The sequence below is a fragment of the Sorangium sp. So ce385 genome, assembly GCF_051474135.1.
GTDB classification, from domain to species: Bacteria; Myxococcota_A; Polyangia; order Polyangiales; family Polyangiaceae; genus Sorangium; species Sorangium cellulosum_D.
On the sequence record NZ_CP150337.1, the window covers coordinates 1554492 to 1611998 of the forward strand.

Consider the following 57507-nt stretch of genomic DNA (forward strand, 5'->3'; position numbering starts at 1 on the left):
GCGGAACGCGAACGCGAACGCGATGAAGCGGGCATGAGACCTCCGGGCAGCCGGGCCTTCATGAGCGAAGGAGCCGGACGGTTGGTGAGGAGCGACGGGCGACGGCTCCCCGTCCGTGCCCGGATCGCGCCGGAGTGTTCAACGCTTTTTCGCGAGGGTCGACGCGGATCACTGCTCTCCGGGCACCGTGGCCCGTCATGGATTCTTCCTCGGACGGCGCGGGTGCTGGGTCTCGACCCGATGGACGGACGCTCGTCGCGATGGTCGCGCCGTCGGTCCTACGCCTCGCGACGTGCAGCGCCGAGCGCCTCCCCGAGGGACCAGACCGAGATCGCCAGCAGGGCCACGTCCTTGATCAGGAACTGACCGAGCGCGCCGATCGCCGGGAACCCGCCGATGTCATCGGCCCACACCCCGGGGGTCGTGATCAGGAAGCTCAGCGTGCTCAGGAACGTCAGCACCCCGAGCAGGCTGCCGACCGCCGCGATCCGAGCGGACCACGGCCGGGAGAGGATGGCGATCCCGATCGCGATTTCGGTGATGCCGAGCAGGTTGGACATCCCCTGGATGCCCAGCACGGGATACGTCCACGCGAACAGCGGGCTGTTCTCGATGAAGGGTCGGATCGCCTGCGCCTCGAGCCCTGTGAACTTCATGCCGCCGATCCACAGCAGCGGGAGCGCCAGACCGGCGCGGAGCAGGCGGCCGCCGAGGGCCTCGATCCGGACGCCCCACTCGGCTAGGGTGGGCTCCGCGCGCTTCGTGACGTGGATGTCGGCGAGCTGGGCGGTACGGTCGGTGGTCGACATGGTGGTCTCTCCCTCGTGGATTCGGTCTCTCGGGCCCGCCTCGTCGGCGGCCCGCTCTCGGTCCATGGGACGCCGTGGGGGCTCCGGTCCTTACTTCCGCGGGGAGACTCTTTTCGAGGCGACCGGATGAGCGAGCGGACGAACGAGGAGTGGCTGCGGCTCCTGCGCGAGCCCGAGGCGCAGGCGAGCTCCGCTGTCGCCGAGCTGCGGCACGTCGTGCGGGGAGGCCTGCGGAGGGCGCTCGCCGGCCGTGCCGGCGTGGGGGACGCTGTGATCGACGACCTGACGCAGGACGCCACGCTGAAGGTGCTCGGCGCGCTCGATTCCTTCCGGGGCGCCAGCCGCTTCACCACCTGGGCGATCACCATCTCCATCCGCGTGGCGCTCACCGAGCTGCGGAGGGCGCGCTGGAAGGACGTGTCGCTGGATCAGCTGACCGAGAGCGCGGGCGGGCCGATCCCGATCGCGGCCCCGGACGCGAGCGCCCACGTGGCCAGGGAGCGAATGATCGCCGCGCTGTATCAGGTGCTCGAGACCGAGCTGACCGATCGGCAGCGCCGGGCGCTCATCGCCGAGCTCAGGGGCATGCCGCAGGCCGCGATCGCCGAGCAGCTCGGGACGACGCGGAATGCCCTGTACAAGCTGACCCACGACGCTCGCCTCAAGCTGCGAGAAGGCCTCGCAGCGGCCGGGTTCGGCGAGGACGACGTAAGGGAAGCGTTCGATACCCCGTCCCAGGGAGGGATGCCCTCGAGAGGAGCGCCATGAAGCGCCTGTCCCAGGAAGAGATCCGCGATCTGGCCAAGGCCGTCCTCGCGACGAAGCCCGACGAGCTGACGTGCGATGAATGGCTGGAGTACGCGGCGCAGTACGCCGAGCTCGTCGCGGAGGGCGCCCCGGTGCCGGAGGCGCTGCGCGAGGCCGCGCAGCACCTCGACCAGTGCCCCGAGTGCGCCGAGGAGCTGCGCGCCTGCCTCCTCGCGCTGGCGGCGCGTTGAGGGGCGAGCGCCACCGACGCGCTGGGAGGGCGCTCCTCGAATCAAGGAAACCTACCGAGAACCTGCCAAAAGCTGATCCTCGGAGTCGAGCGAGCCGTCCGTCTTCGAGCAGCACCCAGGGAGCCGAAGCGGAGTACGCCTCGGTCGCGGCCATGGGAGGCTTGGCGCATCCGTGAGTCGCTCATGGGCTCTCCTTCATTCGCGGCTCGAGGGGCGGATCGAGCGCATCGCCATGAACCCCACGCAACACGATCGCGGCGTGATGGGCTCCGTTCTCGACTGCATCGAGAGGATCGACCCCGTATGTAGTAGACGGGCGCCCATCGATGTCAACAGTGACAGCCCAAGGCCAATTTTTTTCCGGAGGGTTTCGCGTCGGCTCGTGGATGCGCACTAGGATTTCGCGCGGGTCGCCGTCTTCTGGGGTTAGCTTGAACGTCAGCTCGATCATCACTTACACCTCCTGTCGCAGTCTTTGAGGCACCGGCTATATTCGTCGCTGCACTCCTTTAGACAGTTCTTGTCGCCCCTCGGGCAGTTGTCACGGCAGAGCCCTAATATCTGATCGCATTTTTCCTTGCATGCCTCTTTGCAGTCGTCCGAGCTCGATCTCGTGCCCCATTCACAAGAGCCACAAGACTGCGCTCCGGAGCCGTTTCCAACCCCGCTGACCCTCTCGCACTCCTCCTCGGCTTCATCGAGCGATGCATGCTGGCCCTGGTACAGGGTCGTGCAGCTGGACGTGCTTCCTCTGCAGGCAGCCGAGCCCGCTTTCCATGTAACCGTACACGTTGCCGGTTGCGAGCTACATAGATCGTAGGAGTAGTCGTCATCGTCGGTGCTTTGCGGCTTCCTCGGTACATCGCCGAAGCCTCCGGCGCCTGTCGGGTTGATGATGCCGCCCCCGGCGCCGCTCGGGTCATCGCCGGGGAGCCAACACTCCCCCACGTCGTAGTTGCAAGCGATAAGACCGAGAAGCAGGACGACAAAGGCTCTGTTCATCTCGACTCTCCCCCGAATCTCCAGACAGGTCCAGCGGTGACCATCGCCACCCAGTCACCGTGAAGTACGCGACTATCTCCGCCGGCCCAATCCAGGTTGGCGCTCACGGACACGCCCAAGGGCTCGGAGAAGTACCAGTCGGTCTGGGTGTGACCGCCCGGAGCGATCCCCAACACTCGGTTGCAGCTCTCCAGGCCGCACACCGGCATCGAGTAGATCGACAGGGCTGGCCCAAGGCCGACTTTGCCTGTTTTCCAGACGTGCACCAGGGAGATGGCCGTTCGATCGTAGATCCCGATGCGGGCGCCAGGAACGACGCTGAACATGTTGTGAAGCTCGAGCTGAAGCTCGCTCTCTCGGCGCCAGAGCAACCCGCCGAAGGGGCTCACCGCGAGCCTCGGGCCGGTCCCCATCTGGAGCCCGCCCACGCTCACGCCACCGCTGAACTCGAACGCCCTCGCCGGCGCGGGAGGGACGACCAGCGCGCAGGCACAGCCGCACAACACGAGCGCGCCCGCCGTCCCCTTCGGCCCGTACCCCATGCTTCCACCCCCACGGGCACCGTCCTCCTACGGGAAGCCGGCGTCAACGGGTAACCCGGGTTGCAATTATGTCCACATCGTTGTCGTCTCTGCGGCGCGAGCCGTGCGCTGGCCCGGAGGGGCTCCGACCCGTGCTTACGAGCGTCGACCTGAGTTCGTTTGCCGTCGTGGCGTTCGCGGTCCCAGGGATTGCGAGCGATGCACCGTCGCCCTTCGGCCAGGTGGAGGCCCGGCTGGCGCTTCGTTGCCTGGAGCGGCTCAAGGCCCAGCTCCGTGCCGTGCTCGCGGGCACCGCTTTGGCTATACCGCTGAGGAGATCGCAGCAGAGCTCGGTGTCCATCCAGGCACCACGAACAAGCGGCTGCACCGCGGCAGAGGGGAGTTGCGGAAGGTGCTCGGCTTGACGAGGCGCTGAATGACAGTCCCGCGCCCGGAGCCCTCGCGGAGGGCGGACTGGCCGCTCTCTCGTCAAGACAGGCGAGCTACCGTCCGCCCGTCATGACCTGTGACCCGGCCCCCTCGACCTTCGCGAGCCGCTTCTCGCACCTCTCGATCGCCTCGACGATCTTCGCCTTGCGCTCGCGCTCCGTTCGCCAGCGCCGCGGCTCCGGCAGACCGAGCCACCGGGCGAGGCGCTCCAGCGCAGCGACATCGGCGCGGAAGAGACTCTCACGGCGCAGGCGGATCACGATGGCGGCAGGGTAGATCCTCGGTGCCGCCGCGTCCGCATTTCGCTCGGCGAGCATCCCACGTACACCGCCGCCTGCATGCCCTCGCCGCTCCGGGCCGAGCCGACCGCGCGGCACGCTTCGGGTGGGCAGGGGCGACGTAGGTCGCCACGTCGGGCGTGCGAGCCGGCCGACGTGGCCCTGCGCGCCTTCGCCGGTACCGCGCGGGCGCTGGATGGCCTCGCGGAGCAACCGGCGGGTCGAGGCCGTGCACCTCGCCTCGTGGGCAGCGAGGAGGTCAGCGTCGGCCTGCCCCCGACGACGACGTACGTCGACTGGCTCGACGCCGGCTTCCGCGTCTTCCGTATCGACGTGCCCAACGTGGAGTCGCTCAATGTCCTGCTCCTTCACGCTCGAGTTCCTGGCCAGCGGCACCAACGACCAGGCACGCGTCCGCCTCGTCGTCGCGGCGCCGAACGCGTCGACGGTGGTCCCCACGGGCGCGCTCGTCGCGTCCGAGCTGCGGAACTCGCGGGCCCCGGTGGCGATCTCCGGGTTCCTCGTGGTGGCCCAGGTCGGCACCTACCGGATCAAGCTCCAGGGCAAGACCCGGAACGGCGACCCCGGGCAGCTCGGCATCTACGACGCCTTCGTCCTCCGCGGACTGCACCTGAAGACGTAACCATGTCGAGGGTCCTGAACTGGATCGACACGCTGTTCTTCGGCGTCCGCCGCATCTTCGCCGCGGGCGTCGAACTGCCGGAGCGCCCCGCGCTGAACTTCGTCGGGGCGGTGGTCACCGTCCTACGCGCAGATCTTACTGTTGCAGCATTTGGCGCGAGAATTCTTCGCAGCACTGACGAATTCCACGTAGTAGACGCCCTTCATGCACATGCAGAAACAACAGCCGAGGCACGTACAACTAACCCCATCAAGCACCTCGGAACACGTCACAACTCGGCGGCTAGCTTTGCCTTCCGTTCACCAGGATCTTTAATATTTGTCGCATCCGAAGACGGTATACTGAGCGCCATGATTCGCCCGGATTCAGAAAACCACGTATACATCTGGCGCCCTATGTCACTTACGTGGTCGTTTCCCTTCCGAACTGCACACAACAAACGATCTGCGTCGCAGACTCCTGCGGGGGCAAGTTCGCCGCAATAGTTAGGGCCAGGCTCCACGGAACGGTGCTCGGCGTTCCTGGGACGCGCTTTAACGCCGTTCGTGGTGAGGGGCTCCCCGGCGTCGCTGACGACCACGGCTCGACCGCCCCAGCGGTCCAGATCGGCGAGGTCGGTGCTCACGCGGACGCGCTCCCTCGCTGCCGCGGGCCGCGGAGACCTGAACGGGGGCGAGTAGATCGGAATCCTACCCCTCCGCCTCATCATCCATGGCCGGCGTTGTCCCCTGGGCAGGAGCCGGCGGCGTGCTCGTCTCCAGCAGGAGTGCCCATTCGGGGAACGCGATTTCTCCGTGCTCGGGCAACGTCAGCCGCCCCCTCATGGTGTACCACTCGACATACTTGGAGAGCGCGAAGATGCCGAGGATGACCGCCCCTAGCCCATCGGTTCCCCACACTGGCGGCAGTTTCCACGGTTTCTCTGGATCCAAGATGTCGATCTGGACCTCCCAGCCGTCATCCGGCCGCTGTTGAGGTCGGCCGACGCGAAGGGAAATTTCGCGCTCTTGCTCCGCTCCGGCTGGCCGAAAGACAACTTTCCGTTCGCCGATGATGTCCATGCTGGCATCATAGCACCCGATCTTACCCCAGCCCGTCAACCGGGTCGTCAGGGACAACGTGCGTGGCATGCAGCATTTCCAGAAGCTTTCGCGAGATGGCAGCGAATCTTCCACTTCACTGGAACTTGCGAGCAGAACCTGTCGATAACGACATAGTAGGCCATACAGGCGTCCTCGCATCTGCCGCGCGGAGCCGCATCCGGTATGACATCCGTCGCCTGTGGCATGGCCAAGAACTCGGGGCTTTCCGACTCGGCCAAGTCCTGCTGGCTGTCCCGCACACCGCGGGCCATGGCCGTGAGCCAGGCCTCGGTGTCGTCGTCCGTCTCCCACGTCGCTCCCGGGCTCAGGACGCACGAGGCAGCACCGAGCGCACACGAGAGGGAGAGCAACGTTGCTGAGGCGAGATGATGTGTTCGCATGCGCGCCGCCCAAGCGAGCCGCGGGCCACCACGGAACGATCACCAGGGAACGAGCTCGGCGGAGTCGTACGGCCACCCGCCGGTCGTTACGCCCACAACGGATCAATCGACAGGAAGGCCTCGTTTGCGGGCAGCCCCCCGGGCGCGTTCGCCGCCGTGTGACCTCCGTGTCCCCCGACGTCAGGGCACGGGGCTCCACGAGAGGGCACTCGGGGATACGATAGGAATCGAGCTCTCGATGGCCTCTAACACCGCTCCGACGCGTCCGACGCAGCGATCGCCGTATCTCTCGCGCATTCGGTCCTCAGGTTCAGCTCCGGGTTCGATTCCCGGTGCCTCCACCACCGAGACACGGCTAGAGCCGTCTCTTCTCTCTCTCTCTGTGACCTGCGTGTGACCTGAAAAATTTCAGCAAGGGTGAATCGGGGGAACGGCTCGACGTGAGCGAGATCGCCGGACTCGGGCAAGTCAGGAGGAGCCCCACCAAGGGGAACCCTTCCCCCCCAGTCCCAGGCCTCGCTCCCCGCCGATCTGGCGGATGTGCGACGGAAGCTCGAGCACCTCGCGGCCGCCGGGCAGACCCCGGAGTTCATCGAGCTGGCTCGGCGCTCTCGTCGGAGCGGGCGCCGAAGCGCCCCGGCCGCCGGAACACGGCCTTGCGCTGCAACCTCCTGAGCCGCCGCACCCGCTGCGGGGCACCGTGGGCGCGCGCCGCTTCGTCCCGCCTGCCGTGTGTAGATGATCGCGGCAACCCGCGGCATTTTGGTGAAGTTCACCGGTGAAATCCGCGCCCGATGCCGTTGAAGAGCACGCCGGGTGCCGGTGAAGTTCACCGGTGAGGTCCGCGCCCGATGCCGGTGAAGTTCACCGGTGAAGAGGCCGCTCAGTGCTTCTTGCTGCGGCGCTGCTTGGTGCGTATGGCGTTCAGCTCCTTGGCTTCCTTGAGCCGGTAGCTCTCGGCCTCGATCTCGATCACCTCGGCGCGGTGCACGAGCCGGTCGACGAGCGTGACGACGCACGCGGCGTGCGGGAAGACCTGGCCCCAGTCAGCGAAGGCCTTGTTCGTGCTGAGCAGGAGCGGCTTCTGCGCGTCGTAGCGACGGGTGACGACCTCGAAGAGCAGGTCGGCGTAGCGGCTATCGTAGGAGAGGTAGCCGACTTCATCGATGCAGAGAAGCGCGGGGACCGTGTAGCGGCGGAGCCTTCGCGCGAGTGCTACCGAGGACTCTTGCGCCGCGAGGTCGGCGAGCATGTCGCTCGCGGTCGAGAAGCGGACCGTGTGGCCGCGGACGACGGCCTGGTGGGCGAGATTCTTGAGGATCATGGTCTTGCCGACGCCGTTGGGGCCGACGAGCACGGCGTTATGGCCGGTGGTGAGGAAGCCGAGGCTGAAGAGCTCGTCGACGGCCTCGCGGTCAATCTTCTTGGGCCACGACCAGTCGAAGTCGGTCATGGGCTTGAAGGCGGCGACGCGGGAGTTCTTCAGGCGGCGTTCGAGGCTGCGCTTGTGGCGCTCACGCTCCTCGATGGCGAGCACCTCGCGAAGCCAGGGCTTGTCGGCGAGCTGCTCCCAGCAGGCGAGCAGGCCAAAGAGGCCGAGGCTCTTGAGGCGGTCTTTGGTCTCAGTGGGCGTGAGATCGGTCATGGCGTGGGGTCCATCTTCAGGGCGTCGTAGGTAGCGAGCGAATGCGGCGTGACGACGAGAGCGGCGTGCTGGCTGCGGGTGACGGGGATCGAGACGGGAGGCGGCAGGCACCGCTCGGAGCGGCGGCGGTCGAGCACCTGGCGGATGGCACCGACGTGGATGGTGTCGCGCTCGAGCACCTCGACGAGGGCCTCTTCGAGCTCGGCGCCGCCGACGGCATCGAGCAGCTGCAGAAGCCGGACGATCGTGCTGCCGATGTTGTCGCCGCGCTCGGCGACGATGCGCAGGAAGGCCTGGCTGCTGCGGGCGGCGCGAGCGAGCCGATCGAGGCCGCGGTGCTCGCGGGCGCGGCGCTTCTCCTCGACGAGGCGCTGGAGGTGCTCGGGCTGCTCGATCTGCTGGCCGCGGTCCCACGAGCGGACATGGGTCGCGACGATCACGTTGCCGTCGGCGATGCGCACCTGGTCGAGGTCAGCGAGGACGACGAGCGTGCGGCGTGTCCGGTCATGGGGGACCGAGTAGTCGTTGAGATCGAAGCGCGCGTAGGGGGTCTTTCCGACCTCGACCTCGACGCGCTCGTGGGCGGGAAACGGCGTGTCGGGGTGCCGCAAGAGCACGCCGCGCTCGTCGTCGAAGGCCTGACGCACGGTACGCGCGCGATCCTCGACCCAGGAGCGGTCGAGCGCCGCGGCGCTGGTCCACTCGGTCGCTTGTCGGTTGAGATCGCCCAGGTCGGCGTACGTCCGGGCCTCGAAGAAGGCTTCGCGGATATAGCGGATGGCGCGCTCGACGCGGCCCTTCTCGTTGCCGCGGGCGACGGCGACGGGGCGCGGCTCGAAGCGGTAGTGCGCCGAGAGGTCCAGCAGCGTGGGGTGGAACCGGATCGCGTCGCCGTGGCGCTCGACGACCGCGCTCTTGAGGTTGTCGTAGAGCAGCACGCGCGGGACGCCGCCGAAGTCGGCAAACGCCTCGACGTGCCCACGCACGAAGAAGGGCATCGCCGCGCCCGGGAAGAAGCGCAGGAAGATGCGCCGCGAGTAACTGAGCACCATGACAAAGGCCCAGAGCGGGCGCCGAGCCCGGCCGACAGCCAGCTTGCCGAAGTGCGCCCAGTCGACCTGCGCTTGCTCGCCGGGCAGCGTGCGCAGCCGCTGGAATGCTTCCGCCGGCTTCTTGGGGCGGAGACGGCCGATCACCCGGCGCAGATGATCGGGACCGCCCGGGTAGCCGCGCTCCTTCAGCATAACGAAGAGGCGACTGGAGCGTAGCGAGGGATACTTGCCGAGCTGCTCGACGATGAAGGGCACGAAGGGGTCGACCATGGACGGGCGCGGCGCGACGACCTTCGGATCGACGCCCGCTTGTCCGAGCACGCGCTGCACGGTGGTGTGGTGCAGCCCGAGCTGGCCGGCGATGGTGCCGACGGGCCACTTCTCGCCATGGTAGAGGCGCAGGATCTCCGCCTCCTTCTCCTTGGCGATCACCGCCGCCTCCGGTCACCGCGGAGGCCCTCGTGGGACGCGGGGAGCGCGTCGGTGAAGCGCTGGCCGCGCGCGTCGCTCGCGCAGGGCCCAGGGCGGAAGCCGCGCCCCGCAGAGCGAGCAGCGGCCGACATCTCGGATTCGATTGTCATCGTTGTCCTTTCGGCCGGAGGTGATCTCCGGCGCGAGCTGGGACGTCGACGCGGCCGCGGCTTGCGTCACCCCGTGATGCGTCACTTTCTGCGCGGAGAACTTGTTGCGCTGCCGGTCGCGGTAGCGGGCCTGGCGAGCGGCCTGGAGGCGCCGAGCCCGAGGCCGGGTCCGGTAGGCGGCGCCGGCGCGGCGGAGCGACTCACGACGCCGCAGCGGGCGGCAGTCGAGGCACAGGCGCTGGCCGCGATCGCAGCGACGGCAGAGGCGAAGCTGGACACGGCAGCCGGTGCACTGGGCGAGGCGGTAGGCGGACGAGAGCAAGGGGCTCCATGCCGCCGTTTTCTGGACCTGGAGCCCGGCTTGTGATGAAGGAGGGGGACTCCGGTAGGCGGAGCTCCAGAAGGCCCGAGGGTGGCAGCCCTTGGGCCTTCGACTTTTCGGCGGGCGCTACGTCTACGACGCGCAGGCGAGCGCGGCCCAGATCGGCGCGTGGGCCGGCGGTGAACGGTGAACGCGGGCGATCACGTGGCCGCGGTCTTCACCGATCGGCCGCGGGACGCGATGATCACCGACATGCCGTGCGAGACGCGCCATCCCTGAGGCCGAGCGGAGGTGGCCGTAGTGCGGCGCGGACAAGACGTGCAGCCATGGCGATGCGTGGGCGGTCACGGCACGCAGGGGCCCCTCCCCCTGTCCTGAGCTATGAGGATCCCCGCCGGCGGCACCTGCCCTTGACGCGCGACGGTATCTCGGATGATCTCGGCGTTGGGCACAACCATGAGGAAAGCTGCAACTGCTGCGAGAACCGGCGCGATATTCCGGACACCGTACGCAGCGACGCCCAGCCTCGCCTTCCAAGTTCGATGAGAGCCGGCTCCCTCTGCCGGAGTCTCGCCGCCCGTACCCGTCGCGTCTCATATGCGGTGCCGCAGCATCGGCCGGATGCGCAGATCCGGGGATAGAAACAAATATGCACCGCATGAGCAGAAATAGCGATGAGATCGATGAGCCGATCAGGGTGGTCGAATACGACCCCCGCTGGCCGATATGGTACACCGCAGATGCGGATGAATTGTCGAACGCTCTCGGCGCGCGGATCCGAGAGGTGCAGCACTTTGGCAGCACCTCGGTGCCCGGAATGGCGGCCAAGCCGATCATCGACATTCTCGTCGCGCCTCTCGAGTGGCCGCTGGCCGCGCATGACAGGAGAGCACTCGAGGCGCTCGGGTACCAGTACCTCGGCGAAGCTGGCGTAGCCGGACGCGAGTATTTCAGACGAAGAGGCGCGCACGACACCAACCTTGCGGTCGTCGAGTGGGGGGCCAGCCTCTGGCACGAAAACGTCCTCCTTCGGGACTTCCTGCGGGCGCATGAGGACGCGGCTGCCGAGTATGCGCGCTCGAAAAAGGAAGCGTGGCAGAGTGGGGCGAGGACCCTTCTGACGTACTCGGAGCGCAAAGGTCACACCGTCACCGCTCTGTCGATCGCTGCGAAGAGATGGCGGACCGAACAATCCAGCGGGAGAGGCGACCCGGTGTGAGCGAGAGCTCCGGAAACCAGCGTAGCGGCGCAGTCGTCGTCGCGCTGCATGGATCTGCTATTATCCGGCACGTCGGCGCTGCCGAAGCGACCGGAGCCGCGGGTTGTAGGGACGGAGAAGCCGCGGGATGGTCCTCGTTTGCTTGTTGGTCTGGCACCGAAACTCAATCAAGCCGAATCGAGTTCATGCTGGTCCGGTGGGGCGCGAATGGTGGCTTCGATATCTATTGATGTGGTGAGAGCGCAATGGGACTCGGGAGACGCCATGCGAGTCGGCTGGACGATCTACGAGTCCCTGTCCGACCAAGGTCGCGTCCGGCTGGCAGCCGAGCTTCTGGCGACGAGCTGCCAGTTGTTGCCGGCGGTCCCGCCCGCCATCGGTCGCGTCCTTTCAATCGCCCAAGACGGCTCCCGATGGCGCGAAGCGCACGAGGCCTTCCGCGGCGTTCGGGCGCTGACCCTCAAGCATGCTCCCCGCGACCGGTCCGACAGGATCTATGAAGCCGTCCTCCACGTCGCGGAGAACGCTGCGAAGGTCATCTACAATGCATCGCATGAGCCGGCGCCATTCGACGATGATGCCGGCTACTGGCTGGTGGGGTGCGCACACACGCTCGCCACGGTCTCTGGTGAACCCGAGCTCAAGGGCAAGCTCTGGGTGGTCCTCGTGGCCGCCCTCCAGTCGACCGGGCAGCCTCCGTGACGTACCCGCGCGGCAGAACGAAATGCTGTCAGAGGACACCTGCGTGGCCCCACGGCCAAGTGACCCGAGGCAGCTCATCGTGAAGCGCGGCCGGCGTGGGCCTGACAAGGGCACGACCTACCGTTCAGCGTGACATGCGCGTTAGCGCCCCACGATCCAGTAATGGAAGGCGTGGAATCCGGCCCCGCGCCGCGCGGTGATCGCGATCGGCGTCGCCCCGGCGAGGCGCGCGGCGGGGAGGGCCACCGCCCGCTCCACCCACGTCCCGGCCGGCACCTCGACGGTCCCGGCCTCCTCGCCGGCCACGGAGATCGCGAGCTCGGCGCCGTCGTCCGAGGCCACCCGCATCACGAGGCGCGCCTCGGCCGGCGGCGCAGCGAGGTGGACGACGAACCGATCGGCCGCCCGATAATACCGCCCGCCGTCGGCGATCTCCGCGCGCGCCCGGTCGACCTCCCCGGGCGCATCGCTCTCCGGCGCCGCGAGCGCGACCGCCACATTGCGCTGGTCGGCGAGCGGCTCCAGCGCATACCCATGCGCCTCCTCCGACTCGAGATCCGACACGTCGACCTCATCGAGGATCCGCTCGCCAGGCGCCGACCGCACCGGCTTCGCCCCGGAGCCGAGCAGGTCCCACCGCGCCTCGTACGCGATCATCGTGGTGCCGCCGAGGATCGCCTGATCCTCCACCGTGGCGTCGACGAGCTCGCGGCCGAGCACCGGCGCGCAGGCCATCCAGTGCGGGTAGACGATGAAGTGCGTCGGCCGGCGCTCCGGCGGCAGCTTCTCGTAGTGCTCGAACCTGGAGCCCGCGCCGGCCACCCAGTAGCGCGCCTCGCCCTCGGTCGTCAGGCCGACGACATCGAAGGTCCTGCGGCCGCTGAAGTAGGCGAGCGCGCCGGTGTCGTTGACGCCGATCCGGGCGCCCTCGGGCAGGTGCTGCGCGGCCCAGCGGCCGAGCCAGACCTGCTGCCGGTCGATGGCGCGCGCGGAGTTGGCGAGGTCGTGGATGGCCCACGGGAGCCGCGCGGCCAGGGCGCCGGCGAACGCGCCGGCGATGAGCGGCGTCACGTAGTGGAGCGAGCGCCGGACCCGCTGGGCGGCGTCGCCGAGCTCGCGCGCGAGGCACGCGGCCATGACGAGCCACGCCGGGGCGAACGGCCAGACGTAGCGCACGCGGTTCCAGAGGAAGCTCAGGTACGTGCACGGCAGCAGCGCGCCGAGCGCGAGGGCGGCCACGATCGCGGCGTGCGCGGGCCGGCCGCGCCGGTGCGCGGCGACGGCGAGCGCGACGGCGCCGAGGGCGATGACGACGGCGGAGCCCTCGGGGAGGAAGACGGCGGTCCACTGGCCGCCGTCGAGGACGTCCGTCACGAGCAGCCGGAGGTTCTGGAGAAGGGCGTCCCGGAGCGCCGGTCCGTCGTAGTTGGGGTTGCCGAGCAGCCACTTGACCGTGGTCGTCGACGAGGTCGGGTGGCCCGCGAGCAGCTGGTTCAAGGCCGGGACGACCAGCGGGCCGAGGAGCGGCGCGAGGACGAGGAGGCGCCGGTCGAAGAGGCGGGGGATGGCGCTGCCGCGGCGGGGCGGCGCGGAGGGCGTCGGGGGCGGCGACGCCGGGAGGGGCGATGGCGGCGCCGGGCGGGCCGCCCAGACGGCGAGCGCGAGCGCGGCGAGGAGGGAGGCGAGCGCGCCTTCGGGGCGGAGCAGGGGCGCCGCGAAGCCGGCGAGCGCGAGGGCGCGGGCGACCGCGGCGGGGGGCCGCTCGGCGGAGGGCAGCAGGGCAGAGGCGGCCGGCGGTGCAGCCGAGCCGGCCGGCGTCGCATCGGACCCGCCCAGCATCGCAGCGGACCCGCCCAGCATCGCAGCGGACCCGACCAGCGTCGCCTCGGACCCGGCCAGCGTCGCCTCGGACCCGACCAGCATCGCATCGGACCCGGCCGGCATCGCAAGCTCCCCGACGCCCTCGGCCGCCTCCGCCTGCGCCTCCCCCCTCGCCGGCTCGAGCAGCCCGGCGGCCAGCCGGGCAGTCCGGGTGAGGACCCACGCGAAGGCGACCGTCTCCATCCCGCTCCACGCGAACCACGCGAACGCCGCGAACCCGGCGCACATCGCGCCCGCGCCGGCGGCCGCGGCGGGGCCGGCGAGGGGGCGCGCGAGGCGCGCGGTCTCGACGGCGAGGGCGGCGTGGAACACGAGCCCGAGCGCCCAGATCGCGTAGACCAGCGAGAGATCGCGCAGGCCGAGCGCGTAGAAGGGGGCGAGCAGCACCGGCCAGAGCAGGCTCGTGGCGCCCGTCGAGTACCCCTCGCCGGCGACGAAGCTGAAGAAGCCGCCCTCCGCGAGCCGCCGGGCGTACTGCATGTGGATGAACGCGTCGTCGAGCGGCAGCGCCGGGCGCCCCGCCTGATCGAGGACCGCCCGGATGCACAGCGCCCCGAGCGCGCCGCTCGCCGCGAGCGCGGGCGCGTAGGGGAGGGCGCGCGCGGCGAGGGCGCGCAGCAGGGAGGGCGCTTGGGGGGCCGCCATGGGGCCCGACGAATACCACCGCGCCCCCGCCCCGGGGCCGCGATTTCCCGCGCGCGCGTGGCCGGCATTTGGTAGAGCGCCGGGGCTCCATGGTCTTCCAGCCGCGCCCGAACCACCCCTACGCCGACGCGCCCCGCTTCCCCGACGGGGACGACGTCTCCATCGACGACCTGCTCCCGGGCACGGGCCCCGTCGAGATCGAGATCGGCCCCGGCCGCGGCGGCTTCCTGTTCGAGCGCGCGGCGGCGAGCCCCGCGTCGCGGCTGCTCGGGCTGGAGATCCGCCTGAAGTGGTCGGCGATCGTCGACGAGCGCCTGCGCAAAGGCGGCCTGGGCGGCCGGGTGCGGGCGCTCAACGCCGACGCGCGCGAGGCGCTCGGGCGGCTCCGGCCGGACGCGTCGATCGCGCGGTTCTTCCTGCACTTCCCGGATCCGTGGTGGAAGAAGCGCCACGAGAAGCGCCTGGTGATGGGCCCGGCGCTGCTCGACAGCCTCGCGCGCCTGCTGGTCGACGGCGGCGAGCTGTTCGTGCAGACCGACGTGGAGGAGCGCGCCGCGCTGTACGCCGAGCAGATCGGCGCGCACCCGGCGTTCGAGCCGGCGGGCGACGCGCCCGGCTCGCCGCACCTCGGCGAGAACCCCTACGGCGCCAGGAGCCCCCGCGAGCACCACGCCATCGCCGACGGGCTGCCGGTGAACCGCCTGCTCTACCGCAGGCGGCCGCGCGAGGCCGGGGCGGGGGCCGGGGCCGGGGCGGGGGCGGGGGCCGGGGACGGCGCGCCGGCAGACGGCGGATAAGCCCTCTCCGGCAGCGGTCGTCGCGGGCGATCCCCGCGTCGGGCGGGGTGAACAGGGCACGTCATCCTTCCCCCATCACGGGGCCGGGATCGGCGTGCCGTCGTCGAACGCGTTGTCCTCCCAGGTCGTGGGCGGGTCGCCGTTGTTCAGGACCGGGCTGCCCATCACGTCGCGATCGAAGCGGTTGCCGCGCACGTCGATGGTGCCGCCGCAGTCGAGGCGGAGCGTGTACCAGCTCCCGCCGCCGAGCAGCCGGTTGTGGCTCACCACCACGTCCGAGATGGGCCCGTTGTCGGGGCCGAAGAAGAGCGCGGCGTTCACGCCGCCGTCGTCGACCGGCGGCGCCGAGGGGTCGATCCAGTTGTGGCATATCACGATGTCCTGTCCGGCCATGACCTGGATGCCGTCGATATGCGATCCCGCGCCGCCGAGCAGCCCGTCGATGAGGTTGTGCTCGAGCACGACATGGCTGGCGCCGAAGATGAAGCCGTCGTCTCGGCCCTTGCCGTCGCCGGCGTGCAGGTGGTTGCGCCGCGCGACGCTGTGATCGGTGAGCAGCAGGCCGCCGGTGATGTCGCAGTCCTCGATGGTCAGGTGCGCGTCCTCGATCGTCGTGTAGACCGCGTAATACTCGTCGCCCACCAGGCGCGATCTCCGGATGGTCACGTTCGGGTGGTCCACGTAGAGCCGGCCCAAGAGCTCGACCGCATCGAACACCTGGCCCTCGCGCTCGGTGTGCATCGTGTCGGCGATCGGCGCGAGCGGCGGCGTGCCCGGCGGGACGCCGGTCGTCTCCGCCGTCGGCCACTCGCTCGGGGCCGGGGTGAGGCAGCCAGGGAGGAGCGCGCCGCCGCCGGACGCGCCCGCGCTCGCCGTCGCGCCACCCCCGGCGCCGTCCGCGCCGCCGGGCGCCCCCGCGCTCGAGGAGCACGCGGTCGAGGACAGCACGATGAGGACACCGCCGAAGAAGATCCGCATCGTCCGAGCGTACTACAGCTCAGGGCGGGCGTGGGTCTTTGCACTACTTCAAAGAACCCCGCCGGCGCCTCTTTTTCCCGGCGAAAACGCGAGCTCCGCCGCTCGCGACCGCCCCTGCGAGGGATCTGCCTCGCCATCGTCGCTTGACCGAGCAGCGTTTGCCGGTAGGCTGCCGCAGGCTCGATGTCTGGAGGCCTCCCCGGCACGCCTCGGGAGCTCCGGAATCATCCATTGTCGACTTTCTTGCTTGAAGAAGAGGCCGAGATGACCTGGAAGCACAGGAACCCCCCGGGCGCGGCGGCGGCCGCGCTCGCCGGAGCAGCGCTGCTGGCGCCGGCGCCCGCGGCGGCCGCGCCGAACGAGGCGGCCCACCAGCGCACGGCGATCCCGGCGTACTGGGGGCCGGACACCGCCGGCGGGGCCGAGATGTTCGCGCGGCTCGCGCAGAACGTCCCGACGAGCGACATCGTCGTCGTCAACGGCAGCGCGTCGAAGCCAGAGGCGCCGTTCCACGAGGCGTGGGCCGACGCGATCGCGAAGATCCATGACGCGGGCGCCCTCGCCATCGCGTACGTCGACACCGGCTACTACGGCTTCAGCTTCCCGCCGGTGGCGCCGCACGCCACCAGGCCCGACGGCCCCGGGGGCGGCGGCAGCTCGGTGGCCGACTGGACAGCGCAGATTCAACAGGACATCGACGACTGGTTCGCTCTCTACGGCGCGTACGGCGTCGACGGCATCTTCCTCGACCAGGTCACCGCGCAGTGCGGCACCGCGGCCGATCCCGACCTCCACGTGGACCTGTACGCGGCCGTCAGCGACTACATCAGCGACAACTACCCCGGGGCGTACATCATCCTCAATCCCGGCATGCCGGTGGAGCCGTGTTACGAGGATATCGCCGATACGATCGTTACGTTCGAGGGCAGCTACGCCACGTACATGGACGACGACGCGTTCCCGACCGCGCCATGGCAGCTCGAGAGCGCGAATCCCGAGAAGTTCTGGCACCTCGTCTACGACGTGCCGGACGCGGCGGCGATGGCCGCGGTCGTCGCGCGCAGCAAGCAGCAGAACGCCGGCTTCGTGTACGTCACCGACGACCAGCTCGTCCTCGACGCGAACGGGACCGCGCTCGGCCATCCCTGGGACACCCTCCCGGCCTACTGGGACGCCGAGCTGGTCGAGGCGGCCGGCGTCGACGACACCCTCGTGCCGGATCCGCCGGACGGCCTCGGCGCGACGGCCGTGTCGGGCACCTCGACGGCGCGCGCGACCCTGACGTGGAACAACCCCTGGGACAACGTCGCGACCGCGGGCTACGAGGTGTTCAAGGACGGTGTCTCGATCGGGACGACCTACGACAACCGGCTGACGGTGACCGGCCTGTTGCCGTCCACGAGCTACGGATTCCAGGTCAAGGCCTGGGACGCGGCGGGCAACGTGAGCGACCTCAGCGACGCGCTGACCGTGACCACGCCCGCGGCGGCCGCGGCGTCGATCCTGAGCCCGTCCTCGTGCCTGAGCGCCTCGGTCGCGCGGTACGAGGCCGCGTACGTGGATCCGTTCACCCATCACCGCGTGTTCATCGACAGCGACAACGACACGGCCACCGGCTATCACCTCCCTCCGGGGCAGCCCGCCGGCGTCGATCACATGATCGAGAACGGCGCGCTGTACCGGTACGTCGGCCCGGGCTGGGCGTGGATCCAGGTGAGCGGCGTCTCCCCGCTGGTCTCCACGACGGACGACGTCTACGTCTGGGAGGTGCCGGTCAGCGCGCTCGTCGGGGCGGCGACCACGCAGGTGGTGGTGTTCCAGGGGGGCTCGCCCGACGCCTACAGCGCGACGCTCACGGTCTCGCAGAGCACGGGCTGCTGATCCCTCGACGTCGCTCCCCGTCCGCGGGACACCTCCGCGGCTGCTCCTGAATCACCACGGGGCGGGGACCGCCCGCCGCGCGGCGGAGGCCGCTCGATCGCTGGTACCACCAGGCCCGCACGTCAGCGATCCAGGTACTGCCGAATCGCGCGAGGAGGCCAAGCCTGCGCTCGGAGCGGCGCACATCGCTGCATGTGCGCCTCCGACTCCGGTCGTCGACCGGTTCCGACGTGATGTCGCAAGCTGGGGTATGGCGCCTCTTCGCCGCGAGCACGGGTGGACCGGTCAGCCCGTGTCCTGGCTCATCTCTCCTGCGGAAACACCGTTGCATATGTCATGGGGGCTACTCGATGGCTCGAGCGGAGGGCCTCGGCCTGGGTGCGCTGTAGCTTCCCCAACAGATATCGTCGCTTCTCCGGACGGGAGATGAGAAAAGCTGAGCCGCGCGCGCGGCCCGCCGCAACAGCGGTACGTGGGAGTCGTGGTGACTCCCCAGAACAGAATCGAGCTTGAGCACTGCTCCACTTACATTGGAGGACGATATGCATCGTGCGCGCGTACGCATGGGGATCCTGGGTTGGATGGCGGGCGTGGTCGTCTGTTCGGTACCGGTGGTCGGGTGCGGCGGCGGCGAGAGCAGCCAGGCGACGAGCACCACGTCAGACGCCGCCTCGAGCACGAGCGGCGCCGCTGGAGGGGACGCCGGGAGCGGTGGAGACGTCCAGGGAGGCACCGGGGGGCTAGGCGGCGCGGGAGGGCAAGGAGGGAGCGGCGAGGGCGGCGCTGGCGGCGCCGGCGGCGCGGGGGGTCAGGGCGGGACCGGTGAGGGCGGCGCCGGCGGCGCGGGGGGCCAAGGAGGGAGCGGTGAGGGCGGCGTGGGCGGCGCCGGGGGGCAAGGCGGCCTCGGCGGCGCGGGCGGCGAAAGCGCATCGCCGTGCGCCCCGACCGAGACGTTCTGCGATCCCGTGTGCGTCGATACGCAATCCGACAACGCGAACTGCGGGGCCTGCGGCGCCACGTGCGCGGGGGGCTCGACCTGCCAGGCGGGCGCCTGCACTTGCCCGCTGACGGGGCAGACCTACTGCGATCCGCTCTGCACCAACACGAACCTCGATCAGTTCAATTGCGGGGCGTGCGGCAACGTGTGCGGCGGCGGCTCCTTCTGCACCGCCGGCGAGTGCACCTGCAATGCGGGGCTGGCGTACTGCGGCAGCCGCTGCGTGAACCTGAGCAACGATGAGGGCAACTGCGGAGCCTGCGGCACCGTCTGTCCCGACGGACAGATGTGCGTCACGGGTATTTGCCGGTAGCGGGCCGGTTCACCCCGACGGGGGCCGCGCCGCTCGGCAGCGGCGCGCGCCTCGGCGTCACGGCTGCGCCTGGCCGTAGACCGCGCGCCGCACGGCGTCCGGGAACTCGCCCGTCATGCCGGCCAGGGCCGTGTTGGTCAAGACGACCACCGTGAGCTTGGCGCTCGGGTCGACCCAGAAATTGCTGCCGTAGGCGCCGCCCCACTGCCACGTGCCGGCGGCGGACGGCATCGTGCCCGGGTCCGGCGCCTTCAGGACCGCGAACCCGAAGCCGAACCCCCATTTCCCGCCCGGCTGCTGCACCTCGAGGTCACCGGTCTGGTTCGAGGTCATGGCCTGGACCGTCGCGGGCCGCAGGATCTTCCCGCCGCCGGTGCGCACCGCCTCGAGGAACTTGAGGTAATCCTCCGCCGTGCCGACCATGCCGGCGCCGCCCGACGGGTACGAGCGCGGATCGAGGATGCGGGACGGCGAATACGTGATCTTGGCCGGCCCGAACGACACGATCTGCGGATCGGCCATCCGCGCCGGGCGCGCGCCCGCGTCGCCGTAGGGGACCGCGAGCCGGCCCGGGTCGGCGACCGTGAACGCGGCGTCCATCCCGAGCGGTCCGGTCACGAGCCGGCGCACCACGTCCGGGAGCGGGGCGCCGCCCGCCTTGGCCACGACGCCCCCGAGCACGTCGGTGGCCAGCGAGTAGTGCCACGCCTTGCCAGGCTCGAAGAGGAGCGGCGCCTTGGCGATCCGCGCGAGGTTCTCCTCGAGGGAGAGGCCGGGCTGATCGAGCCCGTTGGACACGCGCGCGCGGTGATAAGGCCCGTCCGGGGCCTCCATGAAGGTGTAATTGAGGCCCGCGGTGTGGGTGAGCAGGTGGCGCACCGTGATCGTCGCGGCCCGGCCGTCCGCGAGCCGCGGCGAGAACGAGGGGAGCCATTTCGTCACCGGATCGTCGAGCCCCAGCGTGCCCGCGTCCACGAGCGCGAGGGCCGCCGCCGACACGATCGGCTTGGTCATCGACGCGAGGCGAAACACGGTATCTTCGCGCACCGGCCGCTGCGCCTCCCGATCGGCGAAGCCGGCGGCGCGCCGGTAGACGACCTGGCCGTCGCGCGCGACGACGACGACCGCGCCCACGATCTGCCCCTGGGCCGTGGCCGCCTCGACCACCGCGTCGAGCCGGCGCTGGAGCGCATCGTCGCCCCGAGGAGCGGCCGCCACGGCCGGCGGCGCCGAAGGAGCGGCCGGCGCCGACGCCTCGGCCGGCGCCGAGGCCGCGGCCGGCGCCGAGGCCGCGGCCGGCGGCGCCGGGCTCGCGCACCCTGCCAGCGCGGCAGGCAGCAGCGAGAGCAACAGGCCCGAGGCGAGCACGACACCCGATGAACGGAAGAATTTCATAGTGAGCGCTATGTAAATTGGAGGAGCCTGCCCGTCAAGGCATTCTATAGTGATCGCTATGAAGAACGCGTCCCCCCGGGCGGCGCGCGGCCGGCCGCGCGCCTTCGATCGCGGTGTCGCCCTCGAGGCGGCGCTGCGCGTGTTCTGGCGGCACGGGTACGACGCGACGTCGCTCGCCGAGCTGACGGCCGCGATGAAGATCACGCCGCCGAGCCTGTATGCGGCGTTCGGCAGCAAGAGGGAGCTGTTCCTCGAGGCGGTGGCGCTGTATGCCGAGATGTACGGGGCGAGCGTCCCGCGAGCGCTGTCCGAGGAGCCGACCGCCCGCGCCGCGGTGTCGCGCGTGCTCCTGGAGTTCGCGGCGTTCTCGAGCGCGGCGGATCATCCGCTCGGGTGCCTCATGGTCCACGGGGCCGCCAACTGCACGCCGGGGTCCGCCGAGGTCGAGGCCGCGCTGCGCGAGCGCCGGGCGGCCAGCGAGGCCGCGCTCCGCCGGCGCATCGAGCAGGGGATCGCGGACGGCGACCTCCCCGCCGACACCGACGCGGCGGCGCTCGCCAAGTATTACGGCGCGGTGATCCAGGGCATGTCGGTGCAGGCGCGCGACGGCGCCTCGAGGGAAGAGCTGGAGCGCGTCGCGCAGGCCGCCCTCCGGGCGTGGCCGCGGCGACGGCGGGGCGCGGCGCCCGCGGCCCGCGCCGCCCGGTGAGCGCTCCTTCTGCGGTGAACCGGCGAGAAGAACGAAGATGCAGTCGATCGACCCAGAAATGAACCGCCAAGGACGCCGAGAACGCCAAGAGGAGAACAAGATCTTGGCGTCCTTGGCGGCTTGGCGGTTCGGATTTCTGCTCTTTCGAGCGGTTTCAACCCGTTTGTCGCTCTAGACGGCATGGGCTTCGTTTCCCCTCTGTGTCTCTCTTCATCATCCATCTCTTTGCCTTTTTGCGTCTTTGCGCCTTTGCGCCTTTGCGTTTTTTTTCTTCTCATGAACCGAACGCCTCCCGCTCGAAGCCACGCGCCCTGCGCCGCGCGCCTTGGCGGAAAGGTGCCGCTGCGACCACAAGGTGAGATGTGCTCCGCGTCAACGGGGCTTTCGCGACGGAATCTTCTGTCTCCCGGCGAAGCATTCATGGCATCCTCTCCAGCCTGGGGGAAGATGACCCGCGCCGCGGCAGGCCCGTCCCGCGCTGGATCCGGGGGCGGCTGAGCCAACCGCGCTGGCGGCATGGGCGCACCCTGCCAGGGAGCGAGCCAGTCCATGCCGACCAGCGATCCGTCCAAGCCACCTGGAGAGCGCCGCGCCTCGGCCGGCATCCACGCGGCGCTCTTCTTCGCGACATTCGCGTTCGCGTCGCTCTCGGTGGAGGGCAAGCTCGCGATGAGCCCGCCTCACGACGTCTCGCCCACCGCCCTGGCGATGGCGCGCTTCCTCGGCGGGGCGGTGGTCTTCGCCGGCGCGCACCTGTCGCTCCGGACGCCGCGCGTGGCGCGCCCCGCGGACGCGCTCCACCTCGCGGTGCTCGCCTTCTTCGGCGTCGTCTGCAACCAGGCGCTCTTCCTCGTCGGCCTGCGCATCACCTCGGCCGTGTCCGCCACCCTCCTCATCGCGATGATCCCGGTCTTCACCGCCGCCATCGCCGCCCTCACCGGCCGCGAGCCGTTCTCCCGCCGCGCCGGCGCCGGCACCGCGGTCGCGCTCTTCGGGGCCGCCATGCTCACCGGCTTCGCCCTCCCGCGGCTCGGCGACTCGTTCGCGCTCGTCTACGCCCTCTCGACCGCCATCTACGTCATCTACGCGAAATCGGCCCTCCAGCGCCTCGGGACGGTCACGGTCATGGCCTGGGTGTTCGGCTGGGGCACACTGATGTTCGCGCCGATCGGCGGCGTCGCCCTCGTCCGCGAGGCGCCCTCGTGGTCCTTGCCGGCGGCCCTCCTCGTCGCCTTCTGCGTCCTCGTGCCGACGGTCATGGCCTACGCGGTGAACGCCTGGGTGCTCCGCCGCGCCTCGCCGACGCTGGTGGCCATTTACGTCTTTCTCCGGCCGCCCCTGGCCGCGCTGCTCGCGTGGCTCCAGCTCGGTGAGGCCGTGTCGGCGCGCACCGCGGCCGCGGGGCTCGTGCTCCTCGCCGGGGTGACGATCGTGGCCACCGCGCCCAGCCCGCCCGCCGGCGCCGCGGCCCAGCCCGCGCCGCCGCCCCCCGACGGCGACGCGCTCGCCCGGTCGACCGGCCTCCCGCTCCTGGCCGCAAATGGCGGGGCCCCGAGCCGTCAGCCGGCCCGCAGCGGATCCATCAACGCATGAGCCGCCGAGCACCCGTGTCGCGCGCGCGACTCGCGCCCTCGTCGCGAGGGCGAGACTGCGGCCGGTGAGGCCCGTGATGTAAGGCGCTTGACAGCCGAAACCGGGTACGTGACGATGCGGCCGAGGTCAGCGACGAGGCTGATCGGATAACGCACTCACGCCGGGGGGGACGCGCGCGTTCCTGCGCAGGCGCTCAGGGGAGGTGGAGGGATGCGGGCTGAGCAGCCGCCGCCAGGGCTCGTGCTCATCGCAGACGACGTTCTCGTGAACCTCGAGGTGCTCTCAAGCACGCTGGAGTCCGCGGGGATCGAGGTCAGCGTCGCGACCGACGGTCCCATGGTGCTCGAGCGCCTGGAGTACGAGACTCCCGACCTCATCCTGCTCGACGTCACCATGCCGGGCATGACGGGCTTCGAGGTCTGCGAGCGGCTGAAGTCGAGCCCGGCGACCGCCGATATCCCCGTCATCTTCACCACCGCCCACGCCGAGATCGCGGACAAGCTGCGTGGGTTCCGCCTGGGCGCGGTCGACTACGTGACCAAGCCGTTCGAGCGCGACGAGCTCCTCGCGCGCGTGAGGACGCAGCTGTCGCTCCGGCGCGCCCTGACCGCGCTGGCCAGGAAGAACGCCGAGCTCGAGAACGAGATCGAGGTGCGCGCCGCCGCGCAGGCGGACCTCGCCCGGCTGACCGACGATCTCGAGCGCCGGGTGGAGGAGCGGACGCAGGCGCTCGCCCGCGCGGTGGCGGAGCTCGAGCGCGCCAAGGAGTCGCTCGAGGAGACGGTGGAGCGGCGCACCCGCGAGCTGCAGCGCGCGAACGAGCGGCTCGAGCGCGAGCTCGCCGAGCGGGCGTCGCTCGAGGAGGCCCGCTCGACGCTCCAGGCGCAGATCATCGCGGCGCAGGCGGCGAGGCTGGCCGAGCTGTCGACGCCCATCATCCCGATCAACGACCAGATCCTGGTCATGCCCCTCATCGGCGTGGTCGACGAGGAGCGCGCGCAAGGCATGGTCGACGCGGCGACGCTGGGGGTGAGCGCGCGCAGGGCGGCGGTCATGATCCTCGACATCACCGGCGTGTCGCGCGTCGACGCGCGCGTGTCCGAGACGCTGGTGCGGGCGGCTCGAGCGGTGCGCCTGCTCGGCGCGCGGGTCGTGATCACCGGCATCCGCCCGGAGGTCGCCCAGGAGCTGGTGGCGCTCGGCGCCGAGATGACGGGGATGGTGACGCAGAGCACGCTCCAGGACGGCATCGCGTACGCGATGAGCAAGACGCGCGCGCCGTCGCGGCGCGCGGCGGCGCCCGCGGCGCGCGAGTGACGCGGCGGCCTCCGGCGCGCGGGTGACGCGGCGGCCTCCGGCGCGCGAGTGACGCGGCGGCCTCCGGCGCGCGAGTGACGCGGCGGCCTCCGGCGCGCGAGTGACGCGGCGGCCTCCGGCGCGCGAGTGACGCGGCGGCCTCCGGCGCGCGGGTGACGCGGCGGCCTCCGGCGCGCGGTGCGACGGCGCGCGCGGCGCTCACCGGGGCGCGGCGCGGCTGTCGGACGGCGCCGCCGCGGGAGCGGGGCCGGCGGCGGCGCGGAGGAGCTCGCGCAGCCGGTTGACCTGAAAGCCCTTGGCCAGGCCGCGCAGCTCGTCGAGGAACGGGCGGAGGTGCGCGGCATCGCGCTCGAGCCGCTCGATCTCCAGGAGCAGGCCGCTCAGCCGGCCTCGGTTCACCAGGTCGAGCAGCCCGGCCAGCGTCTCCGCCGGCGGCAGCGCGCGCCCCGGCGCCTCGACCGCGGCGCGGCCGGGCCCCTCGTCGCCGGTCACCCGCGCCCAGCGCTCCGGCGCGGCGGCGGCCGGCGCGGCGCTCGCGTCGACGAGCGGCACCTCGAACTCGAAGACGCTGCCTTGCCCGGGCTGGCTCTCGACCCGGAGCGCGCCGCCCATCTGCTCCACGATCCGCCGCGAGATCGCGAGCCCGAGGCCCGTCCCCTCGACCGGCGCGCCCTCGGTCGGCGCCTGCTCGAACGGCTCGAAGATCCGCTCGAGGTGCTCGGGCGCGATGCCGGGGCCCGTGTCCTCCACGCGGAAGCGCACCGGCCGCGCGGCGCCCGCGCCCGAGCCCGGAGGGGCCTCGCCCGCCGTCACGCGCAGCACCACGCGGCCGCTCTCGGTGAACTTGATGGCGTTGCCCAGCAGGTTGAGCAGGACCTGCATGAGCCGCTTCTGGTCGGTGATCACGGTCCCGAGCGCGGCGCCCTCCTGCTCGAACAGGAACGTCAGGCTCTTGGCCTCGGCGCGCACCTGGCAGATGCCGAGCACCGCCTGCACGAACGAGGGGAAATGCACCTCGTCGGGCATCAGGGTCAGCTTGCCGGCCTCGATCTTGGCGAGATCGAGCACGTCGTTGATCAGCGTGAGCAGGTGCTCTCCGGAGGACTGGATGATCTCCACGGCGCGCAGGTGCCGGGGCGACAGCCCGTCCAGGCGCCCCAGGATCTGCGCGTAGCCCAGGATGCCGTTGAGCGGCGTGCGCAGCTCGTGGCTCATGCTCGCGAGGAAATCGCTCTTGGCGCGGCTCGCCGCGTCGGCCGCCTCCTTGGCCGCCTTGAGCTCGGCGGTGCGCTCCTCGACGAGCTGCTCCAGGCGGTGGTGCGAGCTCGAGAGCTCGCTGTAGAGGGCGGCGTTCTCCACGGCGGTCGCCGCCTGCGCGGCCAGGAGCGAGACCACCTGGACGCGCGCCTCGGGGAAGGCGCCCGAGACGCCGGCGTGCTCCAGCACCATCACGCCGAGCAGCCGCCCCTGGTGGAGCAGCGGCACGAGCAGCAGCGAGGCGGGGCCGCGGCGCTCGAGGTACGGGTCGTCGTCGAAGCGCCCGTCGCCGCCGTCGCGCCCGAGCACGAGCGGCTCGCGGCTGCGCGCCACGTAGCGCACGACCTTGGCGGGCAGGAGCGCCGAGCTCAGGGCCGGCTCGTCGGGGTGGAGCGTGATCCGCTCGGGATCGACGGTGAGCTCCGCGCGGACGACGAGGCGCTCGCCGCGCGAGAGCACCAGCACGGCCCGCTCGGCGCCGGCGTTCTCGGCGAGGAGCCGCATCATGCGCGCGATGAGCGAGTCCGGGTCGCGGTCGCTGGCCAGGGCCTGGGCGGCCTTGAGCAGCGAGACCACGTCGATTTGGCGGCTCGCGGGGCCCGTCGCGGTCGTCGCGGCGCGCGCCCCGGCCGGGTGCGCCGCGGCGCACGCCGGCTCGTCGCGGGCCGCCTCGGCCGCCGGGAAGACCTCGGGGTGCCGGCGGCGCAGGGTCGCCGCGGCGCCGGCGGCCTCCCAGCGCAGGTAGGCGCCGTGCGCGTCGCGCAGGTAGGCGCGCGCCATCCGGCCGCGGCCGCGGCCGAGCAGGTGCTCGCCCGCGAGGCGCAGGCCGAGGGCCTCGCCGCTGACGAAGCCCTGCCGGTGGGCGTGCTCGATGGCCTCGTCGTAGAGGCGCTCGGCGTCCTCGTGCCGCCCCGCGGCCTGCGCCTCGCGGGCCTCGGTGAGCAGGAGGGCGTGGCGGAAGGTCGCCGGGTTGAACGCCGAGAGCCGGGCGAGCCGCGCGCGCTGGGCGGCGAAGGCGGCGCGGGCGCCGCGGTCCTCGTCGTCGGCGCCCGGCGCCGCGGCGGGCGGCGGCGCGGCGCCGAGGATCGTCACGATCTCGAGGGCCCAGAGGGCCGGCGGGTTGCACCAGCCGGCCGTCCACGCGGCGCTCGCCTCCGCGGCGAGCCGCAGCGCCTCGCGATCCTCGCCGAGGTGCACGGCGGCGAACGCGGCGGCGCCGAGCACGATGACCCGCAGCATCGGCGAGCCGGCCGGGAGCGCGGCGATGCGGCGGATCGCCGCGCCCGCGTCGCCCTCGCCCGCCTGGGCGAGCAGGTCGTGGGCGGCGCGGCACGCCGGGGCGCTCTGGCCGGCGATGAGGTCCCTCCAGGGCCTCGCGGGGATCGGACAGCTCGACAGCCGCGCCCCCGCGGCCATCCGCGCGGCGGGGAGGATGACCTGGCCGACCTCGCTGTGGGTGATGGCCCCCTCGCGGGCGCCGAGCTCGGGCACGTCGCGCCAGCGCTCGTGGACGGCGGCGAGGTCCGGGTGGACGAGCTGGGCGGCCAGGCTTCCGGTGTGGAGGGCCCCGGCGAGGAGCAGGCCTTGCGCGGATTGCGCGGCGTACACGAGCTCGACGCACCGGGCGCCGAGGGGCAGGTCCTGGAGCACGCCGGTGAACACGACCGCGCTCATGCTCAGCCCGTAGGCCGCGCGCGGATAGAGCCCGTGCAGGAGGGCGATCTCGGGCATCGCGAAGATCAGGCTCGCCGCGAGGGGCGGCTCGCTGAGCGCCGCCGCCGTGATGGAGGCGCCGATCAGCTCGCCGGCCACGCGGGCGACCGGATCGGCGCAGCGGGGCAGGGCGCGGAACGACGCCGGGCTCATCGCCGCGATGAGGGGGGCGATGCGCGCGGCCTGGGCGGCGAAGAACGCGGCCAGCGCCTCGGGCTCGCGCGGGAACGACCAGCCGAGCTCCGCGAGCGCGGCGAGCCCGACGCCGAGGCCCTCGGGGTAGCGCCCGGCGACCGTGAGCAACGGCACCTGCGCGAGCGCCACGCGGCCGCGCGCGACCGCGTCCGTGGCGTGCTCCCGGCACGCGGCGAACAGCCGCTCGCCCTCCTCGGGCTGCCCGGCGAGCCACTCGGTCTCCGCGAGCGCGAGCAGGATCTCGAAGCGGAGATCGTGGGCGTCTTCCTCGGACGGCGCCGCGCCGCCGCCCAGCAGATCGCGGCCCGCCCGCAGGAACCGCGCCGCCTCGGCGTAAGCCGAGGCCGCCTTCGCCCGCAGCCCGCCGGCGAGGCAGCGGTCCGCCACCCGCCGCCGCTCGGCCGGCGCGCTCAGGCGCTCCGCGGCCCGCAGGTAGTGGTCGAGGAGCGCGAACAGCTCGGCGTCCCCGCTGCCCTCGGACCAGCGCCGATCGAGCTCGCGCGCGAGCGCGAGGTGGAGGTCGAGGCGCTCGCCGTGCCCGAGCTGCTCGTACGCGGCCTGCTGCACCCGGTCGTGCGCGAACGCGTACGCCTCGCCCTCGCCCTCGCCCGCGGCCACGAGCAGCCCCTCGTGGAGCAGCGCCTCGGCCGCCCTCCGCAGCGCCGCGGCCGGGAGCCCCGCGGCGGCGCTCACCAGGGAGGCCTCGAAGCCCGCCCCCACGCACGCCCCCGCGGCCAGCGTCCGCCGGAGCTGCTCGGGCAGGCGGCCCATCTTCGCCGTCAAGAGCGCCACGACGTTGTCGGTCACCGCGACCCGCTCGATGCGCTCCGCCTCCCACCGCCACGCGCCCGTGGCGAGATCGCGGGAGAGCAGCCCCTGCTCGTGCAGCGCCCGCAGGAGCTGCTCGACGAACAGCGGGCTGCCGTCGGTCTTCGCCCGCACGATCGAGCAGAGGGCCTGCGCCTCGTCGCCGGCGCCGGGCAGCATGTCGGAGACCATCCCGGCGAGCGCCTCGCCGTCGAGCGGCCCGAGCGCGTGCACCTCGGCGCGCCGCCCGCTCGCCCGGATCGCCTCGATCAGCGCGCGCAGCGGGTGCGCCTCGCCCACCTCGCCGTCGCGGCAGGCGCCGAGCAGGAGGAGGTGCTCGATCTCCGGGTCGGTCGCGATCGCCTCGAGCAGGGCGAGCGACGGCGCGTCGGCCCACTGGAGGTCGTCGATGAACAGCACGAGCGGGGGCTCGGCGCGCGCCGTCGCCCGGACGAAGCGCTGCACGGCGCGCTGGAAGCGGTGCTTCGCGTCGGCCGGGCTCACCTCGAGGAGCGGCGGGGGCTCGCCGAGGATGCGCGCGAGCTCCGGCGCCATGTCGACGAGGACGCGCGCGCTCTCGCCGAGCGCGGCGCGGCAGGTCGCGGCCCAGCCCTCGAGCGCCTCCGCGCTGTCCGAGAGCCTGCGGCGGGCGATGGCGCGGAAGGCCTGCGCGAGCGCCGCGCAGGGGGCGCCGCGCTGGAGCGCGTCGAACTTGCCGGGCGCGAACAGGCCGCCGGCGAGGCGCGCCTCCTCGCGCAGCGCGCCGGCGAGCGCCGATTTGCCGACGCCGGACGGCCCGGAGAGCAGCGCGAGCTCGGTCTCGCCCCCCCGCGCGCGCGCGAGGGCCTCCCGGAGCGCCCGCTGCTCCCGCTCCCGGCCGACGAGCCGCGACGGCCTGCGGAGGCGGTCCTCCCAGTCGCGCGCGCCGAGCGCGAACGGCCGGATCGCGCCCGTCGCGCGGAGCTCCTCGAGGGCGCGTTCCAGGTCGTGCGCCGCGCCGTCGCCGGTCTGGTAGCGCTGCTCCGGGCTCTTCTCCAGGAGCCGCATGACGACGGCGCTGACCGCCTCGGGGATCCGGAGCGCCGGCGCGCGCTCGTGCGGCGGCGGCGGCCTCCGGGCGATGTGCGCGTGGATCAGCGACAGCTCGTCGGTCTGCTCGAAGGGCAGCTTGCCCGTGAGCATCTGGTAGAGCGTGCAGCCCAGCGCGTAGAGGTCCGCGCGCGCGTCGGGGGCGCGCTTCATGCGGCCGGTCTGCTCGGGCGCCACGTAGGCGAGCGTCCCGACGGCCGCGCCGTCCGCCTCGGCGGCGTCGCCGGCCGCCGCCCGCCGCGCGGCCAGGCCGAAGTCGATGAGCCGGACCTCGGTGCGCTCGGCGTCGACGAGGACGTTCTGCGGCGTGACGTCGCGGTGGAGGACGCCCCGGCGGTGCAGCTGCCCGAGCACGCGCGCGAGCGACGCGCCGAGGCGCAGCGCGGCCTCGACCGGCAGGGGCCCGCGGGCGAGGGCGAGGTCGAGGGAGCCGTCCCCCCAGCGCTCGAGCACGAGGGCCACCCCGGCGCCGTAGGGCACGAGGTCGAGGGCGCGGGCGGTCCCGGGGAGGCCGAGCTCGCGGAGCAGCGCGTATTCGCCGCGGAGCCGCGCCACGACCCGATCGTCCGGCAGCTCGTGGCGCGGGATCTTCAGCACGACGTCGGCCCGGCTGGTCAGGTCGACGCCCGCGACGACCCGCGTCTCCGCGCCGGCGTACAGCACCTTCCCGAGCCGGTAGTCCATCGGCATCGGTTCATCTTCGCCGAAGTCCTGCGCGGCGTGTCGCTTTCCTGCGGCGCCGCGCCGCGGCGAGCGCAGGCGGCTGGCGGAGCGCTGCTGTAGGTGGTTATCCACGGTCCAGCTTGTCTCCACGGGTCCAGACCGGTGACCGGATGGAGGAGGGGAGACGGCCCTTCGAACGTGGTGTGAACCGGTTAAGTCGCCGCCTCGAGCGGGGCAGCTGCGATGCAGCAGCGGGCCGCGCGATCCGATGTTCGCAGAGGCGCGCGCCGGCGCGTTCACCGCCCCGGGGGCGAGCCCGTGCGCCGCTCGCCGGGCGCGTCGCGCCCCCCGGGGGCGGCGAGGTGCGGCGGGAGGAGGAGCGGCTCGCCGTCGGGGACGCGCTGGAGCGAGGGGAGGAGCGCGTCGAGCTCGCCCGGCTCGAACCGGCAGAGGCCGATCGCGTACCAGAACGACCCGGCGAGCGCGCCGCCGAACCTGTAGCGGCGGCCGTCGGGCGTGAATGCCGCCCAGCCCTCGGCGCGCGAGAGGAGCACCGCGCGGCAGGCGCCTGTCGCCACGTCCCAGAGCCGGACGGTCCCGTCGTCCGAGGCGCTCGCGAGCCCGGCGTCGTCCGGGCTGAAGACGATCCCCTGGACGGCGTTCGCATGGCCGAGGAGGACGCGGCGCTCGGCCCCGGTGAGCGCGTCCCAGAGGCGGACCGTGCAGTCCTCGGCGCCCGAGGCCAGCGAGGTGCCACCCGGGCTGAAGGCGACGCTGGACACGGCCGCCGTGTGGCGTCGAAGGACGAGCCGCTCGTCGCCCGTGGCCACGTCCCACAGCTGGACGGCGCCGTCTCCCACGCCTGCCGCCAGCGAGGCGCTCTCCGGGTCGAAGGCGACGCTCGCGACATGCGCCGAACGGCATTTCAGCACGTGGCGCACGGCCCCCGCGCTCACGTCCCACAGCAGGACCGTCCCGTCGTCGGCCCCCGACGCCAGCGACATCCCGTCCGGACTGAAGGCGATGCTCCGGACCGCCGACGAGTGGCCTTTCAGGACGCCATGCTGGAGGCCTCTGGCCACGTTCCATAGCCGGACGGTGCTGTCTTTCGACCCCCAGGCCAGGAAGGCGCCGTCAGGGCTGAAGGTGACGGTGCTCGCCGACAGCGGGGAGTCCTTCATGACGATGCGCTGTCCGGTCCGGGTCTTCACATCCCACAGCCGCACGGCGCCGTCCGCATAGGCGCCGGCGAGCGAGGCCCCATCCGGGCTGAAGGCGATGCTCCTCACGGGGCCTACGTGCCCTTCGAGGGCGCCGCGCGCCGCCATCAGGCCAGCGTCCCAGAGGCGAATGACGCCCTCCTCCGAGGCCGCCGCGAGCGAGGCGCCATCGGGGCTGAAGGCGACGCTCCCGACGGACGGCGCGTTGCCACGAAGGACACGGCGCCTGGCGCCCGTGGCCACATCCCACAACACGACACCGCTGTCCGCGGAGCCCGAGACCACGGTGGCGCCATCGGGGCTGAAGGCGACGCTCCTGAGCGCGGCCGTATGGCCCCTCAGGACGTCGCGCTGCGTCCCGGTGGCCACGTCCCAAAGCCGGACGACGTTGTCGTTGCCGGCCGACGCGAGGACGCCGCCGCCGGCGTCGAAGACGACGCTCGTCACGGAGGCCTCGTGGCCCATCAGGACGCGGGGATCTGCCCCCGAGCTCACGTCCCACAACCAGACGGTGCTGTCGTGGGCGCCCGCGGCCAGCGTGGTGCCATCCGGGCTGAACGCGACGCTCCTGGCGATGGTCGCGTGATCCCTCAGCGCGCGGCGCTCGGTGGCCCGGGCCACGTCCCAGAGCCGGATGGTCCGGTCGTCGGAAGCCGAGGCCACCGTGGCACCATCCGGGCTGAAGGCGACGCCTCTGATGATGGCCGTATGACCCCTCAGGAGCCGGGGCTCGGCCGCGGCGGCCACGACCCAGAGCCGGACCGTCCTGTCGTTGCTGACCGAGGCCAGCGTGGCGCCATCCGGGCTGAACGCGACGCTGGTGACCGTGGCCGCGTGGCCTCGCAGGACGCGGAGCTCGCGGCCCGTGGGCACGTCCCAGAGCCGGATGGTCGTGTCGCTGCTGCACGAGGCCAGCGTGGCGCGATCGGGGCTGAACGCGATGCTCCTGACGGAGCCGACATGCCCGGTCAGCGCGCGGCGCGGCTCCCCGGTGGCCACGTCCCACAGCCACACCTGTCCGTTCCAGTGCGCAGAGGCGAGGAGCTGCCCGTCGAGGCTCACCGCCACCGCCATGCACGGCGACGCGGCCGCGGCCGTGACGACATCGGCGTCGGCGGCGCCGGGCGCCGCGCTCCCGAACGTGTCCAGGCCGGCGAGCGCGCCCTCGTCGAGCCGCGCGCCGACGAGCTGGGCGTAGCGGAGCCGGGCCGACGCGAGCCGCGCGCCGCGCAGGTCGGCGCGGAGGAGCCGGGCGGACGACGCGTCGGCGCCCTCCAGGTCCGCCCCCGCGAGCCGCGCCCCGGAGAGGTCCGCGCGCGAAAGCGCGGCCCCGGCGAGCGACGCGCCGCCGAGGTCGGTCTCGATCAGCATCGCTTCCCGCAGATCCGCGCCGCGGAGGTCCGCGCCCCGGAGGTTCCGGCGCGAGAGGTCCTTGCCGCGCAGGTCCTGGCCGGCGAGGTTCACCCGCTCCTCGGCCTCCACGTTCAGCCGCTTCAGCACGCCGATGGCGTTCCGCTTGGCGATCTCGCCCGACGTGCCGCTGAGCGCCCGCCTCGCCCAGGCCACGCTCGCCTCGCGATCGGCCATCGCCGTGAAGAGCTCGACCATCAGGTCGGACATCTCGCGCCAGCCGAGCACCGTGGCCTCGCCGCCACGGCCGAGCTCTGCCGCCGCCTCCCGCGCGACGAGCCACTCGAGCACCGAGGCGTGGAGGAACGAGAAATTGCCCTCCGGATCGCGCACCAGCAGCGTGCCGGAGCCGACCGCGTGGACCGCCTCCTCGAGGTCGATCTGCCGCGTGCTCAGGTCGGCGATCGCCTTCGCCACCTCGGCGGGGAGCTCGTCCACGTGGACGCTCGGCTCCATCTTGGACCAGAGCCGGAGCGCGAGCGTCGTCACGGCCTTCCATCGATCCTCGGCGACCAGGGACGCCGCCGCGCCCCGCACGTGGACGCGCGCGTCCTCGCTCCGGAACCACCGGTCGATCAGGCTCTGGTACAGCCCGGCGGCGGTGATCTTCCCGGTCCGGTCGCGCGCCTCGAGGAGCTCTCGCTCGGGGATCTCGGAGATGAAGCCGAGCAGGCGCGGGTTCTCGGACAGGCGCAGGAGGTCCTTCACGTCGTCGAGCAGCCGCACCCGGGCGTCGGCGGCCTCCCTGCTGCCGAGCAGATTGACGAGGAACTGGCGCACCTGGACCGGCGAGAACGTCGTCAGCGTGGCGATCCGGTGGCCGGGGATCCGCTCCGCCTGCTCGCCGAGCTTGGTCCGGATCTGGTCGTCCGAATAGAAGTGCTGCGTCCGGCTGGTGAGCACGACCTTGGCCTTGCCCTGCGCCGCCTGGATCAGCGTGTCGAAGTGGTCGGCGGCGCGGCTGTAGCGCACGCGGAGCGCCAGCTCGTCGAAGCCGTCGAAGAGGAGCGCGATCAGGCCCTCGGCGAGCATGTACCGGAAGCTCGGCAGATCGAACCGCTCCATGCCCGAGAGCGCGAGGTGGTTGGCGACCAGCGCGTCGAGCGAGTGCGCCTTCTCGAGCGATCGCATCTCGATGAGCACCGGGTACGGCGGCCCCTCCCGCGCCCCGAGGCGGCGCGCCAGCTCGTGGAGCAAGAAGGTCTTTCCGGTCCCGAAATCGCCGAGGATCAGGACGAACCGGGCCGCGGGGGAGGCGAGCAGGTCGTCGATCGCCTCCAGCGCGTGGTCGACCTCCTGCCTCGGGCCGCCGGCGGCGGCCAGCGTCGCGCGCTGGGGGACATAGAGCCTCGGCGGGTAGATCGGATCGCGCTCCAGCCGGTGGATCAGCCGCTCGACGTAGGGCCCGAAGTGGATCAGGCCCTGGTACTCGGCGATGCTGGCCAGCCAGACGCCCTTGCGGTGCGCCTCCCGCACCAGCGCCTCGGGCGCCGGCGGGCCGTCGTAGACGAGCTGAGAGAACGTCCCGGCGCTGCGCCGCTGGGCGCGCGCGTGCACCTGGGTCCGGAAGAGCTCGATCGCGGCGGGGGTGACGGGGCCCGCCACGGCGCCCACGGCGAAGGCCAGCGCCGGCCCCAGGAGCGCCGGTCCCAGCGGCTCGGCCGTGACCACCTCGGCGACCGCATGGAACGGGGGCGGGGCCTCCCTCCAGGCGATCGTGACGCGCTTGCCGCGCGCCTCCTCGCGCATCCGGCAGATGCGCACGACGTGATCGAGGAGGTCCTCGTCGCGCTCGTCGCGCTCGTCGTCCCCCGCGCGGCCGCGCTCGCGGCGCTCGCCGCGGTCGCCGTGGTCGCGCGCCCGCGGGCCCCGGTCGGCCGCGGCGGGGCGATCCGTCGCGCTCGCGCGGCTCGCCCGCATCCGCTCGAGCACCGCGCGGGCGTAGGCCGCCGCGACGATGGCCGCGTACATCTGCCATGCGTCGCCCTTCTGCTCATCGCAGTAGTCGCAGATGCCGCGCACCACCAGATACCCCACGTCGTGCTGCCACGCGGCGTCGGCGAGCCCCGAGCCCTCCATCTCCACGGCCTTGATGCCGAGCTCGTCGCGGAGCTGGTCGCGGCGGCGCGCGTCCTTGAGCAGCGTGTTGCCCGACCCGATCGGCCCCTGGAAGACGCGCGGCTGCCCCTTCTTGCGCTGCGGATCCGCCGGGTGCGGGCGGACCTTCGACGGGTCGAGCGGATCGCGCAGCACGTCTTCCGCGTCGGGAGGCCGCTTTGCGCCGACGAGCCTGCGCCCGCGGTCGATCAGCTTCACCCACGGCGCCTTCCGCTCGTAGGCCAGGACCTCGAGCGCGTCGACGCCCTCGAGGAGCCACGCGCCCGGCGCCCTCGGCGAGGGGCGGGGGGTCTTGCCGCGGGCGGTCTCCTTGTCGAAGTCGTATTGCACCACCCCGCGCCGATCGACGACGACGACGTCGCCGAGGCGCACGTGCTCGGCGGGCCTGTCCGGGTGCGGCACCCCGCCGGCGATCCCGACCATCACCACGCTGCGGATCTGCGGGAAGTGCTCGAGCATCTGCGTCACCCGGACCGACGCGAGGTTGTTGCCCATGCCCGTGCTCACCAGCGCGACCGCGTGCGCGCCGCCGCCCTTCGCCGGGACCTCCCCGAGCACGTAGTCCCGGCCCGCGCCTTCGCCCCCGGCCGAGTGCTCGACGGGGCCGTCCAGCATCGCCTTCGCCGCCGCGAGCTCCTTGGGGAGGGCCGTGACGAGCCCCACCGTCACGCGGTCGCGCAGCGCTCGGGCGCGTTCGTCGGGCGCGGGCCCCGGCGCCGGACGAGGCTTCAAGGACGCCATCGCGCCCTTCTATCACGGCCGGCTCAGGGGCGCGTCGCGCCGCTCCCCGCGGCGGGCGCGACGCAGAAGTCGCCCTCGGCGGCATAGCCCTGGTCGCCCTGGAGCTCCACCACCCGGTCCCGGCCGAGGGGCGCCGCGCCCGGGACGCGGAAGGTGGCGACGTCGAGCCGCGGCACCGGCTTCTGCCGGGGCGCGGGCAGCTGGGGCACCCACGTGTACGGCGCGCGGTAGGCGCGGTAAACCAGGTTGAGGCTGAGCGGCGGTTTGCGCCAGTAAGGGCTGATGTACTCCCAGACGATCTCGTGCCCCGGGGTGACCTCGAAGATGCGGCCGTCGGAGCCCTCGGTGATCAGCGTGTTGCCGTTGGGCAGCCGCTGGGCGCTGCTGATGAAGGGGCTGTAGAAGCGCGACGCGTCGAGGGGCATCACGAAGCCCGCTTCCCTGGGCGTGTACTGCCACCGGATCTCCAGCGTGGTGGGGTCGATCTCGAGCACCCGCGAGTGGTCGCGCAGGGCGGTCTTGAGGCCCTTCGGCGCGCCGGGGCTCGGGGCGCCGTAGCCGGCCCATCCGCCGTTGTCGAAGACGAGGAGGTTGCCCTCGCCGGGCAGCCCGCGCGGGATGAGGTGGGCGTGGTGCTGGCCGATGATCCAGCCGAGGCGGCGCTCGGCGTCGCTGCCGTCGTACCGCGGGCCGAGCTTCCACACGATCCGCCCCGTCTTCTTGTCGACGATCGCGATGAGGTTCGCCTCGCGCGCGTCCCAGATCAGGTTGTCCGGGTGGAACCGCTCGTCGCCCGCGTCGTACCACCGGTTCGGCCCGAGCAGCGACATCGAGTTGATGTGCAGCCAGTCGCCGACCCCTCCGGCCGCGGCGCTCGCGCCGATGGCGCCCGCGCCGGGCGCGCGCAGGTTTGGATCGCGGCGCAGGGCGGCGCGCGCCGCCTCGTCGAAGCCCAGCTCCTCGATGTGCTCGTGGGCGCGCCACTGCCAGACGATGTTCCCCTTCCAGTCCACCTCGACGATCTTGTCGTCGAGCAGCGGGTGCTCGGAGATCGCGTAATTCTGCACGTTCTCGTGCACGAGCAGGAACGTGCTCCCCCGATCGAGCAGCGGCTCCTGGCCGGGCGCGTAATACCCGACCGGATTGCCTTGCCGCTGGAAATCGTGGTGCTGGCGCGCGAACCAGCGGGGCGCCTCGCCGGGATCGTGGATGTGCTCGAGGCGGTCGAAGCGCCACACCACGTTGCCTTCCCAGTCGACCTGCACGAGGTCGATCTGGTCCTGCGTGCCGTGCTTCGGGTTGCGCTCGCCGGTGCTGCCGAACACCTGTCCCCCGGGCAGGAGCTTGTTGGGGAACCCGTGCAGCCCTTTCCAGAGCTGCACCTCGCGACCGTTCATGTCGATGAGGAGCGCGCCGAGGCCCGCGGCCTGGAAGATCGTGTAGCCGTTCCAGCTTCGTTCGGGGTCATAGAGGGTGACCCCGGTGGGGTAGATGGTCGGATGGCCCATGCTTCGCGTCTCCCGGCTCTCGGTGGAGGCAATGGCGGCGTGGCGGCTGGCATGGGCGTGCACGCGGCGTACCAGGGCCAGAAGCCGCGCGCGAGGGCTCGGGGCCGAGCGCCGCGGCGCAACGCTGCTGCGCAGGGAGCAGCTGGCCAGCACCGGAGTATGCTCGCGAGCCGCATCGGGCGGCGTGGTGGACGTCGCGGGAGGCGGGTATGGCGAGAGGTGGCGCGACGGTGGACGGGAGGACATGGCGGCTCGCCGGCGCGGCGATCCTCGCGGGGAGCGGGGTGGCCGCCGCGGCCTGCGGCGCGCGGGTCGCGGAGCGCGGCGCGGTCGCGCCCGCGACGAGCGCGAGCGCGACCCCTGCGGCGGTCGCGAGCGGCCCGCCGCCGCAGCCACGGCCGGTCGCTCCCCGGCGAGATTTCGGCCCCGGCGACCGGCCGCCGAACTGGCAGTGCAGCCCTGAGCTCCTGGCGCAGCTCGAGGCGCCGGTGCCGCCGCCGCGGGTCGACAGGCCGGCGGGCGTCGGGGTGGCGCCGTCCACCCGCGGCTGCGCGGAGCACGCGCCGCGCCTGCGCGAGGTCGCGCTCCGCGCCGCGGACCATCGGATCGAGGCGGCGCGCCGCGAGTACCTGCTGTTCCAGTGCACGCCTCCGCGCCTGGTCTTCGTCTCCGAAAAAGGGTCGGTCGTGCGCCAGTCCGGCACCAACGTGCAGGTGCCGGGGGTGGACGAGCCCGATTTCGTGAAGCTCGACGGCCCGCGCCTCTACACGCTCAGCGGGACGAAGCTGCGCATCTTCGACGTCGCCGCGCCCGCGAGGGCGCGCGCGGTCGGCGAGGTCACGCTCGACGGCCCCGCGCGCAAGCTGTTCGCCGCCGGCGATCGCCTCGTCGTGTACTCGTCCATGGCCCCGCCCGCGGGGCGCGCCGCCACCCCCGAGTGCACGTACGGCTACGACTGCGTGCCGAGCGGCGATGGCGCCGCGACGCGCATCACCGTGCTCGACGTCTCCCAGCTAGGCGCCCCGAAGACGCTGCGCGCGATCGACGTCTCGGGCTCCTTCATCGCGGCCCGGCGCATCGGCGACGCCGTGCACACGGTGGTCCACGACGACCGGATCGGGCCGCCTGGGCTGCGCTTCGCGCCGGAGAGGCCGCTCGCCGGGCCCGAGGACGCAGAGCGGGAGTTCGCGCGGCTCCGAGAGGAGAACCGGCGCGCCATCCTCGCGGCGGATCCCGCGGTGTTCCTGCCGAGCGCGCGGGAGGCGGGGCAGCCTGGCGCCGGCGCGTGCCGGATCCACCTCGCGCCGGGGGCGGACGCCGCGGGCTTCACCTCGATCATCAGCCTCGATCTCGGCGCCTCCAGCGGGTTCCACCGGGAGATGGTGCAGACCCAGCCGGGCTTCACGTACGCCTCGAAGGGCGCGCTCTACCTGGCCGTCCCGCAGCTCGCGAGGCGCGAGCTCTACCCCGACTGGGCGCACACCGGCGACACGCTGATCCACGCCTTCGACCTCGCCGGGGGCGCCTCGACCTACGCGGCGAGCGGCGTGGTGCGTGGCCGCCTGCTGAACCAGTTCTCCATGGACGAGCACGAGGGCCACCTGCGCGTCGCCACCACGGTCGGCCGCGCCCCGGACCCGGCGGCCCGCAGCCTCGTGAGCGTGCTGCGCCGCCAGCGAGCCGAGCTCGCCACGGTCGGCGTGCTCGATCGCCTCGCGCCGAGCGAGGACATCCGCTCGGTGCGCTTCGACGGCGCGCGGGGGTTCGTGGTCACGTTCAAGAAGACCGATCCCCTGTTCGCGCTCGACCTGTCGCAGCCGACCGCGCCGCGGGTCCTCGCCGAGCTCAAGATCCCTGGATTCTCGACCTACATGCACCTGATGGACCCGGAGCACCTGCTCACGATCGGGTACGACGCCGAGGATCAGGGCGAATTCGCCTATTTCCAGGGCGTGCTCCTCCAGATCTTCGACGTGCGAACGCCGAGCGAGCCGCGGCTCCTCCATCGCGCGGTGATCGGCACGCGCGGATCGAGCTCCGAGGCGCTCACCAATCACCTCGCCTTCACCTACTTCGCGCCCAAGGAGCTCTTGAGTCTGCCGATGACGATCTGCGAGGGCGGGCAGGGGCCCCAGCACGGCACCGCGCAGTTCTCGGGTCTCCTGCTCTACCGGGCGAGCGCGCAGCGCGGCTTCCAGCCGCTCGGCCGCGTGGCGCAGGGGCAGGCGTTCTGCGGCGCCTGGTGGTCGAGCGCGTCCTCCGCGGTGAAGCGCAGCTTCGTGACCGGCGATCACGTGCTCTCCGTGACCGACCAGGAGGTGAAGGTGCGGCGGATTCAGGCCCCGTCGAAGGAGCTCGTCACGTTGACGATGCAGTGACGGCGCTGCCCTCCGGCGAGGGGGCGCTGACGCGATGTGCCCAGTACATCGGGGCAGGCAGGTTCGTCCGCGTAGAGGGTACAGGGGGACACGCAGAACTCGAGGTAGGCGGGCGTCGACCAGATCACCAGGTCGTCGCTGGTCCAGAACGACTGCGTCCGGTCGCTGAGCTCGGGCGCGCGCGGACGCCAAGGGCCTGCGCCAGCGCCTTGCCCACGTCCTCGGAGAGGCTCGCGCAGTGGCGGGCCGGCCACCCCGGGATCACGTCCGGAGCCTCGAGCCCCAGGGCGAACCGCTCCAGAAAGATGCGCCACGAATCCGCGAAGACGAAGCGCTCCACCACGCCTCGTCGGCGAGGATCGCGCCGTCGGAGGCCATGAAGTACAGGCCCCTGGAGAAGGCGCCGATCGGCACCAACCCGTCGCGGGGCAGGACGCCGCCCTCGATCTCGAGCGCGGGGCCCACCCGCGCTCTCAGCGCGTGAAGTTTTGGACGGCCCAGACTTTGCCGCTGCTCGTCGTGTAGAAGCCGCAGGCGACTTGGGTGACGGAGTCGTCGGTCATGTTGATGAAGTGGCCGTGCATTTCGTAGCAGTCGCCGGTGCAGTCTGCGGTGGGTGGCGGGCCTTCGTCCCACATCTGTTGCATGCACAGGCCGATGACTTGCTTGTTGGAGGAGTAGCCAGGACAGGAGTTTTGCGAGCCGCCGGGCTCACAGATTTTTGCTCGGATGCCGGCGTGAGCCATGTTGTGATCGGCGTCGTATTTCGCCATCTCGTTGGCGCAGGCTTCGCCGTCTTTGCGGCGCTTGAGCGCCGGCAGGCAAGCGCACTGCGTGAGGAACTGGTTGATGCGATCGACGCAGTCTTGCGCGAGGTCGCCGGTGCTCGGCGGTGGGTCCAGCTTGCAGGCGAGGTTCTTGACGCAGGCCTCGCCGCCGCCGGTTCCGCCGCTCGCCCCGCCGGCTCCGCCGCTCGCCCCGCCGGCTCCGCCGCTCGCTTCGCCAGCTCCTGCCGACGCTCCGCCGCTCGCTGTGCCCGCGCTTCCCGAGGAGCCGCCGGCTGGCTCGCCGCCCGTCGACGCTCCGCCCATCGCGGCTCCTCCTGTCGTTGCGCCGCCATTCGTCGCATCGCCGCCGGCGCTCGTCGCGCCTCCGTTTGGTTGGGCGACGCCGCCAGTGCCGCTCGTGCCCGGGGCGCCCGCGGCGGCGCCCCCTGCGCCTCCCGAGCCGCCGGGCTCGTCTGGCGAGCTGGAGCAGGCCAATGTGAACGCGAGCACGCTGAAGGAAGCGATACGCATACCTGCAACTGTGGAGCTGCTGCGACTAACCGATCAAGTAAAAAGAAGGATGACGCGAGGCGTTCGAAAATTCCGCTGCGTTTGGACGAGATTCGCTTCCAACCGCTCGCTTCGTTACGGACAGCTATTGATGTCGACCGACGCCGCGCGGGTCCACGCCACGCAAAGTCCAGATTGCGACGAGCGGTTCACGGTAAAGTCTGGTGAACCGCGTATCTTGCCCTGCCGCACAGCTCATGTCGGCCAAGGTTCGCGCCTTCTTGGAGTTCGTCGTCGCGCTGACGCGCGCGTAGCGTCGGGATCGTCGGCGCCGCGCGGCTCTTGACTGAGCAGCGGAGTGCATGGGCCGGCGAGCGCTAACGGGTCCTCGCGGCAGCCTCACTCGACGGGGAGCGCGACATCACGGCAGCGGCAAGCCGAACATCGTCTCGCAGACGGCGACGTGCGCGGCGCAATTGCCGGCGGCTCCGTGGTCGCCGTCCTTGAGCGCGAGCCGGTGCGACCCGCCGTACGGCGGCGCCGCGCCCGGGACGTCCACCTCGACGAGCTCGCCGGGCAGGTCGATGAGGTCGAACGCCTTGAGGTGATCCGGGTGCTGCTCATCGCGCTCGCCGGTCAATCCGAACATGCGATCCACGGGCGTCGCCGACGGCTCCGAGAGCCAGATGGCGCTCACCGGGTTCGTGTCGCGCGGCCCGGCCAGCGACACCACCCGGTCGAGCCGGACGACCTTGCCGATGCGGGCGGCCGAGCTCGCGCCGTGCGAGTGGCCGCTGAAGATGATGACCGACCAGCGCGGGCTCCCGTCGTCTTCGAGGAAGTAGCCCCAGTCGCCTCGCGGGTGGACCTCTTTCAGGTGCGCGAGCGCCCTCGCCAGCCGCGCTTCGATGCTGTCGGCCCTTGCCACCTCGATGAGCGCGGTGTGGTCCTGACCGTCGAACGCCTCAAGCCGCGCGTCGCCGAACGTGTCCGGATCATTTTGAACGATGTTGTAGTCGTTCTTGTAGGCGACCGCGAACGCGTGAAAGCCGCGCGCGGCGACGAAGCGGGTGAGGTCGAGCGGGCCGGGAGGCTGGCTGCTCCCCGACAGCGTGACGACGAGCTTGCCCGCGAACCGCGCGACCCGAGTGTCGAGGAGCGCCACCTGCTCCAGGTCGCGGTCGGAGACCTCTGGATCGAGCTCGCTGGGCTTGAACCGGATCTCGCTGAGCTCGGGCGAGCTCGTGTCCACGTGCAACTCGCGCGGCGCGCCGCCCGCGCCGCCCGCGCCGTTCGCGCCGCCCGCGCCGTTCGCGCCGCCCGCGCCGCCCGCGCCGTTCGCGCCGCCCGCAGAGTTACCGACTCCGGAGGTCGCGGCGGCGCCGCCGGTCGCGGTAGTCGCGGTGCCCGTGGCTGCACCGCCGCCAGCGCCCGGGGGGTCGCCGTCGCTCGACGAGCCGCCGCACGCCACGCACCCGAGCGCCCACCAGGCGCAACCGATCCACGCCGTGAGCCGCATGCTCGAAACGTTACCAGATCACCGCCGGCGCCACGCGGTGGACGAGCCGGATCTCCCGATTCTCTCGGTCGCGCAGCGCGGTGCGGGCGCGCGTGGCCGTCATTTTCCCGCGCGGGTAGAAGGCTGCCGGTCCGGCGGCGCGGGCACGCTCGAAATTGCGAGCCAGCACTCCGCGGGACCATCGTCGAACCGGCGGCCGCCCGTCCCTCCGGACGCGACCGTGCCCCCTTCCGGCACGCAGCTGCCCGCCGGCAGGCAGACGCCGCCCGCCATCGCGCATCCCGCGGCCTCGAAGGCGCGGCGCCTCCCTCGCCGCGGGCGATGTTCCTTGGCTCGGTCACCAGGGCGACGAGCTTCATCCGCCCCTTGCAAGTTGGGCACCCGAGGACATCGAGCCTGCACATGCCGCGCCGGGCGTCAGGCTCCGCGCGCCTCCCTTGAGCGACCGCGCCGTCAGAGCAGAGGCTGCAACGCCGCGTACCACTGCTCGCCCAGCAGCACGTAGCCCTGGAGGTTGGGGTGCCACTGATCTTCGAGCAACGTGGCCTTGTTCGGATTGAAGGGCGTGTACATGTCGACGGAGATGATGTGTCGGCCTGCGTCCGCGCGGGCCTTCACCACCGCCGGAATGGCGTCGTCGTAGGTCTTGATGCGCGCGCTGAGCGCGGTGTCGTCGCCCTTGCTCGCATCGCCGCGCGACGGGACGGGCGCGGCCACCACGATGAGAACATCGGGGAGCTGCGCGTAGATGCTGTCAATCAACGCGCCCAGACGTTCGGGGGCGTTGGGCATGTCGTAATTGTCGATCGCGTCGTTGGTTCCAATCATCAAGAGCACGATGTCGGGCTTGTATTGCGGCATGACGGTCGACACCAGCGTCGAGATGCCGCTCCTTCCGCCGGCGGGGGCGATCGTCCAGCCGCTGTGGCCCTCGTGGTTGTGCGGGAACGCCACGCCGCCGACGGTGTTCGGTCCGTTCGATCCCGAACCGACGAACGTGATGTTCTTGCCCGCCGCGTGCGCTAGCCGGAACAGCTCGACGCGATAGCCGCCCGGCGTGTCCCCGTTGTATCCGTCGGTGATAGAGTCGCCGAACGGCATGATCTTGCATGCCGTACCGTCGGTCGGGCAGGGCCGATAGGTCGAGCCCGCGCTGCCGCCGGCGCCACCCTGCGCGCCCGAGTCGCCGCCGCTACCGCCGGCCGCCGCGCCGCCGCCATCCCCGCCACCGCCCGTTCCCGCGAGCGATCCACCGGTGCCGGCCGCAGCGGTCGTTCCGGTGCCGGCCGCAGAGGTCGTTCCGCCGGTGCCCGCGGCAGCGCTGGCCGTGCCGCCGCCGTCGCTCGTTCCGCCTGCGCCGCCGCCCGCTTCGCCCGCTCCGCCGGCGCCCGCGCTGCCGCCGCTGCAGCCGAGAGCGATGACGACGAGCCCGGCCACGACCGGCCAAGATGTGATCGGCTTCATGCCGGAGGATGGTAATGCCGAAGGCTACGGCGTTGTCAACTGAAACGACTCCGCCGCCAACTGCGAGCTTTGACGGCGTCGCCCGGCGACCGCCTCCCCCATCGTCGTTGCGCCCGACGCGGTCCTCGACTCGAAATCAGAATTGCGTGATGAATTTCCACGCCTCGGGGGCGTTCCAGCTCGTCGATTGCCCGGGGTCCTTCGGCTCCCAGCCGTGCGGGCCGTCGAACACGCAGTACTTGGTCGGGTGACCTGCGGAGCAGCCCTTGTACTCGGTACACGTGTGGGGCTGGCCAGCTGCCGGGAAGGTGGTCGCCGACGGCTCCTCCATGCAGCCGTTGACCTTCGCGAACTCGGCTTGTTTGACGCGACCGCTGGTCGGCTGGGGGGGCCGCTGCTGTCACCGCTGGCTTGCGACGCGTAGTAGGCGATCGGCTTGGTCAACGTCGCCGTGCAGGAGCCCGTGAGATCTGCCGAGAGCCCGCGGAGCCATTGCGGGGCGACGACGTGTGGCGCGGCTCTCGTCCCGAGACGGCGGAGGCGCAGAGCGCTGCCTCGGGCTCGTCGTCCTCCTCGACGTCGTGCTCGCGCTCGAGATGCCCGTGCCGCCGGGAGTAACGGAGCATCCGCCCGACGGCGTGCTCGATGACCTGACCGACCGCGCGAGTTGGAAGATGACCGAGTCCGTTCCACACGATCTCGGTGCCGTCTTCGTGATAAGCCCAGTCGAAGAAGACCACGTGCAGATGCGGATTGAGCCGCATGTCGCCGGACGTGCGTTGCACGACGGTCACCGCGCCGCTATTGACCGCGCCGCACGCGCCTCGGCGCGCGGCGCGCTCTTCGTAGAACCGCTCCACGCTCTCGACGAAGAGGCGGGTCAGCACCCCGAACAACGCCCCGTCCTGGCGAGCCTGCGCCGCCACGGAAACGGAAACGTCAACACCCACGGCCGGAACGCCACCTCGGGCAGGACGTCCTCTCCCTGGATCCCTGGCGGGCGGAACTAGCTCCGCCCGCCCCTTCCGAGCATCGCCACGATCTCCGCCCCGTCCCCCGCCACCGTGACATACGCCGCCTCGGCGCCGAGCACATCCCCCTGCTGCGCGAGCCCCTGCACGGCGCTCGCCGCGTTGCGGAGCTGCACGCCCACCGCGCCGCCCCCGAGCCGCACCGGCATCCCGCGCTTCAGCTCGATCACGTAGGCGCGACGCCGGGCCGGCCATGGGCTCGACATGTCGACGGCCAGGAAGTCGCCGCAGGAGGCGCGCTGGTTGGAGCGGAAGAGCCAGAGCTCGGTCCGGCGGTCCATGAGCTCGCGCGCGAATCCATCCTCATCGGCTTTGAACGCGAACGCGTGAAAGGCGAAAGCGGCGTCGGCCTGGCACGGACGGACGGCCTTCTGCACGAGCTCGCAGAAGAGATCTCGCCGCGCGACCGCGCGGCGCGTGAGCTTGATCGAGAGCGGAAGACGAGGCGCCATGATGCACGGGCTCGAGGCCCCGCTCGGCGCGTCCGAGCGGGCCCCGAGGGGTGGAGTCGAAGGTCGAACGCACGCCGCTCCACCCGCGCGACGGGAGCGCGGGGCAGAGGGCAACGACGCCGGAGCGCGAGCAACGCGGGCGGCGGGAAGAACCCGCCCGGCGGAAGGGACCGCGCTGCTACCGGAAGACCTTCATGGCGCCACCTCGGCAGCGCCGAGGATACACGATCGCGCAGGCCGCGCCAGGGGGGCAGACCGGCGCTCGCTCCCCCGACCCGTTCGGCGGAGGCGGGAGACGGGAGGCGGATGCCGCCCATCACCTCGCATCCATCGCGGGGAGATTCCCCTTGGCCAGGCTCAGCGACGGCCGGAACACGGAGAGCGCGATCACCGCCAGGAACAGCAGCACGTTCACCGCCCCGCACCCGGATTCGGTCAGGTAGGCCGCGCGGTAGGCTGGATCGAGCGCCTGCGCCCGCACGGACGCCTGCGCCAGATCGAGCGCGCGGCCGGTCGCGGGAACGATCGCGAGGTGCGTGTTCAGCGCGATGAGCGCCACGAGCCCGAGCTTGAGCTTCAGCCAGCGCGGCGCGGCTGGGAGGCGCGCCGCGAGCGCGGCGCCCGACACGAGCAGCGCCCACAGCCCCGGGACGGTGATGAACAGCGTCCCGGTCCGGATCAGCGCGCGCCCGGTCGCGAGCGCCGCGAGGTCGCCGGGCAGGCACACGCTCGAGACCACGATGTACACGGCGATGCTCCCCAGGAACGCAGAGAGCCCGATGAAATGGACAAGCTTCAGGGTCGAACGCATGGAGTGCTCCTTCACGATAATTAGCATGCTAACTAGATGGCGACGGTACAACCTGGTGAATGCGGCGCGGAGGCGCGTCGCTCCCTCAGCCTTTCATGTTGGCGATCACGCGCAGGAGCAGCCGCTCCAGCGCAGCGCGCTCGTCGCGGGAGAGGCCGCGCGCGGCCTTCCGGTTGACCTCGGCCGCGAGCGGCGGCAGCTCCGAGACCTGGGCGCGCCCGCGCTCGCTCAGCGCCAGCCGGACCACGCGGCCGTCCGAGGCGTCGGCCGTCCGCTTCACCAGGCCCTTCATCTCTAGCCGCTTCACCACGCCGGTCGTCGTGGGCCGGTCGAACCCGAGGCTCTGCCCCAGGCTGCTCATCGTCTGGCCCTCGTCCTCGGCGAGCCGCTCGAGCACGGCCCACTGCGGCGCCGTCAGATCGTACGGGCGGAGGCGATCCTCGAGCGCCAGCCGCATCGTCGAGGCGGCGCGGTTCAGCAGAAACCCGAGGCTCCTGTCGATCTGGAAGCTCACGCCAACTGATTAGCATGCTAACCACATCGCTGGCAACCCCGCGTCGGCGCGGGGCAGGATCGCCGCGCGCGCGGCGCGGCGGCGCGGGGCGCCTCGCTCGGCCACCCCGGAGCCACCCAGGCTCGTGGGTGTATTGTCGGCGGCCTGTGCTACCCTCCCGGCCTAACGGTTCATTCAAACCGAACCCGCTTCGCGGGTCGGCTCAACTCCGGCGTTAGGCGTCGTCGCGCACTCTCATCGATGGAGGAAGGACCATGAAGAAGCCGGCTGCCACGGGCAAAGAGCCCGATGTCGTCGATCCCGAGGAGTGGGCTCACGCCCGCGCGGAGCTGCTCGCCGCCGAGAAGGCGGCCACCCGTGCCCAGGACGCAGTCGCAGCACAGCGTCGCCGCTTGCCGATGGTGAGGTTTCGATCCGACTATGCGTTCGCGACTCCACGAGGAGCGGCCTCGTTGCTCGACTTGTTCGGTGAGAATAGCCAACTGCTCATTTACCAGTTCATGGACGCGGGGCCGAAACGCATTTGCCCGGGTTGCACATGGTTCACCGACGGCATACCGGCCAATGGTCTCGCACGGCTCGCGCAAGCCGGCGCGAGCTGGGTGACTGTGTCGGACATGCCGCTGGAGCAGATGCAGAGAGCGTGGGAGCATCAGCGCTGGATGCACATTCCGTTCGCATCGTCGCGAGGCACGACCTTCTCCGCCGACTGTGGGGCAGGCGGCGGCTTTCTGCTCAGCGTGTTCCTCCGGAACGCCGACGGCGTTTACCGCACCTATACCACCACGCAACGTGGGGTGGACCGGCTGGTCTTCGCCAACAGCATGCGAGACCTCTTGCCTTACGGGCGTCAGGAGGAGTGGGAGGACTCACCGCCCGGTTACCCTCAGCGTCCGACCTGGTGGGTCCAGGATCTTCCTCATCCGTACGACGACCAATGACGCCTGACAAAGCGTTGCAGTCGACGTCACCGCTTCGCGGGGCCGCGGCTGAACGCTGGCGTTGAGCCGCCCTGAACATCTCGAGGTTGTCATGGACAAATGCATTCGATGTGACGGAGAGCTGGAGAAGGGCTTCATCCTCGACAATGATGACAGCGGCATCGGTAGCCAAGCCAGCTGGGCAAGCGGTGTTCCCAACACCTCACCCTGGCGGTTCTCTACCGTTCGATCCGGCAACAAGACGCTACCTATCGTCACTTACCGCTGTATGAGCTGCGGCCGTCTTGAATCGTTCGCACCTGTTGCGACCTGACGACCCATTCAAGCCGAAGCCGCTTCGCGGCTCCACGCGCGGCCGGTACGTCGACGCCTCGCGCGGAGCGCGCTGGCGGAGCGCGCGGCGCGCCCTCACGGCAGCTCCGCCAAAGGCCCCTTCTTGTACGCGCTGTCGTTCCCGAAGTGCGCGTCCTCGTAGCCGAATGCGCGCAGGATCGACGTATAGACGTTGTGCGTCGACACGTCGGTCTCGTACGCGGACTGGCTCGGATCCCCGCCCGCGCGCTTGTTGTAATTGACATGCCGCCCGCCCTGCCACCGGCCGCCGGCCTTGCCGGCGAGCAGGACCGGGATGTCGCGGGGCGAGTGCGCGCCGCCGCACCCGAACTCGCTCGTGAACAGCACGACGCTGTTGTCGAGCATCGTCCCGTCGCCCTCGGGGGTGCTCTTCAGCCCGTCGAGCAGGCGCGCGAAGATCTCCATGCGCCAGCCGCGGTTCGCGAGGATGGTCGCGCGCCAGTCCTCGAGCTTGTCGGGCTCCGCGCCGCTCGGGCCGACGTCGAGGCCGGCGTGGCCGAGGCTGTGGCCCAGGTCGGTGTTGTAGGGCTGAGGCAGCCAGCTCGTCAGGACGTCGGCGATCTGGAACGTGGCGACGTTCGTGAGGCCGCAGCGGAGCGCGTGCAGGAGGATGTCGACGAGGAGCGGCGCAGCCTCCTTGATCCCTCCTCCCGTGTACGACCCGTATCCCTGGTACACGGGCGCGCCGCCGACGTCCGGCTTCGTGCACGCCGCCAGGTTGGCGACGCCCTCGAGCTTCTTCTCCAGGCTCCGGATGTGCTCGGCGTGCGCGTCGAGCAGGTGCCTGTCGGCCGCGCTCACGCGCCCCTTCAAGGCCGCGAGGTGCTCGCTCACCCCGTCGAGCACGCTCTTGCGCTGCGCGCGGATCCGGAGCTGCTCGGGCGTCGGACCCGAACCGGTCTCCGTGACGTCCTTGAAGAGCCGGTCGAAGGCGCTCGTCGGGTCCTTCTCGGTGGACAACGGCTCGCCCGAGGCGCGGTACAGCGGCTCTCCGTAGTGGTGCCCGTCGACCATGAGATCGATGGATGAGAAGGGCGTCGGGCGCTCGGCGGCGAGCCGCTCCGCGAGCACCTGATCGATCGACGGGCCGAGCGCCCTGGCGTCGTCGCCGCCCGAGGTCGTGTCGGCGCACGTGAGCACGGTCGCGTTGGAGCAGCCGTGGTGCCCGCCGTAGTCTCCCTGGACGTACCCGGCGGCGTCGTCGACGCCGCGGAGCAAGGTGAGATCGCCCTTGTGGGCCTCCAGCGCGGCCATCTCCTCGCCGAGGACCTCGAGCGCCTGCCCCTCGCCGCCCGGGCGCCAGAGGTCGAGCATGCTCCAGGCGCCCGGCTTCCACGGATCCCCGAGCTCCCCCGAGTTGTGGCGGGACGTGATCGTGCCGCCGTGGCTGAAGAACACGATGAACCGCCTGGCCCTGCCGTCCGCGGCCCAGACGGCGCCGTGGGTCGCCTCGAGGAACGGCAGCGCGATGCACAGGCCGGTGGCGGTTCGGAGGAAATTCCTTCGGCTGAATGCGGCGCGGTTCATGGGCTCACCCCTCGGGCTTTCGCAGGTGCAAGAAGGCATTGCTGGTCGTGAGGTCGAGGATCAGGTCGCGCAGGCTGCCGCCGCTCTCGGGCGCGGGCGTGGCCGCCTCGACCGACGCGAGATCCTGGTCGACGGGGACGCGCCGGAGCGCCGTCCGGAAGAAGTGCTTCGTGAGGCAGGCGCGCGCCGCGCCGCTCGCCGCGAGCGCCGCCGACATCTCGACGCCGCCGTCGACCTCCACGCGCACCTCGTCCGGGCCGAGCGCCGGGAGGACGCCGCGCGCGTCGATGTCGAGCGCGTACGGGTCCTCCGCGTCCCCGCCCGTCTCCCGCGCCTGCCAGCGCCCGAGCGCGTCGTAATGCTCGAACGCGAAGCCGATCGGGTTGATGGCCTTGTGGCAGCTCGCGCAGGTCTCGCTCGACGTCTTGGCCTCGACGTCCTCTCGGATCGTCCTGTGCACCAGCGCGCCGCCCTCCTCGACGGCGCCGCCCTTGACCGGCACGTCGCTCGCGTTGGGCGGCGGGGGGCCGAGGGGGCGGCAGAGCACCTCCTCCAGGATGTACGCGCCGCGGCGGATCGGCGATTTGACCTCGACGCTGCCGAACACGCTCAGGAAGGCCGCCCGCGTGAAGATCCCGGCGCGCTGATCGGCCGGGAGCGACACCCAGGCGAACGAGCCGTCGTCCGCGGGGCCCTCCACCCCGTAGAGCGCGGCGAGCGGCCCGTTCACGTACGCGTCCGTGGTCGTGAGCAGCGTCTCGAAGCGGCCGTCCCCCTCGAAGAGCACGCGCTCGGCGAGGGCCTCGATCTCGGCGCGCATGGCGGCGCGCAGCGCGGGGGAGTCCTCGGGGTAGATCTCGGGGCTCTTCGGCGCGTTCTCGAGCGAAGCGTGCTTGTTGGTGCCGTCGAGCTGGAGCCACTCGGCGAAGAAGCGCTTCGCCGTGGCGCGGGCGCGGTCGTGCGAGAGCAGCCGCTCCGCCTGCGCGCGCACGCCCTCCGCCGTGTCGAGCGCGCCCGACTCGGCGGCGTCGAGCAGCGCGTCGTCCGGCGTCGTGTTCCAGAGGAAATACGACAGGCGCGACGCCCGCTCCCAACCGGTGAGCGGGCGGACGCCGGAGGCGAGGGCGTCGCTGCCGTCCCCGTCGCGGCCGAGCTCGACGAGATAATAGACGCTGGGCGACTGGATCATGGTCTTGAGCACGACGAGGAGGGCGTCCTCGAACGACTGCTCCTCCCGCGCCCGGGCGAACTGACCCTTGAGCATCGCGACCTCGGCCTCGTCGAGCGTGTGCCGGAAGGCGCGGCGCCCGAACGTCCGCACGAAGCCGTCCACGCACGCCTCGTCGTCGGCGCCGCGCGTGTCGCACGGGAACACCGGGGTCCCCCACGACGCGCGCCGCGCGACGATCGCCTCCGCCGCGGCGTTGAGCTTGTCCACGGCGAGGAGCGAGGCGACCTCGCCCGCGTCCGGGTCGAGGTCGAACTCGAGCCCCGGATCGCCGAACAGGTCGCGCATCGAGCTCGTGAACTGCTCCGGCGTCATCCGGCGCATGCCCGCGCTGGCGACGTCGACAAGCCCGCTGTCGCCCGTCGGCCCGTCGGGCCCGTCGCGCCCGTCGCCGTCGCCGCCGACGTCGCCGACGCAGCCCGAGAGCGCGCCCGACGCCACGAGGGCGGCCGCGCCGAGGAGCGCCGGCGCGCGCCGCCGGCGCGCGGCCGAGCGCCGGAGTTCTTCGAGGGGGATCACGCCGTCCGGCTTCGTTCGCTTCATGGCTTCGGTCCTCGCGTGGTCAGAGCAAGAGAAAGCAAGGGACGGGATCGCAGCGCGGCGCGGCCCCATCACGGCGCGGTGCCCATCACGGCGCGGTGCCCATCACGGCGCGGTGATCGAGATATCGTCGAAATACGCCGCGCCCCCCTGCCGAAGGACCTCGACCCCGGACGTGCCGGCGGCGTAGGTCGTGTCCGTGGTCGTCAGCTCCAGCACCCCGTCGACGTAGAACTCGAGGGTGGTCCCGACCGTCACCGCCTTGAACGTGTGCCACGTCCCCGGGGCCAGGGTGAGCGGCTTCGACACGGAGGACACGACCACATCGAGGTCGCGCACGGCGATCTCGAGCTCGCCCGTGCTCTTGTACATGAAGGTATACCGATCGAGCTCATAGATGTTGTACCTCGAGTTGAACCCCACGCTCCCCGGGCCCGACCAGCTCGGGATCTTGATCCTGGCCTCCACGACCGAGTCCTGCCAGTTGGTCGCCTCGGGGAAGAGCTTGGCGTTCGAGTCGGTGGTCGAGTACGACAGCACCTTGTTGGTCCCGTCCGTCGTGATGAGGAAGCCCGCGTAGGACTGGTCCCAGCCGTCGAGATCGCCGTCCTCGAAATCGTCGGAGAACGTGCTCGGCGGCTCCGGCTCGAACACGACGTCGCGGAAATAGTTGCTGTTCTTGTACACCATCCAGGGCCTCTGGCCGACCGAGGTGCCGTAGACGCCGCTGCCGACTTCGGTGACGAGATCGCCGTTCACGATCGGGGCGTTGAACCCTCCATTCGTAGCAGCGTACCAGTGATCTCCGCTGGTCGACACCGAGATCGTATAGGTCCTGTTGGCCGCGACCCGTACCGGTGCAGGCAGCGTGAACTCCTTCCATCCAGCGGTCCCACCGGGGATGTTCCACGTGTGGGAGGCGAGGGGCGCGTCCGCGCCGAGGCCCCAGATCCGCACCGCGTGGGCGCCGCTCTCGGCGGCGTTCGTGTAGATCCGTACCTTGGTGATGTTGCCGTCGCGGAGCGTGTGGAAACGGGTGCCCAGCTCGTAAAAACCGTCGTTGGCGAAGACGGCAGGCGTCTGGGTCGTGAAGATCGACCCAGGCGCGGAGGCGAGCGCGACGCCCCCAAGGGCGAGCGCGGTGAGCACGACGGGCGCGGAAAACAACGGACTCGGGCGCATGGTCCTCCTAACGGATTCTCTCAGGAATTGTCGAGCCGTGCTGTGCGGCGCGCCCGTCGACCCGCCGGAGGCAGGGTTCGAGCGAGCGCCGAGCCGGGGCTCGTCTCCGTCGTGGATAACTAACCAGCTCATCGGCGCGAGCCAACTCATCGGCCGCATGCGATTCATGCACGCCGTGCATGGCGCACGTCATCGCCTCGAAAACCATGAACAAGCGGCCGATGAAGCGAGCCGCGAAGAGGCCAGGGGCGCCGAGAGGGCTCAGGAATATTCTTCTCTCGGTGTCCTCTCGCTCTGACGACTCGACAGTTCGTCGCCAGCACACTGCCATTCTCGGTGGTCTGCGCGTGCCGTAACGAGTCCGCCGAAGCCGCATCGAGCACAGGCTGGATTACATCCTGCTACCTAAAGCGCAGGATCTGCGACCACAGCAGTGTCTGGTCGCATGACAACGGGCAATGTTGTGTCATCTTGCCTCGCCACGGCGAGAATGCCTCACCGTGTCTCTGAAAAATTACAGTGGAGCTTTTGTAGCCCATGACGAGGAGGACGCTTCTGTGAGAATTCGAGCTTGCGCGATCGGGTTGCTCCTCACGGCCGGGTGTACCGGCGAGCTCGGTGGAGCGACGGCGGACGGACCGGTGACCCTCCCTCCGCCGGTCAACATCCCGCCGGTCAGCATCGACTGCACGCACGTCGGGAGCGGCCGGGACTTCCAGGTCGGCCCCGGCAAGGCGTTCGAGGCGCTCGGCGACGTGCCGTTCGAGACGCTCGCGGCCGGCGACACGGTGCGCGTCTTCTGGCGCGCCGAGGGGTACCACGAGAAGATCATGCTCGGGGGCCAGGGGACGGCGGAGCAGCCGATCCGGCTCTGCGGGGTCCCGGGGCCGAACGGCGAGCTGCCGGTGATCGACGGCGAGGGCGCCACCACCCGGCCCGAGCTCGATTTCCCCTTCGACGGCCACCAGGTGCGGGGGCTCATCATCGTCGGGCACAAGCACGACGACCCGTACGACCTCGATCCCAGCCACATCGTCATCGAGGGGCTCGAGATCAAGAACGCTTCGCCCCCCCACCGCTTCACCGACAAGTCGGGGTCGACGGCGTCCTACGCGGACAACGCGGCCGGCATCTTCGTGGAGCGCGGCGACCACGTGACCATCCGCGCCTGCGAGGTGCACGAGAACGCCAACGGCCTCTTCGTCGGCACCGCCGGCGGCGACATCCTCACCGAGAACGTGCTCATCGAGTCGAACTACATCCACGACAACGGCAGCCTGAGCGACTTCAACGAGCACAACGTCTACAACGAGGCGTCGAACGTCATCTACCAGTTCAACCGCTTCGGCCCGACGCGCGGCGGGAACGGCAACAACATCAAGGAGCGCTCGGCCGGCGTCGTGATCCGGTACAACTGGATCGAGGACGGCGCCCACCTGATCGACCTCGTCGACGCGCAGGAGGCGACCGACTCGGTCGCGCTGCCGTCGTTCCACGAGACCTTCATCTACGGCAACGTGCTCCTGCGCAGCGGCTACGGCCCGTCGATGATCCACTACGGCGGCGACAGCGGGCAGACCGAGTACTACCGGAAGGGCACGCTCCACTTCTTCTCCAACACCGTCTTCGTCAAGAACGACACGTACCGGGATTACGAGCGCTCCGCGGTGTTCGAGGCCTCGACCAACGACGAGCGGATCCACGCGCGCAACAACGTGTTCGCCAGCACCCAGGAGCCGACGGACATCCGCGCGGTCACCTTCCTCGGGGATCGCGACGACGTGGCGGCCGGGGTCCTCGTCCTCGCCGGCAACTGGGTGAGGAAGGGGTGGACGGCGTTCGACCCCGTGCCGGGCCCGAAGGTGATCGGGAGGGTGGACGGCCTGGAGAGCTCGATCTTCGGCGTCGACCCGGCGTTCGCCTCGGCGGCGAGCCACGACTTCATCCCCGCCTCCGGCGCGCCGCTCATCGAGGCCGGCGCGGCGCTCGAAGGCCTCCCGCCGGTCGACTACCAGTACGAGCCGCACCAGCAGGCCAAGCGGCGCAGCGACGGCGTGAAGCTCACCATCGGCGCGTTCGCGCAATAGGCTGGAGGCCGGGCGGGCGGGCGCGCCGGCGTCGGTGAGCGGCGCGCCCCGCCCAGCCGCGCTCGCGAGGCGGGCGCCGCGGCGCATCGACGCTGGCGCGCCCGCCTCGGTCACCGACCCTCCCTCAGTGGCCCGGCGAGAACTCGATCGGATACACGACCGTGGTCTTCTTCCCGATCGCCGGGAACCGCAGCCCCCTCGTCGCGTCCACCATGCAACGGTCCGTCGTCGCGTCGCGCAGCGTCGCCGCCGCCGCGTCGACCTGGACGTCGGCCACCGTCCCGTCGCCGTGGATCGCGAACGAGAGCGGGACCTTCCCCGCCGCGTCCGGGCGCCGCTCGAGCAGCGCCTCGTAGCAGGTCCGGTACGCCGGGAAGCCGGTCCGCACCACGGCCTGGATCTCCGCCGGCGTGAGGCCGTCCGGCAGCGGCACCGCGATCGGCGCGGCGGGCACCTCCGCCATCGCGGCGAGCGCCTCCTCGACCGCGGCGAGCTGCGCCCTCCGCGGCGCGGCGATGAGGATCGCGGGCGGCGCCCCGGCGCGCTCGCGCACCGCGATGAGCCCCTCGCCCTTCTCGAGCCGCGCGACGATGTCCGCCGCGGGCAGCGGCAGGTCCGCGTCGTACCGCGCGGGGATGCGCTGGTTGCCGAGATCGAAGTAGAAGACCGCGAGGCTCGACCCGAGCAGCGGCCGGGCCGCCGGGATCTGGGTCCAGCCGTCGGTCCCGTGCGACATGCGGTTGATCGACACCCTGTCGCAGCGCGGGCAGGTCTCCTGCCGGAGCGCTCGGATCGCGGTCGGGATCGCGAAGGTCTTGAGGCGCTCGCTCACCTCCCGGCTCCCGCCGAACGTGAGCACGGTGACCGTGAGCTCCCGGGGGCCCGACTCCGGCACAGGGAAATACCGCGCGAGCGCGCGGGCGAACGGCGACGCTTGCTCCGCGTCGGACGGCTCGTCCGGCAGCGGCTTCTCCTCGCTCCCGGTGACCAGGAGGCGCAGGCGCCGCTCGGCGGCCCTGTGGAGCGGCCAGGGCTCGTCGACGGCGTGCTCGCCGAGCAGCGACTCCACGGCGGCGATCGCGGCCTCCCGGTCGCCCTCCGCCTCGAGCACCCGGCTCATCGCGAGCCTCGCCTGATCGCGCTGCTCCAGCGTCAGCGCCGGATCGGCGAGCACCTCGGAGAGCGCCTGCCGCGCGGCGGCGATCTCCCGGCCCGCGTCGAGCCGGCGCTCGGCCTGCTCGATCGCGAGCGAGGCGTCGGGCCGCCTGTCCGCGCCGGCGGCGAGGTCGACGCGCGCCTCGGCGCCCGGCGCGGCGGTCTCCGGGCCCTCCACGCACGAGGCGAGCGAGATCAGGCTGGCGGCGATGGCGACGGCGGCGGCGGAGCGATGGATGGTGTTCATGACGATCGATGTCCTCCTGCGCGCGGCCCGTTTGCGGCGGCGCGTGAGGGGGAGTCTGCACACTGGCCTTGTTGGCTCCGTCTTCGCCATGTCACCGTTCTGTCTCCGGCGCCGGAGCGCGGGTGAACCGGTAGCCGGCGCCGCGCACGGTCACGAGGTGCCGCGGCGATCTCGGGTCGGGCTCGAGCTTCGCGCGCAGCCGGTTGATGAAGTTGTCGACCGTGCGATCGGTGCCGAAGTAGTCCGCGCCCCAGACCGCGTCGAGGATGCGCTGGCGCGGCAGGAGCGCGCCCTCGCGCTCGACGAAGAAGCGGAGGAGCTTCATCTCGAGCGCCGTGAGCTCGACGGGCGCCCCGCGCCGCTCCACGCGGTGGGCGCGGAAGTCGATGACGACCTCCGCGAACTGCACGACGGCGCGCTCGGCCTCGCCGAGCCGCCGCCGCCGCAGCGCCGCGTCGACGCGGGCGAGGAGCTCGGAGACGCCGAACGGCTTGACGATGTAGTCGTCCGCGCCGAGCCGGAGCCCCCGCACCTTGTCCTGCTCCTCGCCCTTGGCGGTGACCATCAGGATGGGCAGGTCGGCGTCGTGCCGGCGGAGCTCCTCGCAGATCTCGAAGCCGTTCAGCCCGGGCAGCATCACGTCGAGCAGCACGAGGTCGGGCCGCGCGGCGAGCGCCATCGACAGCCCCTCGGCGCCGGTCTTCGCCACCTCGACGCGGAAGCCCGCGGAGCGCAGCGTCTTCTGGAGGCCGAGGCGCAGCGTCGGGTCGTCCTCGACGACGAGGACGGTCTCCAGCCTGCCATCGGGCGTCTTCTGGGTCATGGCGACTGCTCCTTCGGCCCTCGAGGGCCCGGGATCCACAGGGTGAACGCGGCGCCGCGGCCCGGCTCGCTGTCGACGCGGGCGCTGCCGCCGTGCGCGCGGGCGACGTGCCGGACCAGCGACAGCCCGATGCCGCTGCCGGAGACGGCGCGGCTCAGCCGGTCGTCGGCGCGCTCGAACGGCTCGAAGATGCGGCGCTGGTCGCGCCGGGCGATGCCCGGGCCGCGGTCCTCGACGGCGATCGCGACGCCGCCCCGCTCGCGGGCGACGCGCACGCGGTAGGGGGCGGCGAGCGGCGCGTACTTCAGGGCGTTGGCGAGGAGGTTGTCGACGGCGAGCTGGATCTGGCCCGCGTCGATGCTCGCCTCCGCGGCCGGGTCGAGATCGCGCACGACCTTCGGCATCTCCGGGTTCCGCTCCTCGAACGTGTCGATCGAGGCCGCGACCGCCCCGGCGACGCGGGCCGGGGCGCGCTCGGCAGCCGCGCGTCCGGCCATCATCCGGCTGAAGCCGAGCAGCCGCTCCACGGTCTCGCCGAGCCGCCGCGACTCGCGGCCGAGCGCCTCGAACACCTCGCGGTGCTCGTCGGGCGCGAGCCGCCCCTCCTCGAGCAGCTCCGAGAGCATGCGCACCGACGCGATCGGCGTCCGGAGCTCGTGGGAGACGGCGGCGACGAAGTCGGTGCGCAGCTCGCTGGAGCGCCGGGCGGCGCGCATGCGCGCGAACAGGAGCGCGGCCAGCCCGAGGGCGAGCGCCGTGGCGGCGGCGCCGACGGCGACGAGCAGCCGCTTGCCGCGCGCCGCGTGCCGCTCGACGGCCGCCGGGTCCGCGGGCGAGAGCCGCACGGCGAGCTCCGGCGCGATCGGCAGGAGGGCCGCGGGCGCGCCGCCGAGCTCGGGCGCGACGGGCGCCCGGCCGGCCCCCGCGGCCGCGGCCCCGGCGAGGACGTCGGCGCGGACGTCGGGCGGCAGCGGGCGCGCGTCGCCGTGGAGCCAGCCGGCGAGCGAGCTCCGGTGGATCACGAAGCCGGCGGAGCGCCCGTCCG

Annotated in this window: 43 protein-coding genes (1 of these 43 cut by a window edge); 16 read left to right on the forward strand and 27 right to left on the reverse strand. The window is 71.8% G+C overall.

Translation table 11 applies throughout. The features are described 5' to 3' along the window. Nucleotides 1–278: 278 nt before the first annotated feature. Nucleotides 279–809 (reverse strand): YkgB family protein, encoded by a 531-nt coding sequence (locus WME83_RS05790; RefSeq protein WP_437318252.1) that lies wholly within the window; start codon nt 807–809, stop codon nt 279–281. A gap of 126 nt (nt 810–935) precedes the next feature. Here WME83_RS05790 and WME83_RS05795 point away from each other — a divergent pair, with 126 nt between their 5' ends. Further along, on the forward strand, nt 936–1577 hold the full coding sequence (locus tag WME83_RS05795) for a sigma-70 family RNA polymerase sigma factor (RefSeq protein ID WP_437318253.1): 642 nt from the start codon (nt 936–938) through the stop codon (nt 1575–1577). Further along, entirely contained in the window at nt 1574–1807 is a 234-nt protein-coding gene (locus WME83_RS05800) for a hypothetical protein (protein WP_437318254.1), read from the forward strand. Before WME83_RS05795 ends, WME83_RS05800 begins: the two co-directional genes overlap by 4 nt. A gap of 181 nt (nt 1808–1988) precedes the next feature. Here the strand turns inward: WME83_RS05800 and WME83_RS05805 are convergent, their stop codons facing one another. Together WME83_RS05805 and WME83_RS05810 are read right to left on the reverse strand one after the other, a co-directional pair. Next, complete coding sequence (locus tag WME83_RS05805) at nt 1989–2258, reverse strand: hypothetical protein (RefSeq protein ID WP_437318255.1); 270 nt, start codon at nt 2256–2258, stop codon at nt 1989–1991. Nucleotides 2259–2805: 547 nt separating this feature from the next. After that, nucleotides 2806–3351 (reverse strand): hypothetical protein, encoded by a 546-nt coding sequence (locus WME83_RS05810; protein ID WP_437318256.1) that lies wholly within the window; start codon nt 3349–3351, stop codon nt 2806–2808. Between WME83_RS05810 and WME83_RS05815 the strand changes: the two genes are divergently transcribed. Next, complete coding sequence (locus WME83_RS05815; protein WP_437318257.1) at nt 3350–3766, forward strand: RNA polymerase sigma factor; 417 nt, start codon at nt 3350–3352, stop codon at nt 3764–3766. The two genes, WME83_RS05810 and WME83_RS05815, sit on opposite strands and share 2 nt — an antisense overlap. 67 nt (nt 3767–3833) lie before the next feature. On the opposite strand, the gene WME83_RS05820 is transcribed toward WME83_RS05815, so the two are convergent. Beyond that, on the reverse strand, nt 3834–4430 hold the full coding sequence (locus WME83_RS05820; protein ID WP_437318258.1) for a hypothetical protein: 597 nt from the start codon (nt 4428–4430) through the stop codon (nt 3834–3836). Between WME83_RS05820 and WME83_RS05825 the strand changes: the two genes are divergently transcribed. Next, the gene (locus tag WME83_RS05825) at nt 4414–4701 is read left to right on the forward strand and encodes a hypothetical protein (RefSeq protein ID WP_437318259.1); all 288 of its coding nucleotides are present in this window, start codon (nt 4414–4416) and stop codon (nt 4699–4701) included. The genes WME83_RS05820 and WME83_RS05825 overlap by 17 nt on opposite strands. Before the next feature lie 2 nt (nt 4702–4703). After that, nucleotides 4704–5186: a hypothetical protein gene (locus WME83_RS05830; RefSeq protein ID WP_437318260.1), complete on the forward strand. Its 483-nt coding sequence runs from the start codon at nt 4704–4706 to the stop codon at nt 5184–5186. Nucleotides 5187–5390: 204 nt separating this feature from the next. Here the strand turns inward: WME83_RS05830 and WME83_RS05835 are convergent, their stop codons facing one another. From WME83_RS05835 to istA, 3 genes are all read right to left on the reverse strand, one after another. Then, nucleotides 5391–5762 carry a hypothetical protein gene (locus tag WME83_RS05835; protein ID WP_437318261.1) on the reverse strand — a complete coding sequence of 124 codons (372 nt, stop codon included), beginning with the start codon at nt 5760–5762 and terminating at the stop codon, nt 5391–5393. Nucleotides 5763–7067: 1305 nt separating this feature from the next. Next, complete coding sequence (locus WME83_RS05840; RefSeq protein WP_437314540.1) at nt 7068–7829, reverse strand: ATP-binding protein; 762 nt, start codon at nt 7827–7829, stop codon at nt 7068–7070. Next, nucleotides 7826–9313 (reverse strand): IS21 family transposase, encoded by a 1488-nt coding sequence (istA, locus tag WME83_RS05845; RefSeq protein ID WP_437314541.1) that lies wholly within the window; start codon nt 9311–9313, stop codon nt 7826–7828. Before istA ends, WME83_RS05840 begins: the two co-directional genes overlap by 4 nt. Before the next feature lie 1129 nt (nt 9314–10442). On the opposite strand from istA, the gene WME83_RS05850 reads away from it, so the two are divergent. Beyond that, a complete protein-coding gene (locus WME83_RS05850; RefSeq protein ID WP_437318262.1) occupies nt 10443–11003 on the forward strand; it encodes a GrpB family protein in 561 nt (186 codons plus the stop codon). Nucleotides 11004–11267: 264 nt separating this feature from the next. Continuing rightward, nucleotides 11268–11705 (forward strand): hypothetical protein, encoded by a 438-nt coding sequence (locus tag WME83_RS05855; RefSeq protein ID WP_437318263.1) that lies wholly within the window; start codon nt 11268–11270, stop codon nt 11703–11705. 141 nt (nt 11706–11846) lie between these two features. Here WME83_RS05855 and WME83_RS05860 read toward each other — a convergent pair whose 3' ends face one another. Then, nucleotides 11847–14231 (reverse strand): hypothetical protein, encoded by a 2385-nt coding sequence (locus tag WME83_RS05860; protein ID WP_437318264.1) that lies wholly within the window; start codon nt 14229–14231, stop codon nt 11847–11849. An 89-nt stretch (nt 14232–14320) separates the two neighbouring features. Here WME83_RS05860 and trmB point away from each other — a divergent pair, with 89 nt between their 5' ends. Next, nucleotides 14321–15028, forward strand: a complete 708-nt coding sequence (gene trmB / locus WME83_RS05865; RefSeq protein WP_437318265.1) for a tRNA (guanine(46)-N(7))-methyltransferase TrmB — start codon at nt 14321–14323, stop codon at nt 15026–15028. A gap of 75 nt (nt 15029–15103) precedes the next feature. Here trmB and WME83_RS05870 read toward each other — a convergent pair whose 3' ends face one another. Continuing rightward, nucleotides 15104–16006, reverse strand: a complete 903-nt coding sequence (locus WME83_RS05870; protein ID WP_437318266.1) for a right-handed parallel beta-helix repeat-containing protein — start codon at nt 16004–16006, stop codon at nt 15104–15106. A 264-nt stretch (nt 16007–16270) separates the two neighbouring features. Here WME83_RS05870 and WME83_RS05875 point away from each other — a divergent pair, with 264 nt between their 5' ends. Both WME83_RS05875 and WME83_RS05880 read left to right on the forward strand, forming a co-directional pair. Beyond that, nucleotides 16271–17887, forward strand: coding sequence for a spherulation-specific family 4 protein (locus WME83_RS05875; RefSeq protein ID WP_437318267.1), 1617 nt, complete (start codon nt 16271–16273; stop codon nt 17885–17887). A gap of 542 nt (nt 17888–18429) precedes the next feature. Beyond that, a complete protein-coding gene (locus WME83_RS05880; protein ID WP_437318268.1) occupies nt 18430–19197 on the forward strand; it encodes an MXAN_6577-like cysteine-rich protein in 768 nt (255 codons plus the stop codon). 57 nt (nt 19198–19254) lie between these two features. Here the strand turns inward: WME83_RS05880 and WME83_RS05885 are convergent, their stop codons facing one another. Further along, complete coding sequence (locus WME83_RS05885; protein WP_437318269.1) at nt 19255–20592, reverse strand: serine hydrolase domain-containing protein; 1338 nt, start codon at nt 20590–20592, stop codon at nt 19255–19257. A 58-nt stretch (nt 20593–20650) separates the two neighbouring features. Here WME83_RS05885 and WME83_RS05890 point away from each other — a divergent pair, with 58 nt between their 5' ends. The 3 genes from WME83_RS05890 to WME83_RS05900 all read left to right on the forward strand — a co-directional run bounded on the left by WME83_RS05890 (nt 20651) and on the right by WME83_RS05900 (nt 24211). Then, nucleotides 20651–21301, forward strand: coding sequence for a TetR/AcrR family transcriptional regulator (locus WME83_RS05890; RefSeq protein ID WP_437318270.1), 651 nt, complete (start codon nt 20651–20653; stop codon nt 21299–21301). 549 nt (nt 21302–21850) lie between these two features. Next, nucleotides 21851–22894 carry a DMT family transporter gene (locus WME83_RS05895; RefSeq protein WP_437318271.1) on the forward strand — a complete coding sequence of 348 codons (1044 nt, stop codon included), beginning with the start codon at nt 21851–21853 and terminating at the stop codon, nt 22892–22894. A gap of 210 nt (nt 22895–23104) precedes the next feature. Further along, complete coding sequence (locus WME83_RS05900; RefSeq protein ID WP_437318272.1) at nt 23105–24211, forward strand: response regulator; 1107 nt, start codon at nt 23105–23107, stop codon at nt 24209–24211. A 198-nt stretch (nt 24212–24409) separates the two neighbouring features. On the opposite strand, the gene WME83_RS05905 is transcribed toward WME83_RS05900, so the two are convergent. The 3 genes from WME83_RS05905 to WME83_RS05915 all read right to left on the reverse strand — a co-directional run bounded on the left by WME83_RS05905 (nt 24410) and on the right by WME83_RS05915 (nt 36932). After that, nucleotides 24410–29962: an AAA family ATPase gene (locus WME83_RS05905; RefSeq protein WP_437318273.1), complete on the reverse strand. Its 5553-nt coding sequence runs from the start codon at nt 29960–29962 to the stop codon at nt 24410–24412. A gap of 269 nt (nt 29963–30231) precedes the next feature. Next, a complete protein-coding gene (locus tag WME83_RS05910; protein ID WP_437318274.1) occupies nt 30232–35424 on the reverse strand; it encodes a phosphorylase family protein in 5193 nt (1730 codons plus the stop codon). A gap of 23 nt (nt 35425–35447) precedes the next feature. After that, nucleotides 35448–36932, reverse strand: a complete 1485-nt coding sequence (locus tag WME83_RS05915; protein WP_437318275.1) for an aryl-sulfate sulfotransferase — start codon at nt 36930–36932, stop codon at nt 35448–35450. A 209-nt stretch (nt 36933–37141) separates the two neighbouring features. Here WME83_RS05915 and WME83_RS05920 point away from each other — a divergent pair, with 209 nt between their 5' ends. Next, nucleotides 37142–39310, forward strand: a complete 2169-nt coding sequence (locus tag WME83_RS05920) for a beta-propeller domain-containing protein (protein WP_437318276.1) — start codon at nt 37142–37144, stop codon at nt 39308–39310. Nucleotides 39311–39783: 473 nt separating this feature from the next. Here WME83_RS05920 and WME83_RS05925 read toward each other — a convergent pair whose 3' ends face one another. From WME83_RS05925 to WME83_RS05960, 8 genes are all read right to left on the reverse strand, one after another. Further along, on the reverse strand, nt 39784–40608 hold the full coding sequence (locus tag WME83_RS05925; RefSeq protein WP_437318277.1) for a CAP domain-containing protein: 825 nt from the start codon (nt 40606–40608) through the stop codon (nt 39784–39786). Between the two features lie 400 nt (nt 40609–41008). Beyond that, nucleotides 41009–42106: a BPSS1187 family protein gene (locus tag WME83_RS05930; RefSeq protein ID WP_437318278.1), complete on the reverse strand. Its 1098-nt coding sequence runs from the start codon at nt 42104–42106 to the stop codon at nt 41009–41011. A gap of 453 nt (nt 42107–42559) precedes the next feature. After that, nucleotides 42560–43570 (reverse strand): SGNH/GDSL hydrolase family protein, encoded by a 1011-nt coding sequence (locus WME83_RS05935; protein ID WP_437318279.1) that lies wholly within the window; start codon nt 43568–43570, stop codon nt 42560–42562. A 136-nt stretch (nt 43571–43706) separates the two neighbouring features. Then, nucleotides 43707–43901, reverse strand: coding sequence for a hypothetical protein (locus tag WME83_RS05940; protein WP_437318280.1), 195 nt, complete (start codon nt 43899–43901; stop codon nt 43707–43709). A gap of 109 nt (nt 43902–44010) precedes the next feature. Then, entirely contained in the window at nt 44011–44520 is a 510-nt protein-coding gene (locus WME83_RS05945) for a hypothetical protein (RefSeq protein ID WP_437318281.1), read from the reverse strand. A 56-nt stretch (nt 44521–44576) separates the two neighbouring features. Continuing rightward, nucleotides 44577–45053 (reverse strand): hypothetical protein, encoded by a 477-nt coding sequence (locus tag WME83_RS05950; RefSeq protein ID WP_437318282.1) that lies wholly within the window; start codon nt 45051–45053, stop codon nt 44577–44579. Between the two features lie 316 nt (nt 45054–45369). Next, complete coding sequence (locus tag WME83_RS05955) at nt 45370–45864, reverse strand: DUF2269 family protein (RefSeq protein WP_437318283.1); 495 nt, start codon at nt 45862–45864, stop codon at nt 45370–45372. 85 nt (nt 45865–45949) lie between these two features. Next, nucleotides 45950–46378 (reverse strand): MarR family winged helix-turn-helix transcriptional regulator, encoded by a 429-nt coding sequence (locus WME83_RS05960; protein WP_437318284.1) that lies wholly within the window; start codon nt 46376–46378, stop codon nt 45950–45952. Between the two features lie 254 nt (nt 46379–46632). Here WME83_RS05960 and WME83_RS05965 point away from each other — a divergent pair, with 254 nt between their 5' ends. Continuing rightward, complete coding sequence (locus WME83_RS05965; RefSeq protein ID WP_437318285.1) at nt 46633–47319, forward strand: DUF899 family protein; 687 nt, start codon at nt 46633–46635, stop codon at nt 47317–47319. A 408-nt stretch (nt 47320–47727) separates the two neighbouring features. Here the strand turns inward: WME83_RS05965 and WME83_RS05970 are convergent, their stop codons facing one another. The 3 genes from WME83_RS05970 to WME83_RS05980 form a co-directional block, all read right to left on the reverse strand. Then, nucleotides 47728–49200 (reverse strand): DUF1552 domain-containing protein, encoded by a 1473-nt coding sequence (locus WME83_RS05970; protein WP_437318286.1) that lies wholly within the window; start codon nt 49198–49200, stop codon nt 47728–47730. A 4-nt stretch (nt 49201–49204) separates the two neighbouring features. After that, nucleotides 49205–50971 carry a DUF1592 domain-containing protein gene (locus tag WME83_RS05975; protein WP_437318287.1) on the reverse strand — a complete coding sequence of 589 codons (1767 nt, stop codon included), beginning with the start codon at nt 50969–50971 and terminating at the stop codon, nt 49205–49207. 102 nt (nt 50972–51073) lie between these two features. Next, nucleotides 51074–52150 (reverse strand): DUF4082 domain-containing protein, encoded by a 1077-nt coding sequence (locus tag WME83_RS05980; RefSeq protein WP_437318288.1) that lies wholly within the window; start codon nt 52148–52150, stop codon nt 51074–51076. Between the two features lie 557 nt (nt 52151–52707). Here WME83_RS05980 and WME83_RS05985 point away from each other — a divergent pair. Beyond that, nucleotides 52708–54237, forward strand: a complete 1530-nt coding sequence (locus WME83_RS05985) for a right-handed parallel beta-helix repeat-containing protein (RefSeq protein WP_437318289.1) — start codon at nt 52708–52710, stop codon at nt 54235–54237. A gap of 124 nt (nt 54238–54361) precedes the next feature. On the opposite strand, the gene WME83_RS05990 is transcribed toward WME83_RS05985, so the two are convergent. The 3 genes from WME83_RS05990 to WME83_RS06000 form a co-directional block, all read right to left on the reverse strand. Further along, nucleotides 54362–55639: an AgmX/PglI C-terminal domain-containing protein gene (locus WME83_RS05990; protein ID WP_437318290.1), complete on the reverse strand. Its 1278-nt coding sequence runs from the start codon at nt 55637–55639 to the stop codon at nt 54362–54364. A gap of 91 nt (nt 55640–55730) precedes the next feature. Further along, nucleotides 55731–56462, reverse strand: a complete 732-nt coding sequence (locus tag WME83_RS05995; RefSeq protein ID WP_437318291.1) for a response regulator transcription factor — start codon at nt 56460–56462, stop codon at nt 55731–55733. Continuing rightward, nucleotides 56459–57507, reverse strand: the 3' portion of a protein-coding gene (locus tag WME83_RS06000) for a sensor histidine kinase (RefSeq protein ID WP_437318292.1). The gene runs 844 nt beyond the window's last position; the window shows 1049 of its 1893 coding nt (coding positions 845–1893); its start codon lies off the right edge, out of view; the stop codon is at nt 56459–56461. Before WME83_RS06000 ends, WME83_RS05995 begins: the two co-directional genes overlap by 4 nt.

What these genes read in the sequence shown, in the direction of transcription:
- WME83_RS05800 (WP_437318254.1), top strand. Translation starts at nt 1,574, where the DNA reads ATGAAGCGCCTGTCCCAGGAAGAGATCCGCGATCTGGCCAAGGCCGTC.
- WME83_RS05855 (WP_437318263.1), top strand. Translation starts at nt 11,268, where the DNA reads ATGCGAGTCGGCTGGACGATCTACGAGTCCCTGTCCGACCAAGGTCGC.
- WME83_RS05970 (WP_437318286.1), bottom strand. Translation starts at nt 49,200, where the DNA reads ATGAACCGCGCCGCATTCAGCCGAAGGAATTTCCTCCGAACCGCCACC.
- WME83_RS05955 (WP_437318283.1), bottom strand. Translation starts at nt 45,864, where the DNA reads ATGCGTTCGACCCTGAAGCTTGTCCATTTCATCGGGCTCTCTGCGTTC.
- WME83_RS05835 (WP_437318261.1), bottom strand. Translation starts at nt 5,762, where the DNA reads ATGGACATCATCGGCGAACGGAAAGTTGTCTTTCGGCCAGCCGGAGCG.
- WME83_RS05815 (WP_437318257.1), top strand. Translation starts at nt 3,350, where the DNA reads ATGCTTCCACCCCCACGGGCACCGTCCTCCTACGGGAAGCCGGCGTCA.
- WME83_RS05795 (WP_437318253.1), top strand. Translation starts at nt 936, where the DNA reads ATGAGCGAGCGGACGAACGAGGAGTGGCTGCGGCTCCTGCGCGAGCCC.
- WME83_RS05905 (WP_437318273.1), bottom strand. Translation starts at nt 29,962, where the DNA reads ATGCCGATGGACTACCGGCTCGGGAAGGTGCTGTACGCCGGCGCGGAG.
- WME83_RS05930 (WP_437318278.1), bottom strand. Translation starts at nt 42,106, where the DNA reads ATGCGGCTCACGGCGTGGATCGGTTGCGCCTGGTGGGCGCTCGGGTGC.
- WME83_RS05940 (WP_437318280.1), bottom strand. Translation starts at nt 43,901, where the DNA reads ATGGAGGAGCCGTCGGCGACCACCTTCCCGGCAGCTGGCCAGCCCCAC.
- WME83_RS05825 (WP_437318259.1), top strand. Translation starts at nt 4,414, where the DNA reads ATGTCCTGCTCCTTCACGCTCGAGTTCCTGGCCAGCGGCACCAACGAC.
- WME83_RS05915 (WP_437318275.1), bottom strand. Translation starts at nt 36,932, where the DNA reads ATGGGCCATCCGACCATCTACCCCACCGGGGTCACCCTCTATGACCCC.
- WME83_RS05860 (WP_437318264.1), bottom strand. Translation starts at nt 14,231, where the DNA reads ATGGCGGCCCCCCAAGCGCCCTCCCTGCTGCGCGCCCTCGCCGCGCGC.
- WME83_RS05885 (WP_437318269.1), bottom strand. Translation starts at nt 20,592, where the DNA reads ATGAAATTCTTCCGTTCATCGGGTGTCGTGCTCGCCTCGGGCCTGTTG.
- WME83_RS05805 (WP_437318255.1), bottom strand. Translation starts at nt 2,258, where the DNA reads ATGATCGAGCTGACGTTCAAGCTAACCCCAGAAGACGGCGACCCGCGC.
- WME83_RS05995 (WP_437318291.1), bottom strand. Translation starts at nt 56,462, where the DNA reads ATGACCCAGAAGACGCCCGATGGCAGGCTGGAGACCGTCCTCGTCGTC.
- WME83_RS05950 (WP_437318282.1), bottom strand. Translation starts at nt 45,053, where the DNA reads ATGGCGCCTCGTCTTCCGCTCTCGATCAAGCTCACGCGCCGCGCGGTC.
- WME83_RS05920 (WP_437318276.1), top strand. Translation starts at nt 37,142, where the DNA reads ATGGCGAGAGGTGGCGCGACGGTGGACGGGAGGACATGGCGGCTCGCC.
- WME83_RS05935 (WP_437318279.1), bottom strand. Translation starts at nt 43,570, where the DNA reads ATGAAGCCGATCACATCTTGGCCGGTCGTGGCCGGGCTCGTCGTCATC.
- WME83_RS05925 (WP_437318277.1), bottom strand. Translation starts at nt 40,608, where the DNA reads ATGCGTATCGCTTCCTTCAGCGTGCTCGCGTTCACATTGGCCTGCTCC.
- WME83_RS05870 (WP_437318266.1), bottom strand. Translation starts at nt 16,006, where the DNA reads ATGCGGATCTTCTTCGGCGGTGTCCTCATCGTGCTGTCCTCGACCGCG.
- WME83_RS05875 (WP_437318267.1), top strand. Translation starts at nt 16,271, where the DNA reads ATGACCTGGAAGCACAGGAACCCCCCGGGCGCGGCGGCGGCCGCGCTC.
- WME83_RS05975 (WP_437318287.1), bottom strand. Translation starts at nt 50,971, where the DNA reads ATGAAGCGAACGAAGCCGGACGGCGTGATCCCCCTCGAAGAACTCCGG.
- WME83_RS05810 (WP_437318256.1), bottom strand. Translation starts at nt 3,351, where the DNA reads ATGGGGTACGGGCCGAAGGGGACGGCGGGCGCGCTCGTGTTGTGCGGC.
- WME83_RS05965 (WP_437318285.1), top strand. Translation starts at nt 46,633, where the DNA reads ATGAAGAAGCCGGCTGCCACGGGCAAAGAGCCCGATGTCGTCGATCCC.
- WME83_RS05990 (WP_437318290.1), bottom strand. Translation starts at nt 55,639, where the DNA reads ATGAACACCATCCATCGCTCCGCCGCCGCCGTCGCCATCGCCGCCAGC.
- WME83_RS05830 (WP_437318260.1), top strand. Translation starts at nt 4,704, where the DNA reads ATGTCGAGGGTCCTGAACTGGATCGACACGCTGTTCTTCGGCGTCCGC.
- WME83_RS05900 (WP_437318272.1), top strand. Translation starts at nt 23,105, where the DNA reads ATGCGGGCTGAGCAGCCGCCGCCAGGGCTCGTGCTCATCGCAGACGAC.
- WME83_RS05895 (WP_437318271.1), top strand. Translation starts at nt 21,851, where the DNA reads ATGCCGACCAGCGATCCGTCCAAGCCACCTGGAGAGCGCCGCGCCTCG.
- WME83_RS05980 (WP_437318288.1), bottom strand. Translation starts at nt 52,150, where the DNA reads ATGCGCCCGAGTCCGTTGTTTTCCGCGCCCGTCGTGCTCACCGCGCTC.
- WME83_RS05890 (WP_437318270.1), top strand. Translation starts at nt 20,651, where the DNA reads ATGAAGAACGCGTCCCCCCGGGCGGCGCGCGGCCGGCCGCGCGCCTTC.
- WME83_RS05840 (WP_437314540.1), bottom strand. Translation starts at nt 7,829, where the DNA reads ATGACCGATCTCACGCCCACTGAGACCAAAGACCGCCTCAAGAGCCTC.
- WME83_RS05910 (WP_437318274.1), bottom strand. Translation starts at nt 35,424, where the DNA reads ATGGCGTCCTTGAAGCCTCGTCCGGCGCCGGGGCCCGCGCCCGACGAA.
- WME83_RS05880 (WP_437318268.1), top strand. Translation starts at nt 18,430, where the DNA reads ATGCATCGTGCGCGCGTACGCATGGGGATCCTGGGTTGGATGGCGGGC.
- WME83_RS05850 (WP_437318262.1), top strand. Translation starts at nt 10,443, where the DNA reads ATGAGCAGAAATAGCGATGAGATCGATGAGCCGATCAGGGTGGTCGAA.
- WME83_RS05790 (WP_437318252.1), bottom strand. Translation starts at nt 809, where the DNA reads ATGTCGACCACCGACCGTACCGCCCAGCTCGCCGACATCCACGTCACG.
- trmB (WP_437318265.1), top strand. Translation starts at nt 14,321, where the DNA reads ATGGTCTTCCAGCCGCGCCCGAACCACCCCTACGCCGACGCGCCCCGC.